Origin of the sequence: Microbacterium sp. CH12i, from assembly GCF_000685355.1 — a bacterium.
GTDB lineage: Bacteria > Actinomycetota > Actinomycetes > Actinomycetales > Microbacteriaceae > Microbacterium.
In genome coordinates, this window is sequence record NZ_JHET01000002.1 from 56107 (window position 1) to 112196 (window position 56090).

The following is a 56090-nucleotide window of genomic DNA, read 5'->3' on the forward strand; positions in this document are numbered from 1 at the left end:
CGGCGCTGGTGGCGCGGCGGCATCACCGTGCCCACGACGTTCAACGACACGACTGTGAACCTCGACTCGAATGAGTTCATCTCCGAATTCGTGCGCGAGAAGATTCGCTCGATCGTGAAGGATCCTGCTGTCGCCCGGCTGCTCGAGCCGCATGACTATCCGATCGGCACCAAGCGCATCGTGCTGGATGCAGGCTACTACGACACATTCAACCGTGAGAACGTCACACTCGTCGGTGTGCGTGATCAACCGATCCAGCGGATCACGGCTCGAGGTGTGGTCGTCGGCGGCGTCGAGTATGAACTCGATGCGCTCGTTCTCGCGACGGGTTACGACGCCATGACCGGGGCGCTGCGAAAGATTGACATCCGCGGATTGGCCGGAGAGAAGCTGGTCGACAAGTGGGCAGAGGGCCCAAAGACGTACCTGGGGCTCGCCACGCACGGTTTCCCGAACCTGCTCACCGTCACTGGCCCAGGCAGCCCCTCCGTGCTGTCGAACATGTTCATCTCCATCGAGCAGCACGTGGAATGGATCGGCGACTACATCGCCTATTTGCGCGGTGAGGGTATCCGGCGCACAGAGGCCTCCGCCGAAGCCGAGCAGAACTGGGTCGAACACGTCAATGAGCTGGCCAACCGAACGCTGCTGCCGAAGGCGGCTTCCTGGTACATGGGTGCCAATGTGCCAGGCAAGCCCCGTGTGTTCATGCCCTACCTGGGCGGCGTGGGCAAGTATCGCCGCATCTGCGACGAGGTCGCAGACAACGGTACATGGGCTTCGTGCATGATTCGAGCGAGCCGACGCCCGTGGGCGACCTTTCGCTCGTCAGTCCTCGCGTGGAGGAAGTCGTGCTCAGCAGAGGGTGATGGATGTGCGAGGAGGGCGGCCGGGCCGGATCATCGGATCCGGCCCGGTGCCGGTGCCGGTGCCGGGCCGGTGCCGGTGCCGGTGCCGGTGCCGGTGCCGGTGCCGGTGCCGAATTAATCTCGCACTGTTCGCGAGCGCGCCCGGGATATGCAGAGTGTTGCGAAATGGGACATCGCGCTCGATCCATACCCTCCAAGAATGAAGTTGACACGCAAAGCCCTTGGTCCTTCTCGTCCTTGGTCTGCCTGTCATCTATCAAAGGAGATGGTATGAAGGTTCACCTGAGCAACATCATGCAGAACTACAACAACGCTCGCGACGACTGGGACGTCTTCACCGATGCTTTCGCCATATCGGAGGCGGCAGACAAGTACGAGTATGAGAGCGTTGGCTGCGTCGAGCACCACTTCGACCCGGGATACTCGATGTGCCCCGATAACACGCTCTTTCTTTCGCATCTCGCGGCTCGTACGAAGAAGATCAAGATGCAGACTAGCGCCGTCATTCTTCCGTGGAACGATCCGCTTCGCGTGGTGGAGAAGATCGCACTTCTCGACAACATCGCAGATGGTCGTCTGATCTTCGGCATCGGCCGCGGCCTGGCGCGACGGGAGTTCGAGGGCTTCGGTATCGCGATGGACGAGTCTCGTCAGCGCTTCGACGAAGCTGCGGAAATGGTCATCCGTGGCCTGGAGAGTGGATATGTCGAGAACGACGGTGAGTTCTACAAGCAAAGCCGGGTCTCGATCCACCCCAAGCCAACCGCCACCTTCGCCGGACGAATGAGCGGCGTCGCGATGAGCCCGGATTCCGCGGTCGCTGTCGGAAAGCTCGGCATCGCGATGATGGCGTTCGTGCAAGGACCTGTCGAGACGATGCACCTTCCGATGATCGAGCAGTACCGAGACGCCTACCGAAGCACGCATAGTGCCGAGGCTCCGCCGGTGATGATGGTCGACCTCACCTACTGCCACCGCGACTCGGATGAAGCGGCAAAGGTCGCGAAGGAAGCCGTCGCGAATTACTACATGACGTGCATGGAGCACTACGAGTTCGGCGGTCGCCACTTCGAGAAGACCAACGGCTACGCGTCGTATGCGGCCGCGAAGGATGCCATCGATTCACTGGGCATCGATGCAGTGGTCGATGCCTACGTCAACGGGCAGATCTGGGGAACTCCTGAGGAGATGATCGAGCGCCACAAGGAGCGAAAGGAGATCGTCGGGGACTACGAGCCGATCATGGTCTTCCAGTACGGCGGACTCTTCGGCAAGCAGGCCGAGGAGAGCTTCAAGCTCTTCAGCACCGAGGTGCTGCCCGTACTTCGGTCTATGTGAATCACGTCACGACGAGAGTTGAAACAGATGCCTAGCAATGAAACGACCCGAGTACGTGAGATCTGGAGCGAGCTTCTGGCAGCGCTGGCACCTCCTGCGGGAATCCCCGAGTACCGCGAGGGCTGGAACGCGATGTGCGCGGATTTCCCGATCCCGGAAGGAACGGTCATCGAATCCAGCGAACGTGGTGGCGTTCCCGTGCTCATCGTCACCGCCCCAGGGGCCGATCCGAGCACTACTATCCTGTGGGCACACGGGGGAGGATATGTCTTCGGATCTGTTGTCAGTTACCGCGCGTTCGCCTCGGCGCTGTCAGCCGCGTCCGGCAGTCAGATAATCCTCCCCGACTATCGACAGGCCCCAGAGAGCTCCTACCCTGCGGCGCACGACGATGTCGACCGCGTCTATCGCGCACTCTTGGACGAAGGACGTTCCCCGTCGTCGATCGTGCTCGGCGGCGACTCCGCAGGCGGCGGGCTCACGGCGGGCGTCATGCTCAGATTGAAAGACGCAGGCGCCCCCATTCCAGCCGGCCTCATAGCAGTATCGCCCATCGCCGACTTCACCTTCGCAGGAGAATCGATGGTGTCGCGCGAGGAAATCGACCCGATCGGCTCCCGCCCGATGCTTGAGGGGCTCGCGGGGTTGTACCGGGCAGACGCCTCCGCGACAGAACCCTACCTCTCACCGATCTACGGGGACTGGGCAGGAGCTCCGCCATTGCTCGTACTCGTCGGCAGCGATGAGGTGCTCTTCGATGATGCGAAGCGCCTCGCAGACGCAGCCAAGGAGGCTGGTGTCGCGTCTCGACTTATTGTCGGTGAAGGTCAGGCCCACGTGTGGCCTATTTTTCACAGCTTCCTCCCGGAGGGTCGGGTTGCTGTGGAAGATCTCGGGGCATTTGTGCGTCAGGTGACTGACGTCGCGTGATCGCGGGTGAAGGGGATCGGCGCCATGCTGATCCCCTTCATCGTTCATGGTCGACTGATGTCGACCAAAGTCTTGACAGCGACCTTGCGTCGTGACAAGTTTCACAAGCGTCCTGATCGCCCGGCATGGATCGGCGCGACAGTGCTAGCCATTGACAGCGAGGTCAAGATGGATCCGTCACCTGAAACTGTGATCGAATCGCAGCTCGTCGACTTTCTTCATCGGCGACAACGCGACTTCGCGCAGCTCAACATCATCCTCACGCCAACAGTGGCCGCGTCGTGGCGACGTTCCTTTCAGCGCGGCCTCGACGCATCTATTCTCGGGTCCCCCGTGTCAAGAGACGCACGCGGCTCCTCGGATCTGATTGAGCATGCGAGTTCTGTCCTGGGACCGCGTCATTCCGAGATCCTGCGCAGCGACGGCTGTTTGACTTTGACCGACGCAGACGGATTGATCTTGCAGCAGTGGGAAGGCAACACTGGGCTGCTCGAACGCATGCATTCCGCGCATCTGTTACCGGGCTTCGTCGCCGCCGAGGGCGTGATCGGTACGACCAGCGCAATCACCCTGGAGTCCCACGGGCCGGTAATCGTCCGTGGTCCCGAGCATTTCGCCGATCAGTTCAGCGACATCACCTCGTCGGGAATGGTGATCACCCACCCCGTCACACGAGCTGTGATCGGAAGCCTCCACCTCACCAACGATGTGGTCAGTACCAGTCCCCTCGCTCTGAATTGGGTGACGGAACTCGCGCGACTCATAGAAGAGTCCTTGCTCAACATGGCATCGCGCGAGCAGTGTCCTCCGGGACGCGAACGACGGCAAGAGCCCCCGCGTATGCAAGGTGCCGTCACGTGGCGGTATGGCGAGCGAGAGACGACGATCGACGAGTCCGCCGCCGAGCCCTCCCGAGGTGCAGTTGCGCCGACCCTGGTCGGCGAAAGTCTCGCGTGGCGATCGGTGCGGCGTCAGCTCGAGCGCCTCGAATCTGACTCCTTCCTGTTGGTGGGAGAGCCCGGAACAGGGAAGCGATCGCTCGCCCGAGTGATCGCGGGTTCCCCGGCCCTGGAGATATCCGCTGAAGCATTCGACTCGGCGCGCATCAATGACTGGTTGCGCGCCTCCGTGCGTAACGGATCGACCACTACCTCACTCATCATCCGACAGCTGGAGCGCCTGTCACCACGTCGGGTCGAGGATCTGCAGGGCCTGCTTACCGAGGTGCACCCCGCCGTTCGGGTGATAGCGACAGCGAATGTCTTCCCAGGCGCGGCCGCATCGGTGGACGCAGCCATGGAGTCAATACCGCATGTCGTCGCGGTGCCGCCTCTGCGCGATCGACGCGACGACATCCCGCTCCTTTTGCAGGAGATGACTCAAGCGATCCTCGCCCGTCGCGCGGATCCGCGAATGGTGGTGCGCTGGATGCCGGACTCGGTGGCGGCGATGACAAACATGGATTGGCCGGAGAACTTGATCGCCCTTCAGCGCATGGTCGGGCAAGTGCTTCGGACCGTGCGCACGAACTACATCCGCGCCGAAGATCTACCAGAGGAATTTTCTGCCCACGCGAAACGACGTCGTCTCGTTGGACTGGAGCGCATCGAAGCACACGCGATCCTCCAGGCCCTCCACGACACGGAAGGCAACAAACTCGATGCCGCCCGCCAACTGGGGATCGCCCGATCAACGCTCTATAGAAAAATGCGCGCCCTCGGCATTGACGAGAATGCGGTCAGACTTGAGGTCCAGGACCAGTCTGCGTCCCTCCGACGCTCCTAGGAACGAGGGACGTGATAAGCGTCGGGATGCGCTGTGAGCCAGAGTGTCGCTCCGACCGAGGAGCGTCCGAGTGGCGACGCTTCTATACGGCGTCGTCAGCAAGTCCGAGGAACGCCTCGAGCACGCGCGGGTCGGATGCGACTTCGTCGACCGGACCCTGCAACGTGATCCCGCCCTGATCAAGGATGTAGGCACGATTAGCAACACCGAATGCAGCGCTCGCATTCTGCTCGACCATCAGAATCGACAGCCCCCCACTTGCGATCTTGCGAATCGACTCGATAACTTGGTCGACAAGCGCCGGTGAGAGCCCCATCGATGGCTCGTCGAGCAGGAGCGTGCGCGGCTCCGACATCAACGCACGTCCGAATGCAAGCATCTGCTGCTCACCACCGCTCAGAAGCCCCGCCGGGGATCGGAACCGCTCCGACAAGATCGGAAACATCTCAAGCGTCTCCTCAAGGAGCGTTTTGACCCTCGAGTTGTCCCGAACCGTATAGGCGCCGAGCCGCAAATTCTCCTCGACAGTCAGCGGAGCGAAGATCCTACGTCCCTCAGGAACCTGAGACAGATTCAGACGCGCGATCCGCTGCGCGGGGAGGCCGGTGATATCGGCGCCATCAAGATGCACCGTGCCCGAACTGATCGGCACGAGACCACTCAGAGCACCGAGCAACGAGCTTTTACCCGCACCGTTCGGACCGACGACGACGACGACCTCGCCCCGGGCCACACGCAGGTCGACATCACGCACTGCGTGCACCCTGCCATAGTGGACATTCACGCCACGTGCATCGATTGCATCAGCCACGGTCGCCTCCCAGGTAAGCGCGCTGCACCTCAGGGAGCTTAGCGGTCGCTTGCGGTTCGCCCTCAGCGAGCAGTTTTCCGAAGTTGAGCACGACGAGCCGATCCGAGATGCTCAGCAGCATCCGTAGATCATGCTCGATGATGAGCATCGTCAATCCGTCATCGTGTAATTCACGCAGGATCTGGGTGATCTCGTCGCGCTCCGCGTGATTCATCCCCGCTACGGGCTCGTCGAGGAGCAGGAGTTGCGGCTCTGTCGCGAGCGCCCGCACGATCTCAACGCGCCGCTGCGTTCCGTATGACAACGCACCTGGTAGTTCATCTCGGATCGGGTCGAGCGCAAACCGTTCCATGAGTTCATCGACGATCACCGAGGGCGCCCTTCGCTCACCAGCTGACCCGGTGCGGCGATCCTTCTGTTCTGCGGCGACCATGATGTTCTCATGCGCTGTCAGATCGGGAACCAATCGAATCCCCTGAAACGTTCTCGCCACTCCCACTCGGCTCAATCGGTACGGATTTAGCTTCGATATGGGCGCCCCCTGGAAGGTGACCTCACCCGAGGTGATCTTCGTCACACGACTGATCGCATTGATCATCGTGGTCTTGCCCGACCCGTTCGGCCCGACGACTCCACACAGTTCGCCCTGTTCAACCGAGAACGACACTCCGTCCAGTGCGCGGACGCCACCGAAGTGGACCTTGACATCGTCCAGAACGAGCGCGCTCATCGCTGCGCCGCCTTTACGACATCTGAGCCTGATTTTCGCTCGCCAGAGCGTGAGCTGATCAGACGAATCGACCATTGAACGACACGCTTCACGATTCCGATCACTCCATCCGGTTGATAGACGACAATGAACAACACGACCACCGCCTGCAGAATCAGGCTCCAGTTGCCGGCGCCCGCCAAATACAGCGGCAGTGCGCCAATGAGTACTGCGCCGACAAGTGGTCCCGCCCAGTACAGCGTCCCCCCGACGACGAGCACCGTCAATGCTTGGACGACCATGCCAAAGCTGATGTTTGCCGGACCGAATACCCCGGTCGTTGAGACCTGCACGAAACCGGCCGCCGCACCGACGGCCGCGCTCGCTGCGAACGCGCCCGCCTGATTGCCATTCGTATTGACCCCGAGCGAAGCTGAAAGCATTTCGTCATGTCGTACTGCGGCAGTTGCCCGTCCCAGCTTTCCCCTGCTTGTCACACAGGTGAGCACGATAACGACCGCGACGATAGCGAGCATGAAACCCATCGGCAGACGCGCGGGACGCCGAATAGACCTTGCGCGCCGCCGGTGTAGGTATCCCACGACATGGCGACAGACTGGATGAAGAGAGTGAATGCCAGCGTCGCCATCGCGAGGTACAGGTGTCGCAGTCTGGTGAGTACCGGTGAGATCAGCAGGGCGACAATCAACCCGATCAGCACTGCGAAAACGAAGACGAGCGGCCACGCCCAGCCTGCCTGCAGGAGATTCGCCGAGAGATACCCGCTAATGGCGAAGAAACCAATGGTGGCGAATGAGAAGACGCCAGCTCTCAGCGCGATATGCACGCTGTAGCCAAGCAGGGCAAGAACTGAGATATTGCGCAGGAGCGGCGCATTCGCTGTGAAGAATTCGATCATGCTCGTTGCCATGCCCTACTTGCGATGCCTTGAGGCCGGAGGATGAGGAAGGCCATGATGATCGCGAATACAACCACGTCGCGCATGCTTGAGATCCAGTACGCTGCAACGAGCGTCTCGATCATCGCGAGACAGAATGCCGCGACCACAGTGGCCCCGATGCTGCCGACGCCGGCGATGATAATAATCGCGAATGCCTTGAAGAGCAGTGATTCGCCCATATGCGCGTCGATGGCGTTGCTATGGACAGCCAGCAACACCCCTGCAAGACCTGCCATTGCACCGGCCCCAGCCATCGTCGCCATCGAGAGTCGGTCTGTCGAGACGCCGAGAAGCGTCGCCATATCGCGGTCGACGGAAAGCGCACGAAGCGCTTGGCCTTGCTTGCTCCGCTTGATGAACCATGCGACAGCCCAAGAGGCCAGGGCCGCGCAAATCAGTATGATGATCTGGATATTCGTGATGCGCACACCCCACACCACATAGCTTTCGACCACGAAGGCTTTCTGCGGAAAGCCGTGTGGCTGATTCTGCGTAATCTGGCTGGCGATCGCAATCAGCAGTGACGACGTAGCGACCGTGGCGATCACTGTCGCTAGGGTCTGTTGGCCTTCATCACTCGACTGCGACGGATCCGACGGAAGATGAGTATCTCCATGAGAAACCCGATCGCCGCACACACGAACACGGCGATGATCAGCACCAGAGGGAAGGGCAGTTCAGGAACGGTGGTGGTCAGCCACCATGCGGTCAGCGCCCCGGCCATGAACACGGTCCCGTGTGCGAGGTTGAGGATATTCAAGCCCGCCCACGAGATGCTCAGCCCGAGCGCGAACAACGCATAAATAGCGCCGAGCGATAGCCCGTTAAGAATATATTGCATGGATTTTCTCTCCGATTTCGAGTCGGAGGGACGGTATCGCTACCGTTCCTCCGACTCGTCTCGTACTTCCTACTGTCCGGGTGCGAGCGTCTCGTGACCATCGCGCCATTCGATGACGAATCCCGGGGTCACAGCGCTACGGTTGTCGAAGGTGATCGGATCGGCCTGCGCGCCGGCGAAGCCTCCTGCTTTTGCCACTTCGGCGAGCCCGGCGAGCACGCCCTTGCGAGACGAGTCGCCTGACGCTTCGATGGCAGCGCCGATGAATCCGAAGGCATCGAAGGTCTCAGCGTGGAATGTGTTGGGCTGCTCGCCTGTGGCTTCTTCGAAGGCCTTGGTGAATGCGCGTCCAGACTCATGTGGCAGGTCTTCCGATCCGACGAACGAGGAGTAGTAGATGATCCCGTTCGCCTGGTCGTCGTCGAGGGCCGACAGTGCACCCGCTCCGATCGCCGTACCTCCACCGATCGTGCCTTCGAATCCCGCGCGCCGAAGTTGCGTGATGACAGCGATGTTCTGGGAACCGATGGCATGCACATGGATGAAGTCCGGATCCCCCTCAAGCAGCTTCGTTACGGCTGTTGTGAGATCGGTCTCCGTTGACGTGCTCGACACCGAGTTCAGAAGTTCGATGCCCACATCGTCGAAGGCTGCGGGCAGCGCTTCTGCCGCGACCTTCACCGTGGCCGCATTGTCCGAATCATAGAAAACCGCAGCAGTCTTTGCGCCAACGACGTCCGCGATGTACTTCGCGTAGGTCGGTACGAAATTAGGCTGCGGTGGTGTGATCCGCCAGATGGCGTCACCCGTCTCAACGACACCGTCGCCGCCCACCTGTACATTGATCACCGGAAGTCCCGCCTCCTGAGCAAGCGGCGCGATCGTGAGAGCCTCCTCGGTGAGGACTCCGAAAATGACAGCGTCCGTGTCATCGAGGATCGCATCATTCATCAAAGACGCTGCGGTGCTCGCCGCGGACGCAGTGTCACGCACCACCAGGTCGATCGTGCGGCCAGAGAGCCCGCCGTCAGCGTTGATCTTCTCGACCGTGAACTCCGCCGAATCCTTGATGGCCTCTCCGTAGAACGCCGCAGGACCTGTGATGTCCGCCAAGACGGTGATCTTGATCGTTGAGTCATCATCAGCGCCAGGCTCTGACGTGCCGGCGGCGCATGCCGTCAGCGCCAACGCGATCGTCGCGCCGAACGCCACGAACGCCATCCTCGTGCCACTGATCTTGCCTACACTTCTTCGTGTCATCGCAGTACTCCATTGCTGCTGTGAGGTTGAGACGCGGTTCAAACCCGTGTCTCTCGCAGCCGGCTCTGGCAGCGAGTTTCTCCAGCGTAGCGCATCAGTCGACTGTAGTCGACCGTTGTAGACAGAACACAAAGGAACCGTATATCCGCCATCGGGAGACTGCCCTACGCCCGGAACGCGCGCCGAAAGCGCCCGCTTTCACGCGAATGCGTCGATATCGTCGGTTCAGAACGACGTGATGACGGAGCGGATCACGCCCCCACGGGCGAGCTGCTCGTATGCGTCGTCAATGTCACCGAGCGATATCTCCTGTGAAACGAGGTCATCGAGATTGAGCCGTCCCTGAACATAGAGGTCGGCGTACAGGGGGATATCGTGCTTCGGGTTGGTCGAACCCATATGCACGCCGACGACGCTATTGTGCGCGCGAAGCATCGGGAGCGAACTGGGAAGCTCGATCTTGGCATCAGGTTTCGCAAGGCCCACGAAATATGCGCCGCCCCCTGACCGCACCATCTGGACGGCCTGCTGCTGCGTGGCCTCGAGCCCGATCACCTCGAACGCATGATCGACGCCGCCATTGGTAAGGTCGAGGACTGCCTGAACGGCGTCCACGTCGGCGCCATTCACTGTGTCGGTGGCTCCGAATCGCTTCGCCGCCCTGAGCTTTGTGTCGTCGATATCGATCGCGATAATGCGTAGTGCGCCCGCAATCCGGGCACCGCTGATGGTGTTCAACCCGACACCGCCGGTGCCGATCACCGCGACCGTGTCACCGACTCGCACCTGCGCGGAGTTAATCGCGGCACCTGCGCCGGTGACGGTCGCGCAGCCGAGAATGCTGGCTTGGGGGAAAGGGATCTGCTTATTCACGACGGCGAGCTGATTCTCGTGCACAAGTGCCTGCTCGGCGAACCCACCGATTCCGTACACCTGGTTCAGTGGTCCCTCATCAAAGCTCACCCGTGGAGGCATCCCGACCCCGCGAAGGGTCGCTCCTTTGTTGTTGCATGCGTACGGCCTTCCGGCGACGCAATCGGCACACAGCCCGCAATATTGCACGAGGCACGCCACGACATGATCGCCGACGTCGATCGTTGTCACATCCGGGCCTATCGCCGCCACGATGCCCGCTGCCTCGTGGCCAAAGACCGCAGGCATGACGATGCCGAAATCGGTCTGGGCCAGATGTACATCGCTGTGACAGAGCCCGGAGGCTCGCACTTCGATAAGCACTTCCCTGCCGCGCGGATCAGCGATCGAGACCTCTCTGGGTGTGAATCCGAGTCCAAGGCCGAATGCAATAGATGCCTTCATGGGTGAAACTTTCTCTTCTTTCCGACGCGTGCTTTCGGCCCGGCTGCCGTACATCACGTTAGACCTACCTAAAAGGAAACGTGGAAAGGCCCGCACGCGGCCGGGGACCCCTGGCTGCGTGCGGGCCTTGAACTCACGCGCTCGCTCGTGCTCCGTTCGAGAACTCCTCAGCGGCCTTCACGACATCGACGCCGAAGCTGCCCTGTGTAATGGCGGTGGCGCCGCCGTCGATAGGCACGACGACTCCAGTGACGTATCGAGAGAGTTCGCTCGCCAAGAAGACGACCACGTCGGCGATCTCCTCCGGCAGTCCGACGCGACCGATTGGAAGCTTCGGACCGAGCTCCTGCTCCAAGTAGCGAAGGAACTCGCTCGCGTTCTCCGCCGGCACCCCGAAGGCGTTCGCCATGATCGGCGTCATGATGGTCCCGGGGGCAATCGCGTTGGAGCGGATGCCGAGCGGCGCGAGTTCTGCCGCCGCCTGGTGGATGAGCCCGATCACAGCATGCTTGGAGGCTGTGTAGGCTGCGCCTGCCCACCCACCCTGCAGACCAGCCGTGCTGGAGGTCGAGACGATTGTGCCGCCGCCCCCCTGCTTCTGGAACTGCTTCGTCGCATACTTGTGGCCAAGTGCCACGGATCGGGTAAGCAACGCGAGCGTTCGGTCGAATCCGTCCGCATTGAGATCAGACATCGGCGACACATCACCCTGATTGCCCGCATTGTTGAACATGACGTCCAAACGTCCGTAAGAATCTACCGCCGCGGCAATAATCGCCTCGATCGCCTTCTCATCAGTGACATCGGTGTGCACGAACACCGCCGCATCGCCGAGCCTGTCGGCGACGGCTCGCCCGTTCTCATCGGCGATATCGCCGATGACCACTCGCGCGCCCTCGGCAACGAATCGCTCGACAGTCGCGAGACCGATGCCGCTCGCTCCTCCGGTGATGACGGCGACCCTACCCTGCAATAGACCTGTCATGATGCCCCTAGCCAACTCGGTAGTGGTCAATGATGGCCGGTGCCGCTTCGACAACCTTGTGATGGTCGACGTGAGCGTGCTGTTGCGCAACAAGACTATCTAGCAGTGCCCGACCAAGTGCCGATCCGTCTCGAACCGGCGAGGTACCCGCCCATCTGAAAGCGAACTCCACGACCTCACGAGAGACCTCGTGGACGAGGTTGCCTGCTTGGAAGAACCGGGCCTTGTCGAAATCGTCCATCTCCTCGCCTGATTCGATCTTCACGCGGGCGTTCTCGATGTTGCTCAGGGTGAGCGCGCGCACCGCTTCGAGCCGGGATTCATGGTGCGCGAACTCGTAGGTGAAGCGTGCCTGGTCAATGATCTTGTCATGACCTGGGACTTGCCTACCCGCATCTGCGATCTTCACGATCTCTTGCAGCGCGTGTTTCGCGTTACCGATCGACACCGCCGAATGATAGGCAATCGCCGTCGACCCGAAGTCCATCCGGCCACCCGCTCCACCACGCAGTGGAACGTAATCGACAGGGCTGAAGAAATACTGTTCAGGGACGAAGACGTCGTTGACTTCAAAGTCGACGCTGCCACTACCCTTCAAGCCGAAGACATCCCACCCACCGGTCACGGTGACGTGCTCACGCGGTACGAACCCAGTGACGATCTTGTCTGTGCCATCGATGAACGCGCCCGCTGCGAAGTGCGTCGCATGAAGAACACCGCTGCCGAAACGGTACTTGCCCGTGAGTCGGTAGCCGCCCTCCACGGGGACCGCGACGCCGGACGGCCCTGCAAAGCCCGAAGTGCGGGCGCGAGGGTCACGTTCGACGAAGAGCTCACGGACAGCATCGTCACCAAGTCCGACGCTCGAGTAGCCATTGAAGCCCGCTAGCGTCATATATGACCATCCAGTAGAGGCATCGTAGCTCGCAACCTCTTCGAAGAGCTCAAACCGCTCGCGCATAGATGCGTCTTCACCGCCGAGCTCAGTCGGCACGGCGAACCAGTACAGCTCCGCTTCGTCAAGCGCGTCGATGACCTTCTGACTAATCTGGCCTGCCGACTGTGTATTCGCGGCCTCGGCACGGATGAGGCTCTTGAGCGACTTGGCTCTGTCGAGCGGCGCGGCGAGTTGCTTTTTCACTCGCTCTAGCGGGCTAATAACATCGGTCATGGCTGGCTCCAGTTCGTCGGCGGATTACAGGTTTCCCCACCTGATCGCGGGCGTCATCGCCCCGATATCTCTAACTTTGCATACCGGGCTATCCGGAGTCAAGGTCATTGTCGACATTGGTCGACAATGACCTTGACTCCGGATAGAATGGGCCACAAATATCCTCCGCAGTTGCTGTATTCCGATGCTCCATCCGCTCACCGAACCCGCAAAATCAGCCAATATGGATGACTGTGCGAGAAGCTCAGCGGAAGACTCCGGCATTCGCTCGATGTCAAGCTGTGTGGAGTCACGGGGTCAGCTCGTGGTTGCTGCTTTGGGCAGGCTAATGCCGATTTGGTCGGCGAGTGATGGCGTGACGGGCCGGCCGTGGAAGCGTTCGGGGTGGGTGTCGTAGTAGCGCTGCAGCGCGTGATCGCGCTTGTGCCAGACGTGTTTTTCTGCCGCGGGCAAGCGTTGCCCACATTTGCCGACCGTACCGGCTGCGTGTCGGACTCACGCAGACCGGCAGCTCGATGGTGTGCTGAGCCATGCTCTTGAACGCGGGCAATAACAGGCAATAAACGGTGGGCTCACGGCTCCAAACACTCAGTGAACCCGCCGGGATGATGTCGAACTCGCCTACGACTTGTTAGCGGGCGGCGGACATCACGTACCGACATTCACGAAGTGCTCCGCGCCCGTGAGCTATCGTACGAATCCGGAGATCTTTCCGCGGAGCTTGACTAGCCTGATTTCTCACTCCGCTTGGTTGTTATTGAAGGGGACGGTGAAGTCTGCGGCAACGCGCAGCTCATCGCCTTCAATATGTACCTAACCGGTTGGAGAGTGTCATTGATTTAGCGTGATCTTCCAGCATCAAGCCCCACAAACACAGGTTTCCTTGCGTCCGCTGGTCCTTCCCGTGGCGCAACGATTTCGGACCGACAAGTGTACCGTCCTCTGTGGAGGAAGTAATCCGCCAACGAGGACTGATTTTCACGCCGTCCGAGTTCGTTTCTGTCGCTATGCAGGGTATTGCCGCCTGAACGGACGCCCCCTTAGCCGCGCTTGAGCAGCGCCGCGAGCGCCTGCCCGCCACCGATGCACATGGTGACGATGGCGTACTCGCCACCGGTGCGCTGCAATGTGAGTGCGGCGCGCACGGTCAGGATCGCCCCGGTCGCCCCGACAGGGTGTCCGAGTGCAATAGCCCCACCGTAGGGGTTCACCCGAGCGGGGTCGAGCTCCGTATCGCGGATCACCGCAAGCGCCTGCGACGCAAAAGCCTCGTTCAGCTCCACGGTCGAGATATCCGCAGGCGTAAGCCCCGTCTGTTTGAAGAGCTTCTTCAGCGCGAGCGTGGGTGCGTAGCCCATGATCTCTGGCTCAAGAGCCGCAGTGGTGATTGCTTCGATGGTCGCCAGCACTGGTGCACCCTCGGCGCGAGCGTCCGCTTCGCGCATCAGCACTGTGGCCGCGCCACCATCGTTGATACCAGATGCGTTGCCGGCTGTGACCGTGCCATCGTCGGCGAACGCTGCACGCAAACTGGCGAGCCCTTCGAGCGTCGTATCCGGGCGTGGGTGCTCGTCCTTCGAGACCTCGACCGGCTTGCGACCGGAAGTGGTCACGGAAACGATCTCCTCGGCGAACGCCGCCTGTGCAGCGTCCGTCGCGGCCCGGCGCTGCGACTCAAGGGCGAAGGCATCCTGCTCAGCGCGACCGATTCCAAAACGTGAAGCCACATTCTCGGCAGTAACACCCATGTGCTTGTTCGAGAAAGGGTCGGTGAGGATTCCGACGGTTCCGTCGACAAGAGTCCTGTCCCCCAGTCGATCATTGAACCGCGCGTTGAAGTCGTAGAACGGCATTCGCGTCATGTTCTCCGCACCGCCGGCAACTGCCACGTCGATCCCACCCCAGAGCAGCTCCTGCGCCGCCGACCAAATCGCCTGCAGACCGGAGCCGCACAGCCGGTTCACCGTGAACGCCGGAGTGTTCACATCAAGCCCGGCAGAGAGCGCGATCCGACGCGAGATGTAGGCGTCGCCCGCGACCTGGCCGATGGTTCCGATGATGACCTCGCCGACCCGATCGGGAGAAACACCCGAACGCTTGAGCGCCTCAATCGTCGCGGTAGCACCCAGCTCGTGCGCAGCAGTCTCCTTGAACGCACCGCCGAAGCGTCCCACCGGGGTGCGAGCACCGGCAACAATCGCAACCTTTTCGCGCGGCGAAGAAGCCATCAGCCAACCGCCTCCTCAGCCCGCTCCTGCACCTCAACCGCCGCAGTATCGGGCACATACTCCTCGATGTGCCGCTCATCCGGACCGTTGTACGCCGACAACGGCCTGATCAGCGCGTTCGACGCCTGCTGCTCGAGGATGTGCGCGGTCCACCCCGTAATGCGCGCCGCGATGAACAGCGGTGTGAACGTCAGAGTGTCGTAGCCAATCAGGTTGTACGCCGGGCCCGAGGGGTAATCGAGGTTCGGGTAGATGCCCTTCCGCGAGACGAACTCGCCCTCGAGGGTGTCATAGAGCTCGGCGACATCCGGACGGTCATAATGCGCGACCAGAGTGTCGAGCGCTGCCTTCATCGTCGGCACGCGCGAGTCGCCGCGCTTGTAGACGCGGTGGCCGAAGCCCATGATCTTGCGCTTCTCGGCGAGCGCGGTGTCAAGCCATCCCGAGACCTCAGCGGCCGAACCGATCTCATCGAAGATGTGCATCACAGCCTCGTTGGCTCCACCGTGCAGCGGACCCTTCAGCGCGCCGATCGCGCCGACGACCGCCGAGTACAGGTCGCTCAGAGTCGAGGTGATGACGCGCGCGGTGAACGTCGATGCGTTGAACGAGTGCTCGGCATACAGGATCATCGAGCGGTTGAACGCATCGACCACGACAGCATCCGGCTCTTCGCCGAACGTCAGCCACAGGAAGTTCGCGGCGTAGTCGAGGTCATCACGCGATTCGACGATCTCAAGACCACGACGACGACGCTGGCCGTACGACACGATCGCCGGGAGCGTCGCGAACAGCTTCAGGCTCCGCTCCAAATTCTCAGAAGGCGTGCCGACAGCATCCAGAACGTTGCTGATCCCCGCCGTCTCGATCGCGCCGATCACGCTGACCGCAGTACGTACCTCGTCCATCGGGTGCGAGTCGATCGGCAGGCGATCGATCGCCTCCTTGACAGCGGGCGACAACGCACGGTTGGCGCGCTCCGTGGCGCGAAAATCCGCCAACTGCGAAGCAGACGGCAGCTCGCCGTGCCACAGCAAGTAGGCAACAGCCTCAAAAGGCTGGGTCGCCGCCAGCTCCTGCACCGGGTAACCGCGGTACAGCAGGCTGTTCGTCTCGGGGTTGACCTTGCTGATCGCCGTCTCGTCGGCGACGACCCCCGCGAGGCCCTTTTTGATGTCGTTGTCAGCCACTGCTTACTCCTTCGTAATTGTGAAGTTGAAGACGCCAGAGTCGAAATGGTTGTACGACTCGTAATCGATCAGGTCATAGAGGTCGGCGCGGTGCTGCATCTCGCCGAGCGTGCTGGTGAGATGTCCTTGCTCGTTCAGCGTATCGAGGCCACGGCCTGCCGCACCCATCGCCAAACGTAAAAGAGACACCGGCCAGATCACGATGTTCACACCGACATCCCGCAGCTGGTCGACCGAGAACAGGTCGCTCTTGCCGAACTCCGTCATGTTCGCCAGGATAGGCACGTCGACCGCCGCACGGATCGCCGCGAACTCCTCCAGCGACCGCATTGCCTCGGGGAAGATCGCGTCAGCACCCGCATCGACGAGCGCCTTCGCCCGATCCTTCGCAGCCTCCAGGCCGTCGACGGCGGCGATATCGGTGCGCGCCATGATGAGGAAGTTCTCATCGCGACGCGCGTCGACGGCGGCACGGATGCGCTTCGCCGCAGTACCCAGATCAACGACAGCCTTGCCGTCGAGATGACCGCATCGCTTCGGGTTGATCTGGTCCTCGATGTGGGCACCGGCGAGACCGGCATCCTCCAGCGTCTGGATGGTGCGCGCGACGTTCATCGGCTCACCGAAGCCGGTGTCAGCGTCGATGATCGCGGGCAGCTCGGTCATCCGCGCGATTTGCTGACCGCGGCCAGCAACCTCGGTGAGCGTCGTCAACCCGATGTCGGGCAGGCCGAGGTCAGCAGCGAGCACGGCGCCCGAGATGTAGACGCCCTCGAAGCCCTTCTGCTCGATGAGCCGGGCCGACAGCGGGTTGAACGCACCAGGAAAGCGCAGCAGCTCACCGGTTGCGAGCCGCTCGCGGAACAGTCGCCGCTTCTCGGCGGGCGTGGTTCTGGCGTACAGCATCAGTCCACTCCTTCCGAGATCTCGCAGAACAGCACTGAACTCGCAGAGATTCGGCGAGAACGTGCGAGAAGCGTGTTGTTCTGCGAAGCGCGTGCCGGGGCGCCCATCAGAACAGACCCTTGGTAGACGGCTCGGATGCCACGACACCAGGCTTCGCGATGATCGAGAGCTCTGCGACCTCGGCAGCGGTGAGCTCGGGAAGACGCTGCACGAGCGAGAGGAACCGCTCGATCTCAGCCTCTTCGAGAACCGGAGCAGCGAGCAGGCGGAACTTCGCGATGTAGTTGTCACGAGCGAACGGCCGCGCACCCAGCGGGTGAGCATCCGCGACCGCGATCTCATCCACAACGACAGTGCCGTCCTTGAGCGTGATCTCCACTCGTCCGCCGAAGGCCTTCTCGCTGATGTCGTTCGAGTGATAGCGACGGGTCCACTCGGCATCCTCAAGCGTGGTGACCTTGTTCCACAGCTCGACGGTGTCGGCCCGCGCTGCCCGTGAGGGAGCGTACGAGTCAACGTGGTGCCACGAACCATCCTGCAGCGCGACAGTGAAGATGTACGGAATCGAGTGATCCAGCGTTTCGCGCGAAGCGGTCGGGTCGTACTTCTGCGGGTCGTTCGCGCCGGAGCCGATCACATAGTGCGTGTGGTGCGAGGTGTGCAGCACGACCGACTCGATGGCTGTGGTGTCAATGCCCTCACCGTGCAGCTTGCGGGCAAGGTCGATCCAGGCCTGCGCCTGGTACTCGGCCGAGTGCTCCTTCGTGTACGTGTCGAGAATGGCGCGCTTGGCCTCGCCCGCGGCGGGCAGCGGCACCTCGTATGCGGCATCCGGGCCATCCAGCATCCAGGCGATGACGCCGTCTTCACCCTCGTAAATCGGCGAAGGGCTGGTCTGGCCGCGCATCGCACGGTCGACTGCTTCGACGGCCATCTTTCCCGCGAAGGCCGGGGCGTGCGCCTTCCAGGTCGAGATCTCGCCCTTGCGGCTCTGACGCGTGGCCGTGGTGGTGTGCAGCGCCTGCGAAACGGCCTGATAGATGGTCTCGGTGTTCAGGCCGAGAAGGGTTCCAATGCCGGCGGCGGCCGATGGGCCGAGGTGGGCGACGTGGTCGATCTTGTGCTTGTGCAGGCAGATCGCCTTCACCAGGTCGACCTGGATCTCGTAGCCGGTCGCGATGCCGCGGACGAGCGCGCGACCATCGGCGCCGACATGCTGCGCGACCGCGAGGATCGGCGGGATGTTGTCGCCGGGGTGCGAGTACTCGGCGGCGAGGAAAGTGTCGTGGTAATCGAGTTCACGCACCGCAACACCGTTGGCCCACGCCGCCCACTCGGGGCTCGTACGCTTGTCGAGCGGGGCACCGAATACCGTCGCGCCGTTTCCGCCGGTGGATGCCGGGTGGCTGAAGGCCTGGTCGCGTGCAGCGATGATCGGACCGCGAGTCAGGGATGCTGCGGCCACAGAAGCGTTGTCGATGATGCGGTTGATGATCATGTCGACGACATCCTGCTCGACCTCGACGGTGTCGGTGGCAACCTCGGCGATCTTCCAGGCCAGCTGCCCTTCGCGGGGCAGGTCTTCTTCACTCTTGTAAACGCGGACGTGGTGGTTAACGGTCATGACGGTCCTTCACTGTCAGAGGGGAGGGAATCGAGAATGCTGGTGAGGGCGTTCCGCAGGTGCACGTGCGTGGCGTGGGCGGCAAGGTCGCCATCGCGTTCGGCGAGTGCCTCGGCGATGAGTCGATGCTCAGCCACGGATGCCGTCAGCCGCTGCGGGTTGTCGCGCGACAGGCGCCGCACCCGCACGAGGTGCGTGCGAACCGTGCGCAGTGCGGATGCGATGTAGTCATTATCGACGGCGGCATCGACGGCGCGATCGAAGCGGGCGATGAGCGCGTAGTAGTTGTCGCGCCCTGTTTGAGCATTGAGGGATGCTCCGGCGTCCGCGAACTCGGATGCAAGTCCCGCGAACATCTCAGCGTCGCCGCGTTCGGCTGCGAGACGCGCGGCGGACTCCTCCAGCGCACGACGAATCTCGAACAACGAGCGGATGTCGTCCGCGTCGATGTCGGTGACAACGGTGACCCGCGGCGACTGCTGTTCGACGAGCCCGTCCGCACTGAGCTGTTGCAGCGCTTCGCGTAGCGGCGTGCGGCTGACGCCGAGGCGAGCAGCCTGCTCGACTTCGGCAAGCACTGTGCCGGGAGCGAGGTCGCCGGACTGAATCTCTTCGAGCAACGTCGCATAGGCGCGATCGCTCGCTCTGGTTCGCTCGACTACGGTGCTCACATAGCTAGTGTATACATAAATCGCTTCGGAGGAGCCTATCGGCGATCCGAAGCGACGCAACGTATACAGACGGGCGCTCTGATCCCGCGCATTCAGGTCGCAATCGCTGCCGCCTGGCGCGTGGCGGAGCGACGAAAATCGCGACGCGAACGATCAGCCTGCGTCGGTAACCCCTTCGTACAGCCCGATCGAGTTGCCGTCCGGGTCGACGATGACAGCCCACCAGCTCGTCTCGCTGATCGGCTGCTTGTCCATGGCCACGCTCGCCCCGGCTCCCACAGCCGCCGTAATCGTCTCGTCGATCGAGTCGACCTCGACGTATGAGCGCGGCTGGCTGAAGTCTGCGCTGCGCGGGGCGAGCCCGCCTCCGCTGATCTTGTTCGGTGCCTGCCACATCGGATAGTCCTCGAACCCGGGGATCTCCGCAATCTCCCAGCCGAACAGCCCGGAGTAGAAGGCCTTCGCCCGGGCCATGTCCGTGACGGGGATGTCGATGTGGGTGATGTCGCCGTGTGCCATTTCGGTTCCCTTTCCTGCACGTGATCCGGCTCCGTTCGAACGCCGGCATCGCAAGTCTCACCCCGTACCGGGCTGAGATCAAGGGGCTTCTGCGCACCGCCCGCCCGGGCTTTCGGGTCGCACTTCTTGCCGCTTGGAGGGGCTTGAAGCGGCAAGACGTGCGACCCGAGCATGGGGCTCGGCCCGGGACCTGCGACCGGCATGGGACTCAGCCCGGGAGCACCGGATCTCCCGCTACGGATGCCGCGGGCTCGCCGAGTTTCACGACGACGACGCCCACCAGCACGAGCGCCGCCCCGATGCCCTGCAGAAGGTTCGGCAGCTGGCCGAGCAGCAGCCAGCCGAACAGCAGCGCAGCGATGACCTCGGCGAGCGCAATGAACGACGCCAGCCGCGAGCCGAGGAGCCGCGTCGATGCGATCCCGAGCACGTAGGCCAGCGCTGTCGCGATGATCCCCATGCCAGCACAGGGACGAACCACGGTGCTGACCAATACCCAGGCCCGAAGCGGTAGGCGACGTCATCCGTGTTCCAGGCCATCGGGAGGATGCCAATCAGACCCGCAACAGCGAGCCCGACCGCGCCGACGAACAGGCCAGACCCCGCAAGCACGATCGGCGGTAGTCCGGTGCCGCTTTTCCCCGACAGGATGAAGTACGCCGCAGCCCCCACCATCGCACCGAATGCCCAGAGGATGCCACCGACATCGACGCTGCGACCGGAGAGTACGTCGAGCATGAGAACGAGACCGAAGAACGCGATCAGGCACCCAGGACGCTCCGACCGGTGGGCTTCTCGCCGCGTCGCATCCAGAGCCAGAGCACGACGGCGATCGGCGCGGTGTACTCGATGAGGAGGGCGAGTCCGACGTCCATCACGGCGACAGCCTGGAAGTAGAACAGCTGCGTCGCCGTCACCGCGAGCAGCCCGTAGGCGGCGATGATCCCGACGTTGCGGCGCAGCAGGCGCCACCGACCACGCAATGCGGCGACGGCGGGGATCAGCAGCACGAGAGCTGCGACCCAGATCCGCACGGTGACCGCAGCACCCGGCGTCCATCCCGCGTCGATGAGTCCGCGCGCCCACGCGCCCGACATCCCGAAGGAGAGCGCCGCTGCGATCGCGAGCGGGAGCCCGAGTCGCAACCCTGGCCGCGTACGGGCGTCATCTGCCACAGCATCCATGATCGATGACACTATCGTCCACCTCGTCAACAGTGCCGAGGTTAAGGTCAGGTCGCCTGATACCCGGTGTGATCCGGGTTATCCTTCAGTACCCAGCCGTCACCATCCGCGACGACGAGGTTCTTCATGCCCCCGGCCTCGGCGATCACGGCGTAGTCCTGCCCGGCATCCGCCGCATAACAGAACAGGGTGACGAATGGCTCATCGCCAACGTTCACGCTGCGGTGGATCCAGTGCCCCGGAACATCGACGGCCTTGCCGGGGGTCAGTTCAATGGCGGAGGTCTGCCCGTCCAGCGTCTCGAGCAGCATCACACCGCGCCCGCTCAGGCAGTAATACAGCTCAGCACGATCGGCGATCGCATGCAGGTGGCCGCGGGTGACGGCGAACTCCTCGCCGTAACGACCCGGTAGCAGTGCGCTTGTCCCGACGATCAGCGATCCGGGACCCTCCTGGTAGCGGTGGTCATCGACCCAGTAGACCAACTCGTCGACGCCACGCTCGCCGACGACATCCTGCCACGCCTGGTCATCGCGGTAGACGCCATCCATGTCTCCCAGAAACTTCTCATAGCGGCGCGAGCGCCCTTCGATGCCGCCCTGCGGCGAGATCTCCAGCAGAGTGGGAATGTCCACGACGGGATGGGTGCTCACGGTGCTCTCCTCGAACTTGTACTTACATGTCTTGTAATTACAGGTATACTCCAAAACAGCACGATCCGGAACCGCAATCACCGAAGCAGGCACGAACTGTGATCATCGCCCACGACCTCGGCACGACCGGGAACAAGGCCTCACTGCACCATGACGATGGCCGTCTGGTCGCCTCCACCACCGTTGGATACCCCGCGCATTTCGCCGCCGGCGGCGTCGCGGAGCAGAATCCGAACGACTGGTGGGATGCCGTCGTCTCAGCCACCCGCGAGCTCCTCTCCCGCACCGGCATAACGCCGGCCGATGTCACGGGTCTGGTCGTCAGCGGCCAGATGATGGGCGCCGTCCTCCTCGACGCCGCGGGCGTGCCCGTGCGCCCGGCGATCATCTGGGCCGACACCCGTTCGGGTGCACAGCAGCGCGAACTCGAACGCGCGCTCGGCGCCGAGCACGCCTACAAAGTGCTCGGACATCGACTGAACCCGACCTACTCGATCGAAAAGGTCATGTGGGTGCGCGACAATGAGCCAGAGGTCTGGGCCCGAGTCCGCCGTTTCTGCGTGGCAAAGGACTACATCGTCCAACAGCTCACCGGCCGCCTTGCCACCGATCGCTCCGACGCCTCCGGCACGAACGCCTACGACCAGCGGAAGGGCGACTGGTCCGAAGAGGTCCTCGCAGCGGCCCGCCTCGACCGCACATTGTTCCCAGAGATCCTCGACTCGACGGCCATCGCGGGCGTGCTGACGGATGCCGCGGCATCCGCACTGGGCCTCCACACCGGCGTGCGCGTGGTGATGGGCGGCGGCGACGGGCCGATGGCGGCCGTCGGATCCGGGATCGTCGCACCAGAGGACGGCGCGTACGTGTGCCTGGGCACCTCGTCGTGGATCTCGTTCGCGAGTGATGCTCCGCTGCACGACGCGAAGATGCGCACCTTCACGTTCGACAACGTCGTGCCGAACAGCTTCGTCCCCACCGCAACGATGCAGGCCGGTGGCGGCTCGATCCAATGGATCTCAGAAGCACTCTCCGCCGACCCGAAGCATCCCGAGACTGCGCGACTGACCGCCGATGCGGGCAGCGACCTCGACACTGAGGATCTCTACTTCCTCCCCTATCTGCTCGGCGAGCGCTCCCCCATCTGGGACCCCAACGCCCGCGGCGCCTTCCTCGGCATCGGCCGCCACCACACTCGCGAACACCTTGTGCGCGCCGTGCTGGAGGGAATCGGATTCAATCTGCTCACCAGCATCCATGCGTTCCGCGAATCGGGCGCCATGATCGACCGCATCGATGCTGTCGGCGGCGGCGCACAAAGCGATGCGCTGCTCGCGATCCTCGCCGATGTGTGGGGCGTGACCGTACGCCGCCGCACGATCGTGGAGGAGGCAAACAGCCTCGGTGCCGCGGTAACCGGCGCGGTCGGTCTCGGACTCGCCGATTTCTCGGCGGCACGCGCGCTCAGCGAGGTGACAGCAGAATTCACACCGGATGCTGCTCGCCACGCCATCTATGCCAAACGCCACGACCGTTTCACTTCGGCATACGACGCCCTGGCACCCTGGTTTGCCGCAGCGCCAACAGCAGACGGAGCACACTGATGGGAATCATCCTCGCCACCAGCCGCTCATTCTCGGACGGCTCGCTCGACCTCATCGCTCGCGCGCAGGATGCCGGGCACGAGATCGTCCGCGGCCCCGCACACCACGACCTCATAGACCTCGCTCCCCTGCTCGCGACGGCGGATGCCTGGATCGCCGGCACTGGACCGGTGACCGACGCGCACCTCGCCGCCGCCCCGAACCTCAAAGTGATCGCGCGCTACGGCGTCGGCACTGAGGCGGTAGATCTGGCCGCGGCTGAGGCCCGCGGCATCCTGGTCACCAACACCCCCGGCGCGAATGCGGATGCCGTCGCCGACCACGCGATCGGACTCATGCTCGCAGCCCTCCGGACCATCCCCGACGGCGACCGCCGGGTACGCCAGGGCGACTGGAGCGTCCGGCGCGGCCGCGAACTCGGAGCCGCGACGGTGGGAATCGTCGGCTTCGGTCGCATCGGTCAGGGCGTCGCACGGCGCTTGGGCGGGTTCGGCACGCGCGTCATCGCCGCCGACCCGTACTTCCCCGCTGACCGCATCCGCGATCTTGGCGCAGAGCCGATGCCACTCGACGAGCTGTTCCAGACTGCCGATGTCATCACGCTGCACGCTCCTGGTGGGCAGCGACTCGTCGACACCGCCCGTCTTCTGACAATGCGTCCTGGCACCGTCATCGTCAATACCGCCCGGCCCGACTTGATCGATGAGCAGGCTGTCGCCGCAGCGCTGAACGATGGACGCCTCGCCGGCTACGCCGCAGACACGCTCGACGGCGACACCGCGGCATCCGGCAGTCCACTTCTCGCTGATGACCTCGCCGACCGGGTGATCGTGACCCCGCATCTCGGCGCTCAGACCACGCAGGCCGTCGACAACATGGGCTCGTACTCGCTCGACGATGTGCTCGCCGTGCTCGCGGGGCGCGAGCCCCGGTTCCCCGTTCACGCTCCGGCCGTGTAACGGCGATATTCGCGACCTGAACTCACCCGAAAGGCTCCCCATGACCACCGCTTCCACCCCAGCTGCAGCCGATTCCACTGCCGACTACATGGGCTTCGTTGGCGTGACTACCGGTTCGTCGTCGATCATGCAGGTCTTCCCCCTATGGGCCGACATCCTGGGTCTCCCCACGCGCACCCTGATCGGCCACGATCTGCCGATGGATGCCACCCCCGAGCAGTACCGCGCGCTCGTCGAGCAGATCCGTGATGACCCCCACCACCGTGGCGCCCTGGTCACCACGCACAAGATGAATGTGTACGCCGCGGCATCCGATCTTTTCGACGAACTCGACCCGTTCGCGGTGTCGTGCTCTGAGATCTCGAGCATCGCGAAGCGCGGCTCCACGCTGTCCGGCCGCGCCAAGGATCCGATCACCGTCGACCTGGCACTCGGCGACTTCCTGCCCGCTGATTACTTCACGACCACGCGCGCCGAAGTTGTCATTCTCGCGCCGGCGGTTCGGGCACAGCTCTCAGTTGGGCACTCGCAGAACGCGGCGATGCCCCGATCAAGATCACGATCACCGCCCGCGATGACGAAAAGCTCGAGCACCTGCGCGAGGTGCACCGCCAGCACGGCACGCGTGAAGGACTCATCGAGTACGTCCGCACCGATACTCCGCAAGACGCCGCCGCAATCGTCGCCGCGGCGCCCAAAGGCTCGTTGATCGTCAACGCCACCGGCCTGGGCAAGGATCGTCCTGGCTCCCCGCTGCCCGACGACATCGTTTTCCCCGAAGCGCCTACGTGTGGGAATTCAACTACCGCGGATCGCTGGAGTTCCTGCACCAGGCACGCGCGACCGAGGCTGCGCGCGTGCTGCACGTCGTCGACGGGTGGCGCTACTTCATCCACGGTTGGTCACAGGTCGTCGCCGACGTTTTCGAACTTCAGCTCACGCCCGATATCGTGGAACAACTCGCACAGTCGGCGGAGTTCGCACGACGATGACAGCAAAGGCGGAAGCGCACATGACGGCGATCCGCACCGTTCTCGGCGATATCGACCCAGCTACCCTCGGTCCGACGAACTACCACGAGCATCTCTTCCAGGTCACCCCGCTCCTTGTGGGCGATGAGCTTGACGACGAAGCCGCTTCGGGTGCTGAGGCCGCACTGATGCAGACCAGCGGCTTCGCCGCGATGGTGGATGCCACCCCCTTCGGCCTCGGGCGCAATCCCGAAGCCCTCGCGCGCATCAGCAAGACAGCCGGTCTGCACATCGTCGCCACCACCGGGCGGCACCGCGAGGCGCACTACGGCGACGATCATCCGATGCAGGTGTGGAACGTCGAGCAGCTGACGACACTCTTCGTCGCCGACCTCACCGCAGGCATGGCAGCCAACGACGCCGAGATCTTCGAGACCCCCGATGTCACGGCCGCACGCACGTCGAAGGGTGCTCCTATCCGGGCGGGGCTACTCAAGGGCGGCATCGACTACTGGCGCATCAGCCCATTCGAGCGCACCACGCTCGACGCGCTGGCCGCCACACACCGCAAGACGAATGCGCCGATCATGGTGCATCTGGAGTTCTGCACCGCGGCGCACGAGGTTCTCGATCTGCTGGCGGCAGAGGGCGTGGCATCCGATCGTGTCGTGCTCGCGCACGCCGACCGCGATCCCGATGCCGCCCTGCATGTCTCGCTCGCCGAACGCGGCGCCTACCTCGGATACGACGGCTTCGCGCGCCCGCGCACCCGCAGCGATGCCGAACTATTGGCGCTGACCGAGCAGGTCGTCGATGAGGCAGGAGCCGATCGCATCCTGCTCGGCGGCGACGTCGCGCGCCGCACCCGGTACATCTCCTATGGCGGCATGCCCGGCCTCTCGTACCTCGGCGACCGGTACCTGCCGCGCCTGCGCGACGCCATCGGCGATGAGGCGGTCGAGCGGATGCTGGTCGCAAACCCCGCCCGCCTGCTCACTCTGGGCTGAGGCATCCGCCCGCACTCGTCCAGCGGCGTCACGCGTGCACTGACACGAAAGCGGTCCCCCACCCGAAGGTGAGGGACCGCTTTCGTATGATCAGATCACTCGTAGAGAACTGCAGCGATCTTCGGGTCTTCGATGTTCTTGGCGTCGTACCAGTACGAGCCGGTGTCGTAGAACTTCTCGACCGACTTGCCGTTGGCTGCATCGTACGCGGCCTGAACGACCTGTGCGCCGATGCCGATCGGGTCCTGCGTGATGGCGCCGGCCATGGTGCCGTCCTTGATGGCGTTGATCTGTGCAGCACCGGAGTCGAAGCCGATGATGGTGATCTTGCCCTTTTCCAGGCCGAGCTCGTTGACAGCGTTCACAACACCGATGGCCGAGCCTTCGTTGGTGCCGTAGATGCCCGCGAGGTCGGGGTGCGCGGCGATCATGGCCTTGGCGATGTCAGCCGACTTCAGGTGGTCACCGTCGCCGTACTGGATGTCGACGATCTTGATGTCGGGGTAGTCAGCCTCGATCTTGTCGACGAAGCCGTCGCGACGCTCGACACCGGTCGAGTTGATCTGGGAGTGACCAACGATGGCGACTTCACCCTTGCCGCCGATCAGCTCTGCCATGTGCTCTGCTGCGAGGGCGCCAGCAACCTTGCTGTCAGTGGCCGACAGGCTCAGGCCCACGTCACCGTTGCAGGGTGCGTCGAAGTAGACGACCGGGATGTCCTTGGCCTTGGCCTGCTCGAGTGGAGCAACGCACGCCTCGGGGTCGAGGGCTGCGTAGGCGATGGCATCCGGGTTCTTGTCGATTGCCGTCGTGAGCATCTCGAGCTGCTGAGCAACCTCGGTCTCGGCGGCAGGGCCCTCGAACGTGATCTTCACGCCGAGCTCGGCGGCCTTGTCTTCGGCGCCCTTCTTCACGGCCTGCCAGAACTGGTGCTGGAAGCCCTTCGAGACGAGGGCGATGTACATTTCGCCGTCAGTGCTGCCGCCGCTGGTGCCAGCGCCCTCATCGACGACGTCGCCGCCGCCCGCGCATCCTGCCATCACAAGCGCGGATGCGGCCACGAGTGCCGCGAATGCGGTCTTCTTGCCAAATCGCATGGAAACTCCGTTGTTCTGTGTGTGGTGCCGGCCTTGCGGCCGACTCTGTGTGGACATTCCGGTGGTGTGCCGGTGCGGATCGCTCCGCGGTTTCGGCCGAGGCCGATCGTGTGGCGGCAGGTACGGGAATCGCCGCCACCCGATGATCAGGTGCGCTGGCGGTTTCGCAGCGAGTCGAGGAACACGGCGAGCAGCACGACGACGCCGACCACGATGTTCTGCCATTCGGTCTGGATCGACATGATCCGCAGGCCGTTGACGAGGACGCTCATGATCAAGGCGCCGATGACGGTGCCGATGATCGAGCCACGGCCACCCAGCAGCGAGGTGCCACCGATGATGACGGCGGCGATCGCCTGCAGTTCGTAGCCGGTGCCGATCTGGGGCTGAGCCGAGTCAAGGCGTGAGGCGATGACGATGCCGGCGACACCCGTGAAGGCACCCGAGAACATGTAGACAAGGATCGTCCAGCGGCGAGTGTTCACACCCGACAACCTGGTCGCTTCCTCGTTCGAGCCGATCGCGAACGTGTAGCGGCCGAGAAGCGTCTTGGAGAGCACCACGTACGCGACGATCGCGAGCAATGCGGTGATCAGCACCGCATTCGGGATGCCGGGGATGATCATGCCGAGTGCGATCTTCTTGAAGTCCGGAGCGGATGTCGAGAAGTAGATCGGGGCGACGTTGGAGATGACCAGCGCGAGTCCACCGGCGATCATCATCATCGCGAGCGTGGCGATGAACGGCGGCAGGCGCAGGAAGGTCACGTTCACGCCGTTGACGAGTCCCATCAACACACCGGTGCCGATGCCGCCGATCACGCCGACCCAGACGGGAAGGCCCATGTTCGTGATGATCACACCGGTCATCACCGCACACAGCGCCATGCCCGTACCGAGTGACAGATCGATGCCGCCGGTGATGATGACGAAGGTCGTGCCGAGGGCCAGGATGCCGATGACTGCTGTCGACAGCAGCACCGTGGCGATGTTACTGAAGGTGAAGAAGCTCGGGCTCGCGATCGAGAAGAAGATCACCAGGACGATGAGCGTCCCGAAGGCCAGCGACTGCTGGACCTGACGCTTCAGAAAACCTCGGACATCACGCTTGCTGGTGTCTTCGGTGACGGCCTGCTGGATGACGGTAGTCGTCTCTCCGGACTGCTGTGGGGTGCTCATCAGTCTTCCTCCCCGTGGGCTGCTAGTTGCATGATCTTCTCCTGGCTGGCTTCTTCGTTGCGGAGCGTTCCGGTGATTCGACCGTTCGCAAACACCGCGATGCGGTTGGCGACACGCAGAATCTCGGGAAGCTCCGACGAGATGACGATGATGGACTTGCCGGCGTCAGCGAGCTGCTGCATCAGTCGGTAGATTTCTTCCTTCGCGCCGACGTCAATGCCTCGCGTCGGCTCATCGAAGATGAGGATTTCGCAGTCGCGCATCAGCCAACGGGCGATAACAACCTTCTGCTGGTTTCCACCAGACAGCAATTTGACGACCTGGTTGACCGAGGGCGTCTTCACTCGCAACTGCTGCACGTACTCTTTGGTCTGGTTCTTGGCCTTGTTGTCGCCCATCCAACCGATCGCGTTCGCGTAGCGGCCGAGAGATGCCAGCACGGTGTTGAACGTGACATCCTGCTCGAGCATCAGCCCCAACTGCTTGCGGTCTTCGGACAGGTATCCGACACCGCGCTTCACAGCATCTTCTGGCTGACGAATCTTGGCGTCTCTGCCGTTGATCGTGATCGTCCCGCCGGAACGAGGATCAGCGCCGATCACAGCTCTGGCCGTCTCGGTGCGTCCCGCGCCCATGAGGCCAGCGAAGCCGAGGATCTCGCCACGGTGCAACTGGAAACTGACGTCCTTCAAGAGCGCCTTCGTCGACAGGTTCACGACGTCCAAAACGACGGGGTCGTTCTGGTGGTCATGAGCCGTCGGACGGGTTCCTTCATCGATTACGCGGCCAACCATCATCTCGATGATCTTCGAGACGCTGATCTCTTGTTTCTCCAATGATCCGATGTATGACCCATCTCGGAGCACCGACACCCGATCGGCGAGCCGCTTGAGCTCATCCATTCGGTGCGAGATGTAGACGATGCCAGTGCCGCGCGCCTTCAACTGCTCGATCAGCACGAACAGCGTCTCGACCTCACTGTCGGTGAGTGCCGAGGTGGGCTCGTCCATGATGAGCACCTTGGCGTTGAACGACAGCGCCTTGGCGATCTCGACCATCTGCTGCTTGGCAACCGTGAGCTCGCCGACCTTCTGGCGAGGGTCAAGATCGATGTCGAGCCGCTGCAATAGTTCGGTCGTCTGCCTGTTGATCCGGCGCTCGGACAGCAAAAGCGCTGAGGTGGGTTCGCGACCGATGTAGATGTTCTGTGCGACCGTGAGGTCGGGCATCAGGTTCATCTCCTGATGGATAATCGTGATGCCGAGCTGCTGCGCCTGGAGCGGACTCGTGAGTTCGACTTCCTGACCTTCGAAGACGATCGTGCCCTCGTCGCGCGTGTAGATCCCGGACAGGATCTTCATGAGCGTCGACTTGCCGGCACCGTTCTCGCCCACGAGGACGAGCACCTCGCCCGAGTGCACCTCAAGGTGTACATCCTTGAGTGCCTGCACCCCAGGAAATCCCTTGCTGATGCCTTCCACCCGGAGGATCGGATCGCTCATCTACTCACCTGCTTCCTTGAAGGTCGTGTATGCCCTCTGCCCGAGTGACGAAAACCGCGCACTTTAAACATCGGATCAATTCTGTACCAGCATCCATGGAGATGCAAGTTGTATCTAAATGTACCTACTCAACCGCGGAAGCGGAAGACCTGTAATAACAAGTTCATCACAAGTACGGCTCAGTGCAGGCGAATCGAGTCCACTGCGACGAGCTTGTCGCGGATGAATGCGTTCGCGTGCGCACCCAGCTCGACATTGTCTGTCCATAGGTTCCGCCAGATTCCGAGCATGCGACTGAGGTCAGGAGCAACCACCGCAGACGAGAACGACTCGAACACGATCGGGCCCTGGAAGTCGATGCGCCCGAGCGCCTTGAAGAAGTTGTCGAAATCGACGGTGCCGGTGCCGAGGTAGCCGCGGTGACTCTCGCCGATGTGCACGTAATTCAACTTCGCTGCAGTGTCGAGAACCGGCGCGAACATATCCGACTCCTCGATATTCATGTGGTAGGTGTCGAGATGCACACCGAGGTTCGGGCGGTTGACATCCGCTACGTAGGCGAGCGCCTGCCTGCCCGTGTTGAGCACGTTGCTCTCGTAGCGGTTGACAACCTCGAGCGACACGGTCACGCCGCGCTCGCTCGCATGATCGGCAATCTTCGCGATCGTCTGCTTGCTGCTGACCAGCCCCTCCGGAGTGACCGGATCCATGTACTTGCGCATCGCACTGTAGATCACGCCGCAGAAGTGCTCGCCGCCAAGTTCCGCGACGATGTCGACAGCGCGCAGAAGCAGCGCTTCACCTGCCGCGACCACGGCGGGGTCGGCACTGGTGATGTCAGTCGCCTCAGACAGACCGAGCGACGCACTCACAGCGAGACCGTGCTCTTCGATGGCCGCCTTGGCTGCGGCGACGTCGAAGCTGAACGGGTCCATCAGAGGGAACTCGATCAGGTCGAAGCCGGCCGCCTTGGTCTTTTCAACCGCCAGGCGGATGCCGTCAGCGTCGAATGATCCTGTCCAGACCAGACCGTGGCAACCAATTTTCATCGAGATCGAACCCCTTTGTTGTCGCCTCAATTGGCACGTTGCAAATCGAAGTGTGATCCCAGGCTAAGAGCACATGGGCACAGTGTCAAGGATTAATTGTCACGTGCCAATCGGCTCGGATATGCTGAGCACTCCGCCGCATCCGACAACATCGAGGGGCACGATGACCGCCAGCGTAAAAGACGTCGCCGCCGTCGCCGGGGTGTCTTCGTCGACGGTCTCGAACTACCTGAACCATCCGCACATGCTGGGCGAGGCGACCCGCAAGCGCGTGCGGGCAGCGATCGAGCAGTTGCGTTTCGTCCCCAACGAGTCTGCTCGACAGTTGCGTGCCGGATCCAGCAAGGCCCTCGCGCTGATCCTGCTGGATGCGTGGCTCCCCTACTTCAACGAACTCTCACGGGGTGTCGAAGAAGTCACACGCGAAGGCGGGTGGTCGCTGTTCTTCAGCAACAGCAATCGTGATGGCGAGCAGGAGCTACGCAATATCGAAATGTTCGAGAAGCATCGTGCGCAGGGCATCATCATTTCTCCACTCGGCGATGTCACTCCACGCCTCGAGCAACTTGCCGATCGTGGCATCCGCTCGGTGACCGTGGGACCCGCGCACGACTCGACCAAGGTCGCTTCGGTGCTCTTCGATGATCGTGGCGGTGCACGGTTGGCAGGCGCGCATCTGGTCGGTCTCGGGCGGCGCCGAATCGCGTTCATCGGCGACCCGCAAAGCGTCGTCCAGGTCGCTGAGCGCCTTGCTGGCCTGCAGGATGCCGTTGCCGACAGTGGCGCGCAGGTGTGGGTGATCCCGACCAAAGGGCTGTCGATTGCAGACGGACTGAGCGCGGCAGAGACCGTGCTGGCGCGGCCTGTCGAGGAGCGGCCGGATGCGGTCTTTGCCGGCAACGATATGGTGGCAATCGGCGTGCTCACCCAACTACTCCGGCACGGCGTCTCCGTACCGGAACACATCGCACTCGTGGGCTTCGACGACGTAGAACAGGCCAGCCAGACGGTCGTGCCGCTGACAAGTGTGCGCCAGCCGGGTTACGAGCTCGGCCGCGCCGCTGGCGCCTTGCTGCTGCAGCAGCTTGCTGACCCCACCGCGCCGCTTCCTGCCACGCAAGAGTTTCCGGCCACGCTCGTGGTGCGCGAATCAACAGTCCGCGCGTGAGCGTGTCTTGCCGCATGAGCGGGCTCACGCAGAGGCGTGCCCGACCACACCCTTGCGCAGCAGCGCGTTGCCGTACTTGCGCGTCTCGCCGGTGCGCACGATGAGGTACGCGGTCTTGGCGACGCGTAGTAGGCGAAGCGCTCGACGAATCGCGTGGTCTCGACCGTCGTCCCCGCCGCGGCCATGAGTTCTTGCTGCACGTCGAGCACTTCGGCGTCGGCCGACTCCATCAGGTCAAGCCCCGGTGAATCATCGAGCGGGATGACGGTGCGAATCGCCGCCAGGACCTCAGGGGTCCTAGTCCCCGGCAGATCGATCGCGCGTTCGCCGAGACCCCACGCCGGGAAGTGCGCATCAGCAATCACGACAGAGTCGGAGTGACCCATTCGATCCAGGTGCAGCAGGAGCTCGCCGGTCAGCAGCGGGTTGATTCCTTCAAGCATTGGCTCCTCCTCAGGGCCGAGCATCCGTCGGTGATGCCGGGATCAGTCCATCATCGGCGAGTTCCGACCAGAACGCTTCGGAGATTTCCAGCGCTGCGAGCTCGGCGTTCTGCCGCACCTGTTCGGGGCGCGAGCTGCCGAGCACGACCGAGCGCGTCGCTGACTCCCGCAGCGGGAACTGGATAGCGGCAGCGGGCAGCGGCACATCGTGCGCGCGGCATACCGCAACGATGCGCTGCAGGCGATCCCACACGTCGTCGGGAATCCCGCCGTATTCGTAGCGGCCGTCGCGCGTCGGTTCTGCGTTGGCAAGCAGGCCGGAGTTGAAGACGGATGCCGCGACCACTCCGGTGCCGCGTTCGTGACACGCGGGCAGTACATCGACGGCGGCGGGCTGCTCAAGCAGCGTGTACCGACCAGCGATCATGACGATGTCGAGGTCAGCTTCGCGCACGGAACGAGCCAGCGCCTCGCTCGTCATCGCCCCGACGCCGATCGCACCGACGGCACCCTCCGCACGCAGCTGCTCGAGCGCAGGGAACGCCGAGTCAATCGCGAGCTGCAGGTCGTTGCGCTCCGGATCATGCAGATACACGAGGTCTATGCGGTCAAGACCCAGTCGCTCATGTGATTCCTCGAGCGATGCGCGGATGCCGTCAGCAGTGAAGTCCCACACCCGCTGCAGATCATTCGGGACGTAGAAGTCGTTGTCGGTGTCGAGGCCGCCGTTGAAGTCAGGGTTCGGGCGCAGCAGACGCCCGACCTTGGTCGAGAGCACAAATTCGTCCCGCGGTTTCGTCTGCAGGAAGGCGCCGAGGCGCCGCTCTGAAAGGCCGAGGCCGTAGTGCGGGGCGGTGTCGTAGTAGCGGACGCCGCTCTCCCATGCGGCATCCAGCACCGCCCACGCCTCGTCGTCGGTGAGTGCGCGGAAGAGATTGCCGACGTTGGCCGCGCCGTAACCGAGAGTGGGAAAGGTCTCAGTCAACGACATGCGCACCCGTCCAGGTGTACTTCGCGATGGTCTCGGCCTTCATCTCCATGCTCGCTCCAGGTGCAGTGGGCGCCATGTATGAGCCGCCTTGGATGTCGGTCGGAAACACGAAGTGCTCGTGCAGGTGATCGACGAACTCGATGAGGCGCCCTTCGCGGGTGCCGGTGACGGCAACGAAGTCGAACATCGACAGGTGTTGCACGGCCTCGCAGAGGCCGACGCCGCCAGCATGCGGGCAGACCGGTACGCCAAACTTGGCGGCGAGCAGCAGGTTGGCGATGTTCTCGTTCACGCCGGCGACGCGCACGGCATCGATCTGCATGACTTCGATCGCCTTCGCCTGCAACAGCTGCTTGAAGATCACGCGGTTCTGCGCGTGCTCTCCGGTGGCGACTCGGATCGGCGCGATGCCACGAGCGATCTCGGCGTGACCGAGCACGTCATCCGGGCTTGTCGGCTCTTCCACCCAGGCCGGGTTGAACTCGGCGAGCGCGTTCACCCACTCGATCGCCTCGGAGACCTCCCAGCGCTGGTTCGCGTCGATGGCGATCGGGAAGTCTGGCCCACACACTTCGCGGGCTTTGCGGAAGCGGCGAATATCGTCGTCAAGGTCCGCGCCGACCTTGAGCTTGATCTGAGTGAAGCCGTCGGCCATTGCCTCACGGGCGAGGCGCTCCAGTTTCTCGTCGGAGTAACCGAGCCAGCCCGGGCTGGTCGTGTACCCCGCATAGCCGGTGGCGAGCAGTTCGGCTTCGCGCTCGGCGCGACCAGGCACGGCTGCGCGCAGAATCTCCAGCGCGTCCTCGGGGGTGAGCGCATTGGTGAGGTAGCGGAAGTCGACCAGCGAGACCAGCTCTTCCGGCGTCATCCGGGCAAGCAACTGCCAGAGCGGAAGACCGGCGCGCTTGGCTTTGATGTCCCACAGCGCGTTGATCACGGCGCCGATCGCCATGTGCATGACGCCTTTCTCCGGGCCCAGCCAGCGCAACTGCGAGTCGCCGATGATGTCACGGAACGTCGTACCCATGTCGTCGAGCAGCGGTTCGATCTCACGGCCGACGAGGTGTCCGGCGAGCGCGTCGATCGCAGCGACCTGCACGTCGTTGCCACGACCGATCGTGAACACGAAAGCGTGCCCTGAGATGTCGTCAGCGGCGTCGGTGCGAATCACGACGTAGGCCGCCGAGTAGTCGGGGTCGGGGTTCATCGCGTCCGAACCGTCGAGGCTCAGTGACGTGGGAAAGCGGATGTCAGTCGTCTCAAGTGCGACGATACGGCTCACGGGGTTCCTCTCCGCGTGCAGACGGAATTTTCTGCACGGATCTCTTGGAGTGTAAACATCGGATGTCTATACTGTCAATCAGACGTGCCGTCACTCGACGACTCTCAGACGAGACACACGCAGACGAAGTAGAAGTAGGAGAACCATGAAGTTCGCGCGGCTTGGGGCCCCTGGGTCCGAGATCCCCGTCCTGGTCGAGGGGGAGCGTCACTTCGACCTTCGGTCTGTGACATCCGACGTCAACGGGGACTTCCTCTCCGGTGAGTTCCGTTCCCAAGTAGCAGCTGCGCACGCTGCAGGCAGCCTTCCCGAGCTGGAAGGGGCATCCGATCTGCGCATCGGTGCGCCGATCGCTCGACCGAGTGCGGTCATCTGCGTTGGCATGAACTACGCCGCGCATGCAGCAGAGTCTGGCGCCGAGCCGCCGAAGATTCCGATCATCTTCCTCAAGACGCCGAACACCGTCGTCGGACCGAACGACAACGTCACGATCCCACGCGGCAGCGAGAAGACCGACTGGGAGGTCGAGCTCGGCATCGTGATCGGCGCCCGTGCCGCGTACCTCGACTCGCCTGAAGAAGCGGATGCGCACATCGCCGGCTACGTCGTCGCGAACGACGTTTCGGAACGAGACTTCCAGATGGCAGTCTCCGGCGGACAGTGGTCCAAGGGCAAAATCGCCGCGGGCTTCAACCCGACCGGCCCGTGGCTGGTCACCCCGGACGAGGTCGACGTCAACAACCTGAACCTGAAGAGCTTCGTGAACGGCGAGCCGCGTCAGGACTCGAACACCGCCGACATGATCTTCGACGTGCAGACCATCGTGCATCACCTCTCGCAGTATGTGACCCTCGAGCCGGGCGACCTCATCCTCACTGGCACTCCGCAGGGCGTCGCGTTGTCGGGTAAGTACCCGTATTTGAAGGCAGGCGACATCGTCGAGGTTTCCATCGATGGACTCGGTCGCCAGCGTCAAGAATTCGTTGCATGGGAGGCAACACGATGAACGCACCACTGGAAGGACTCGTCGCCATCGTCACCGGTGGTGCCTCCGGCATCGGCGCATCCGTCGCCGCTCGCCTGCATGCCGATGGCGCGCAGATCGCCGTACTCGACCGCGACCCCTCGAATGCCGATGAGCGGTTCGCCGCCTACGCTGCCGACGTCTCCGACCGCGCCAGTGTGGATGCCGCGGTCGCTGCCGTCGCCGAGAGATTCGGTCGCATCGACATCGTCGTGAACAACGCGGGTATCGGCGCCGTAGGCGACATCACCGCGAACGACGACGACGAGTGGGCCCGCGTGCTGTCCGTGAATGTCACCGGCATCGCACGTGTGACTTCAGCCGCGCTCCCGTGGCTGCGGAAGTCACCCGCAGCAGCGGTATGCAACACGGCATCCATCGCCTCCACGACCGGGTTGCCTGCCCGCGCGCTCTACAGCGCATCAAAGGGCGCGGTCACGGCGCTCACCCGTGCCATGGCCGCAGATCACCTGCGCGAGGGCATCCGGGTCAACTCCGTGAACCCCGGCACCGCCGACACCCCCTGGGTGGGACGCCTGCTCGGTCAGGCTGCCGACCCAGATGCCGAGCGCACCGCCCTCGAGGCACGCCAGCCACATGGTCGCCTGGTCTCACCCGACGAGGTTGCCGCAGCCGTGGCATACCTCGTGAGTCCGGCCGCTGGCTCGACCACCGGCACGTCCATCGAGGTAGACGGCGGCATGGCGCAGTTGCGCCTGCGCCCGGAGTAGCGCGCGCCTCAGGTCGCGATTCCTGCCGCTTGAAACGCGGAATTCCGGCAGTTATCGCGACCTGAACAATGCTGGCCCCAACAATGCGGGCCCCGTCTCAGTCGAGCCCGTAGAAACCTGCGCCATTGCGCCACATGATCGCGTCGACGTCGAGCTCGCGTGATGCGGCCCAGGATGCCACGGCATCCGTCCACGAGCTGATCATCGTGGCATCCAGCGCGTCATCCCCGACTCCTGATGCCCCGACCGCCGACACCGGCCAGTCGCTGCCGACCATCAGACGGCCCGCGCCGAACGCGTCGAGCGCGACATCGAAGAACGGCTCCATCTGCCGGGCACTCCACGTACCACCGGCTTCGGCGGGCAGACCGGAGAGCTTGCAGAACACCTGTGGATGCGTGGCCAGTGCCGTCAGAGCATCCATCCATTCCGTCGAGGGCACGGCGGCCTCTGTCGCGGTACCGACCACGGGCTTTCCAAGGTGATCAAGCACGATCCGTAGGTCAGGGACGTCCGTCGCCAACGCGATGACATCGCGCAGCTGGGCAGCGCCGCGGACGCACGCATCGAAGGTCAAGCGTCGTTCGGCAAGTGCGGCGGCACCGGCGCGAAACTCTGCCGATCCGGCTAACCCTGCAGGCTCCCCCTGGAGCAGGTGCCGCACCCCGACGACGAGCGGATGCTGCGCCACGGCATCCAGGTGCTCTACTGATTCGGCACCGCGGTCGAGGCGCGCACCAGCGACGATTCCGCGCACGCCCACCCGCTCTGCGAGCGAGGCGACCCATTCGACCTCGTCGAGGGTCTGGTGCTCGGCGCAGTCGGCCTGAACAAAGACAAAAGCGCGCTCGCCGTCGACGGCGCCCACTGCCGCGGCGAGCTCTGTCTCGGCAAAGCGCGCTCGCAGCGGACCCTCGAGCCAGGGGTACTCCAATATGGCAGGATCCCAGAGGTGCAAGTGTGAATCGAGAATACGCATCCCGCCATCCTGCCGTAGACATCCGATCAATAGCTAGAATGGCGATCATGGCTGTCACCGATGAAGCGATCGAAAAGATCAAGGCGATGATCGTTTCTGGCGAGCTCTCCCCCGGGGATCGCCTCCCGCCGGAGAAAGAACTTGCCGAGCGGCTCGGACTGTCACGCAACTCGATGCGCGAGGCGGTGAAGGCTCTCGAGGTCATCCGCGTGCTCGACGTGCGGCGCGGCGACGGCACCTATGTCACGAGCCTTGAGCCGCACCTGCTGTTGGAGGCGATCTCATTCGTCGCCGATATGCACGACGATGATTCGCTCCTCGAGATCTTCGCGGTGCGCCGGATGCTCGAATCCCAGGCCACCGGGCTTGCCGCCACGCTCGGCACCGCTGATGCCATCGCCGCACTCCACGAGGAGCTCGACACCGTCGGCGCAGAGGTCACGATCGATGACCTCGTCGCGCACGACATCCGCTTCCACCGTGACATCGTGCAGATGACCAAAAATGCCTATCTCTCGAGCCTCATCGAGAGCCTCAGCGGACAGACTGTGCGTGCGCGGGTCTGGCGCGGACTCACCGAGCAGGGCGCTGTCGAGCGCACGCTCTCCGAGCACCGAGCGATCGCCGATGCCATCGCACAGCACGATCCGAACCTTGCGACCTCACTTGCCACCGCGCACATCGCTGGCGTCGAGCGCTGGCTGCGCCAGGCTGCGAGCAACTGACCCTCAGGCGCCGATGCGGCCCATCGCCGCCTCGAACTCCGCCGCCGAGCTGTCGCTGACAGCGTGGAAGAGCAACTGATCGAGCACGTCGGGTGCTGCGGTGAAATACGGCACGCCTGCCAGCCGCAACGAAGTGATGTCATCGGGCGAGCGCAGGCTCGCGGCGAGCACATTAGTGGCGCTTCCGGCGCACACGGCCTGCATCTTCGGAATCAGTGCGTCACCGTCGACACCGCCATCGCGCAGCCGTCCAAGGTAGGGCGCGATGTAGTGCGCACCGATGCTCGCTGCGGCGAGCGCTTGCGCCACCGAGTACACCGCGGTCACCAGCACCGTCGCGCCGCTTGACACCAAGGCGGATGCCGCGGCAAAGCCCTCTGCCGTCGCGGGAACCTTGACCGCGACGCGATCACCGAGTCCGCGAATCATCTCGGCATTGCGCAGCAGCTCGGCACGCCCTGTTCCCCAGGTCTGGAAGAAGATCTCCTTCGCGCCCTCTGCAGCCCAACGCGCGTAGAGATCGGGAATCTCAGCGGCGGTGCGGCCACCGCGCTCGAGGATCGTCGGATTGGTCGTCACGCCGTGCACGACTCCGGCATCCAACAGTCGGGAGACCCGCTCGAGGTCAGCGCTGTCAACGTAAAGGCGCGGGGCAATGGCAGCGACATTAGGCATGGGATGAACTCCTTGAGGGCGACCTGTCGTTACAAGTGCCGATTCGGCTAATGTAATGACAGGACACGGCGATGTCAAAGAAGGCGATATCAAAGAAGATCAGGAGCCCCATGACCACCTCCCCCACTGAAGGACGCACCGGCGTCGTCATCGTCGGCAGCGTCACGGCGGATGTGACCACGTTCTCTCAGCGCCTCCCCGTGCGCGGCGAGACGATCCTCGGCGACCAGTTCACCCTGTTTCTCGGAGGAAAGGGCGCGAACCAGGCCGTTGCGGCCGGCCGTGCCGGCGCCCGCACCTCCTTCGTCGGATGCGTCGGCGATGACCTGTTCCACGACTTGATCGTCGACTCCCTCACCGAGGCCGGCGTCGACATCGGCCACCTGCGAACGGTGCCCGGTCCCACCGGCATCGCCCACATCCGGGTGGATGCTTCGGCGCAGAACGACATCGTCATGGTACCGCTCGCGAACGCCCACCTCAGCGCCGAGCAGATCGATGCGGCGCTCGCCGCGCTCGCGCCGACGACCTCGGTGCTGCTCACTCAGCTCGAGACGCCATCCACTCTCACCGCGCACATCACGGCCCGCGGCCGCGAGCACGGCATGATCGTGATCCTCGATCCGGCGCCTGCGGCACCATTGCCTCCCGGGGTGTGGGGCAACATCGACATCGTCACCCCCAACGAATCCGAAGCCACAGTCCTCAGCGGCATCGAGGTCACCGACGCCGCATCCGCCGAGCGCGCCGGGCGCTGGTTCCTCGATCAGGGCGTCGGCGCAGCGGTCATCACGCTCGCCGAACAGGGATCCTGCGTCGTCACCGCTGACGGAGCAGAGATCATCCCTCCATTGCCCGTCGATGCTGTCGACACCACGGCCGCGGGCGACGCATACGCGGGCTACCTCGGCGCGGCGCTCGCGAACGGCAGTGACCTTGGCGCAGCGTCCGCCTCGCCACCGCCGCCGGAGCACTCACCGTCACCAAGCAGGGCGCCTCGCCCAGTCTTCCGCTTCGTACGGATGTCGACGCCTTCCTGGCCTCCCGCCAGACGAGCGGCCTGGTATCCCGCCAGGCAGCCGACTCGACATCCCCACAGGCAAGCGCCTCGGCATCCCACCAGCCCGGCGCCCAGGCAATCTGACGAGTCGAATCGACCAGGAGCACAGCATGCGCAAGACCTCGACAACGATCAACCCAGCGCTCTCACGCGTGATCAGCGAGACCGGGCACACCGACCTCATCGTCGTGACGGACGCCGGCCTGCCGATCCCTCCCGGATCGGAGCGGATCGACCTCGCTTACCGCCCTGGTGCTCCTGGCTTCTTCGACGTGCTCGACACCGTGCTCGCGGAAATGGTCGTCGAGGGCGCGACGGTCTCTGCCGAGGTCGCCGAACACAGCCCCGAGGTTCTGGCTGGGCTGCGCGAGCGGCTGCCTGGAATCGAGATCGAACTCGTCCCTCACGTCGAGTTCAAGAAGCAGACTCACACCGCGCGCGCTTTTGTGCGCTCTGGCGAGTTCACGCCCTATGCCAACGTCATCCTGCATGCGGGGGTGGCGTACTAGATGCCGCCGACAGCGACCGGTGACGCGATCGACCGCCATTCGGCTGCCCCCATGTATGACCAGCTGCGTCACCTGATCATCGACGGCATCTCGCGTGACGGCCTGCAACCCGGCGACCCGCTGCCTGGCGAGCACCGCCTCTGTGAGCAATACGGAATCTCGCGCACGGTCGTCCGTCAGGCACTCGCGCAGCTCGAGCACGAAGGCCTGGTCGAACGTGTGAAAGGCAAGGGCACTTTCGTGTCTCGTCCGCGCACCAGCGAGTCGCTGGTGCACACGCTGATCGGTCTTTACGACGACGTCGAACGACGCGGCGGACACGTGCACAGCGACATCCTTCGCCACGAGCGCGAAGCAGCAGACGACGACGTCGCCCGCGCACTCGAGGTGCCGACGGGGTCTCCTGTCATCGCGCTGGAGCGCCTCCGCCACGTCGACGGCGAACCCTGGTCGCTCTCGACGACCTGGATGCCGGATGCCGTCGGCGCTGTCACTCTCGACGTCGATCTGTCTGAATCCTCGCTGTACCGGGTGCTGGCCGAGCACGGCATCCGCGCGACCGATGGAGTGCGCTCCGCGGAGGCGACCGTCGCGAGCCACGACCAGGCACAGCTGCTCGAGGTCAGTGCGGGTTCGGCGCTGCTGCGTCTTCGCAGTATCAGCCGTGACGACGCAGGAACACCCATCGAGTACTTCATCGCGCTGCACCGCGGTGATCGCTCACGTTTTGAGTTCCAGCTGCGGCAGGAGCAGACTCAGGCCTCGCTGCTGCACGTCGATGGCGACGGCGGAACGTCCAGGGCCGGTACAGTCGCACTCTGAGGGACGACACTGGAGAGGGAGCATATACCGATGAGTGATCACCTGAACGACAGCCCCCACGTCACGCCACCGATCGCGGATCTGACCGGGCGCGAGACCCCGACACCCGGCCCACTGACAAAACCTGTGGCGATCCCGCGCGCACTGCGGAGACGTCGTCCACGGTGGGTCGTGGTGGTCATCGTGCTGGTGGCCCTCGCCGCTGTCGCCGCCGGGATCATCTGGTGGGCGAGCGTTGGAGCATCCGCTGGCGAGGCGACTGCCCCGCTGGCCGAAGCCTTCGCGGGCGCATACGTCACCCAGTAATCCACCTGCCTCGGACGCCACGGCTACGCTCGAACCCATGACCTCTTGGACCAGCACTGCGATCACACTGCTGGAAGCAGATGCCAACCGCAGCGCCGACACCCACCTGCACGTGTTCCCGCTGCCCGCGGAGTGGGGCATCGATCTGTATCTCAAAGACGAGTCCGTGCATCCGACCGGGTCACTGAAACACCGGCTTGCCCGCTCTCTCATGCTCTACGGACTGGTGAACGGACGCATCAAAGAAGGCACGACGCTCGTTGAAGCATCCAGCGGATCGACGGCAGTGTCAGAGGCTTACTTCGCACGGATGCTGGGACTCGACTTCGTCACCGTCATGCCGCGCACGACAAGCGCCGAGAAGATCGAGTTGATCGAGTACTACGGCGGAAAGTGTCATTTCGTCAAACAGCCCTCCCAGATGTACAGCGAAGCCGAGCGTCTCGCGAGCGAGTGCGGCGGCCACTATCTCGACCAGTTCTCGTACGCAGAGCGGGCAACAGACTGGCGTGGCAACAACAACATTGCCGAGAGCGTGTTTCACCAGCTCTCTCGTGAACGGCATCCGATACCGGACTGGATCGTCGTCGGTGCGGGGACGGGAGGCACGAGCGCCACGTTCGGTCGCTACGTGCGTTATCGACAGCATCCGACAAAGGTCGCCGTCGTCGATCCGGAAGGCTCGGCATTCTTCGGGGGCTGGAGCACCGGCTCTTCGCACTACACGACCGGAACGCCGAGCCGCATCGAGGGCATCGGCAGGCCGCGTGTCGAGCCATCGTTCATCGCGAGCGTGATCGATGAGATGCTGCAGATTCCGGATGCCGCGTCCATCGCCGCCGTGCGTCTGCTGAAGGAGCGCACTCTGCACTGGGCCGGTGGCTCGACCGGCACGAACCTCGTAGGCGCATTCCAGCTCATCGCGCGGATGCGCGCTGAGGGACGCCAGGGCAGTGTCGTCACCCTCATCTGCGATGGCGGTGCGCGCTACGCCGGCACGTACTACTGCGACGAGTGGGTGGCTGAGCAGGGGTGGGATCTGGCTCCGCACCGCGCGCGCATGGATCGGTTCCTCGAAACCGGGGTCTGGGAAGACTGAGCCCGCACGGCTACGATGACGCCATGACCACTCTGATCCTCACCGTTGTCGGATCCGATCGTCCTGGCCTCGTCGCCGCCGTCGCCGATGTCGTCGACGAGCACGGCGGCAACTGGGAGAACAGCCAACTTGCCGAGCTCGCCGGGGTGTTCGCCGGTGTTGTGCAGGTCTCTGTCCCCGACAATCGCACCGCAGAACTCACCGCGGCGCTGCAGTCCCTCGACGGGTTGACCGTCGCCGTGCACGCCGGCACAGGCGCTACCGATGCCGCGTCTCAGCCGATTTCACTGCAGATTCTCGGCAACGACCGCCCAGGTATCGTGCGAGAGATATCCACCGTGCTCAGCGCGCATCACCTCAGCATCGACGACATGACGACGACGACACGGGATGCCGCGATGGCCGGCGGCCGCCTCTTCGAGGCATCCGTGACGGCAGAGGTACCGGCATCCGCCGATCTTGACGCCCTGCGTACGGATCTCGAGCGACTGGCATCCGAGATTCAAGTCGACATCACGCTCGCCTGACGGTGGCGATGCGCACCCTTCGACAGGCTCAGGGAGCGGTGCAGCTACCCGAGTGCTGAGCCTGTCGAAGTACGATCCGCGCGACTACTCGAGGCCTTAGACCAGACGCGTCTTCGGAGAGACCGAGTAGGTGCCCTCGCGTCGGTGTTGGCGACATCACCGAGCGCCGTATCGATCGCGGCAAGCGTGTCAGCGTCGAGCGTGACGCCGGAGGCTTGACCGTGTCGGCGAGCTGCTCGGGGCGGGATGCTCCGACCAGTGCTGCTGCGACATTCTTGTTCTGCAGCACCCAGGCGATCGCGAGCTGTGGCATCGTGAGACCCGCCTGTTCGGCGATCGGCTTCAGGCGCTGCACGGCGGTGAGGATGTCATCCTGCAGGAGACGTTTGATGAAGTCGGCGCCGCTGTGCGGGTCGGTGGCACGCGAGCCCTCAGGCACGGGCTGCCCGGGCAGATACTTACCGCTGAGCACGCCCTGCGCCATCGGCGACCAGACGATCTGCGAGATACCGAGCTCTTCGGATGCCGGCACAACCTTGCCCTCGATCACACGGTGCAGCATCGAGTACTGCGGCTGGTTCGAGATGAGCTGAACGCCCAGCTGCCGTGCGAGCTTGTGTCCCTCGCGCAGCTGCTCTGCCGTCCACTCGGAGACGCCGATGTACAGCGCCTTGCCGGCACGAACGACATCGGCGAAGGCCTGGAAGGTCTCCTCGAGCGGCGTCTCGTAGTCGAAGCGGTGCGCCTGGTAGAGGTCGACGTAGTCGGTGCCGAGCCGCGTGAGCGAGCCATTGATCGACTCGAGGATGTGCTTGCGGGAAAGGCCGGTGTCATTCGGGCCCTTCGGACCGGTGGGGAAGTAGACCTTGGTGAAGATCTCCAGGCTTTCACGGCGCTGGCCTTCGAGCGCCTTGCCGAGGATGACTTCAGCCGCGGTGTTTGCGTAGGTGTCGGCGGTGTCGAACGTCGTGATGCCCGCGTCGAGCGCGGCGTGCACGGTCTTCACCGCGGCATCATCTTCAACCTGTGAGGCGTGCGTGACCCAGTTGCCGTAGGTGATCTCCGAGACCTTGAGACCACTGTTTCCGAGATAGCGATAATTGACCATGTACCCACGCTAGAGCCTCTTTTACCGTTCGAGTCGCGCAAGTTGCTGCATCTACAGCCGAAATAGAGCAACTTGAGCGATTCGAACGGGAGGTCAGCTCTCGGTGACGATCTTCGCGCGGTCGCGGAAGCCCTCGGCAGTCACCCGATCAAGGCTCACCTGCTTGCGGATAGCAGCGGCCTTCTCGTACAGCGTCGGGTCGCCGTAGCTGGTGAGGACCTTCACGAGCACGGGCAGCAACTCGATCATGAAGAACAGCGCAGCGATCAGCCAGTGCGCCCAGAGGATCGTGGGCTCTTTCTCAGAGAGCCGGTTCAGTCCACTGATCTGGCTGAGCAGGCCGACCGCGCCCGCGTTGCCTTGGGCGACGACATCCGCCCGCGCGTTGTACGCGGCGAGCGCCTGGTCATAGCTGTCGCGTGCGGCAGGAAGCTGCGACTGCGCCTGTTCACGGTTCTGAGCCTCAGAGGTCGAGGTGTTGGCCTTCGCGGCGGTGCCGGCCTCTTCGAGCCCAGCGTTCGCGTCACGCAGCTGGCCCGCGAGAGCGTCGTAGGTCTGCTGCGCCTGTGCGAGCTGCGCCTGCGCAGCATCCGAGCTCGCACCCGTGCCGGAGACTCCGGTGCAACCGGGAACGGTTCCGACGCCCTCACCGGTCAGCTCGCACTGGTACAGCGCTCTGGCCTGGTCGATGACGCCCTGCTGATCAGCCATCTTGGTAGTCAGGTCGTCGACGGTTGCCTGTGCGGCGGACTCACTGGCAGAAGAAGAGCCGGTGCCAGCGACAACGCCGGTTGCCGCCTGATTCTCGAGTTCGGCAACGCGATCGGATGCTGAATCCATAGCGATCTTCTCCGGACCGCTCTCCAAAGCCTCTTGGTCAGACTGCGACTGAGTGATGTTCGTTGCAGCGACCTCGCGACTGATGTCATTCTGAAAAATCTGCAGCACGAGAGGCTCGGCGACGACGAAACCGATGATCGCGGCCATGATCACTCGGGGTAGGGCGAGCGCGATGATCCTGAGTACGCTCCGCGTCGACGACATGGTCGAGGTGAGGAAACGGTCGAGGTTGAAGATGATCAGCGCCCAGACAACCGCCAGCGGAACGGCCAGCCAGATCGCGGCCTGCACTCCGGTGGTGAGCGCGAAGACCATTGAGATCGCCGAGACCAGCGCCGTGCCGGCGAGCACGAAGAACATCTGCACGAACCGCGGCGTCTCACCCGGAACGCGGTCGAGAATATCACCGTCAGCGCCACCGAGAATCGCGAGCGTGCGCAAGCGGGAGCCGAGGGTGCGCGGGTGGCGGATACGGTGCACACGCGCTGCGCGGATCGGTTTCTCAGGCGCGGGGGCCGCGAGATCCGACTCGACCGACGGTGCGTTGTCTTCAGTCATCGCGGGGTCAGTCAGCGGCGGGTCGATCAGCGCAGTGCCGATGAATGGCTCGGAGACATCCACGGCGGGGGCATCTTCGGCGCCGGTGGGCTCGTACTCACGCAGAAAATCGAGGTCCGCCGTGTCGTCCGCAGAGTCACTGTCGAGGACGATCCGACCCTGCGAGTCGAACTGACCGGGTCGATGAGCGGAATAAGGCATCCGAATAACTTACGAAAGTATGCCTGTGGATACGGTGCAAGAGTCCTGCAAGGCGCTCACAGGTTTGACGGCTCAGGCCATCGCTTTGGCCGCGACCTCGTCCTCGCTCGTTGCGACGAGCTGACCACAGGCGCCGTCGATTTCCTTGCCGCGGGTGTCGCGGAGAGTCGTCGGGATGCCGGCGTCGTTGAGACGCCGTACGAACTCGTTCGTTACCTCACGGGTGGATGCCGTCCACACCGATTCTGGCGTCGGGTTCAGCGGAATCGGGTTGACGTGCACCCAGCCACGGCCGCGCTGGTTGAGCTTCTCGGCGAGCAGATCGGCACGCCAGGCGTGGTCGTTCATGTCTTTGATGAGCGCGTACTCGATCGAGACGCGGCGGCCGGTCTTTTCGTAGTACTCGCGCGCAGCATCCAGCGCCTCATCGACCTTCCACTTCGAGTTCACCGGAATGAGCTCGTCGCGAAGGTGATCGTCGGGGGCGTGCAGTGAGAGCGCGAAGGTGACGGGGATGCCCTCGTTAGAGAGCTTGCGGATGGCGGGAACGAGACCGACCGTCGAAACCGTGATGCCGCGGGCGCTCATGCCGAGGCCGTCTGGCTGCGGGGCGACCATGATGCGCACAGCATCCATCACTCGCTTGTAGTTGGCGAGCGGTTCGCCCATGCCCATGAAGACAATGTTGGAGACGCGCTCCATCGAGTGGTCATCGCTCTTCTTGCCACCCAGGCCCCCCTCGGCGATCAGGCGGTTCGCGCGGACGATCTGCTCAATGATCTCGGCCGTCGACATGTTGCGGGTAAGTCCCGCCTGGCCGGTGGCGCAGAACGGGCAGTTCATGCCGCAACCTGCCTGGCTCGACACGCACAGCGTGATGCGGCCCGGGTAACGCATGAGGACCGACTCGACGAGCGCACCGTCATGCAGACGCCAAAGGAACTTGATCGTGTCGCCCTTGTCGGTCTCGAGACGCTTCACCTCGGTGAGCAGGGGCGGCATCATGCCGGCGACGAGCTCGTCGCGCTGCGTGGCCGGAAGGTCAGTCATCTCGGCAGGATCCGAGGTGTAGTGCGTGAAGTAGTGCGTCGAGAGCTGCTTCGCACGGAAGCCGGGCAGCCCGAGCTCTTTCACCTTCGCGGTGCGCTCAGCCGGTGTGAGGTCAGCGAGATGCACCGGCGGCTTGCCGCGCTTCGGACTCGCGAACTGCAACAGCGGGCGACCGGTTTCGTCCTTCTTCTGGGTCCAGCCCTCGGTCCGCGGACGCACCTGCGGCTTGGCGGGACCCGTCGTGCGGATCGTAGAGGACTCAGTCATGTATCCAGGGTACGGGGTGGTGAGTGAGAAGAGGCTGGAGCGAACTTGTCACTACAGGTTGCGAGATGCGACAGAATAGGGACATCACCGACTGAGGAGCACTCATGACCGACCGTCTCGACCGCGCCCGGGCCACCGGCATTCTCGCCGTGTTGCGCGCACCCTCCCCCGAACTCGCGCTTGAGGCGGCTGATGCGATCATCCGCGGCGGCGTCGCGGGCATCGAGGTTACCTACTCGACTCCGGACGCCCCTGCGGTGATTCGTGAGCTGATCGCCCGGCACGGTGATGCTGCCTACATCGGCGCTGGCACGGTGACCACAGTGGAGCAGGCGACGGCCGCAGCCGATGCGGGTGCTGCTTTCCTGGTGAGCCCTGGCACGCTGCCTGACCTCACCCGTGCGATGCTCGACACCGGTCGCGTCGTGATGACGGGCGCCATGACCCCGACCGAGGTCATGAGCGCTCTCGCGCTGGGCGTCGACGTTGTGAAGATTTTCCCGGCATCCCTCGGCGGACCGTCTTACCTCGGAGCGCTGCGCGGCCCGTTCCCGGATGCCCCGCTCATGCCCACCGGAGGCGTCAGCCCCGAAAACCTCGCAGACTGGTTCGCCGCTGGCGCCGTCGCTGTGGGTGCGGGCGGCGATCTGGCGAACTCCGCGTCGATCAAGGCATCCGACTGGGCAGACCTCACGCGACGCGCAGAGAAGTTTGCCGCCGCGTTCTCCGCCGTTCACGGCTAATGCCTGATCTTCTGCCGTGGGCCTGGGCGTTGCTCGCGCTCGCCGCGGTCACGATCGGAATCTCAAAGACCGCGTTGCCCGGCGGTAGCATCCTCGCGATCGCGCTGTTCGCGGCGGTGCTGCCGGCTCGCACTTCGACTGCCGCGATGCTGCTCTTGCTGATGGTCGGTGATGTGTTCGCGCTGATCGCTTACCGGCGCCATGCGCACTGGCCGACGCTCGTACGGCTCGCACCAGCGGTGGTCGCCGGACTCCTCGCGGGATTCGCCTTCCTCGCGCTCGCCGGCGACGGCATCGTTCGCCGCGCGATCGGTGTGATTCTGCTGCTGATGATCGCCGTGACACTCTGGCGACGATGGCGCCAGTCGCGGACGGATGCCGCAACACCAGCGCACGGCAGCATTCTGCTCGCCTCGACCTATGGCACGCTCGGCGGCTTTACGACCATGGTCGCGAACGCCGGCGGTCCCGTGATGTCGATGTATTTCCTCGCCACCCGCACGCAAGTGCAGGTGTTCCTCGGGACTTCCGCCTGGTTCTTCGCCATCATCAACCTTGTGAAGGTGCCGTTCCTCGCGGGACTCGGGCTGTTTCAACCTTCGGTATTACTGATGGATGCCGCACTCGTCCCACTCGTCGTCATCGGCGCCCTCGCAGGGCTGTGGCTGGCACGCCGCATGAACCAGCGCCTGTTCGACCGCATCGTGATCGTCCTCACGATCATCGGTGCGGTGTACCTGCTGTTCTGACCTGACCTGACACCGGCTCAGCCGAGGAAGATGTCCGGGAAGAGGCGGTTGTCGGGAGTGCCGGGCACTGCCGCGTAGCCGGAGAAGTCAGTCACGCCATCCGCCTCCAGCACGTCTTCAACAATCAGGCTCTGCCCGGTGTATTCGCGCGCCGTCTTGGTGAGCACTGCGTAGGCAGCATCCGCGTAGATCTGGGGCGTGCGACTCGCGGCCATCACCTGGTCGCCGCCGAGCAGGTTCTGCACGGCGGCGGTCGCGATGGTCGTGCGCGGCCACAGCGTGTTTGCGGCGATGCCATCTTCCGCGAATTCTGCGGCAAGTCCGAGCGTGACCATGGTCATCCCGAACTTCGCCAGCGAGTAGCCGACGTGCGCGCCGAGCCACTTCGGCGTCGGGTTGAGCGGCGGCGACAGCGAGAGGATGTGCGGGTTTGCAGCTTCCCGCAGCTGTGGAATCGCCGCCCGCGACAGCATGAAGGTGCCGCGCACATTGACGTCTTGCATAAGGTCGTACTTCTTCGCGCTGAGGTCGAGCGAGCGCGAGAGGTCGATGACACTGGCGTTGTTGATGATGATGTCGATGCCGCCGAACTCGCCCTGCGTCTTCATGACGGCCTCGGTGATGTCGTCATCCTCACGCACATCTCCGACGATCGGCAGCGCGTTGCCGCCCGCCGCACGGATCTGCTCTGCAGCAGTGTGGATCGTTCCCTCAAGCTTCGGATGCGGGGTGTCGGTCTTCGCGAGCATCGCGATGTTCGCTCCGTCTGCGGCGGCGCGCAACGCAATGGCCAGGCCGATGCCACGGCTACCGCCGGACATCAGAATCGTCTTACCTGCAAGAGTGCTCATGCTTGCTCCTTCGAATCGCGCAAATGGCTGTATTTTCCGTCGAAATGGCACAACTTGCGCGATTCGAACGGGGGTACGGGAGGTGTGGGGTTACTTCGGTGCCATTCGGATGGCGCCGTCCAGGCGGATGGTCTCGCCGTTTAGGTAGTCGTTCGTCACGATGCTCAGGGCCAGTGCGGCGTACTCGTCGGGACGACCGAGGCGCGCGGGGTACGGCACCTGCTGTCCGAGTGACGCCTGCGCGGCCTCGGGGAGACCGGCGAGCATCGGCGTCTCCATGATCCCCGGGGCGATCGTGCAGACCCGGATGCCGTAGCGGGCAAGCTCGCGCGCAATGGGCAACGTCATAGCGTGCACGCCACCCTTCGACGCCGAGTACGCGGGCTGCCCGATCTGTCCATCGAACGCGGCGACGGATGCCGTGTTCACGATGACTCCACGACCGCCAGCGTCGGTCTCGTCGTTCTTCGCAATGACGGCGGATGCCTGCGAGATGACGTTAAATGTACCGACGAGGTTGATGCGCACCACGCGCTCGAAGTCGGCAAGGACTGCGGGGTTGCCCTCACGATCGAGGACCTTCGCTGGCGGTGCGATGCCGGCGCAGTTGACGACGATGCGGAGCGGGGCGTGCTCATTCGCGGCGACTGCGGCAGCCGCGGCATCCTCTGGATTGGTGACGTCACCTGCGGCGAACGTCCCACCGATCTCGGCGGCGAGCTCGGCGCCTGCGACGACGGCAGGTCGAGCAGGGTGACGTGAGCACCGGCGGCGGCGAGCGCGCGGGCGGTCGCGAGGCCCAGCCCTGAAGCTCCACCCGTGATGAGGGCGCCTGATCCCTGAATCTGCATCTGTTCTCCTTCGAACGGTCGTGCAACTCGGTTCCAGCTTATGCGATTCGCAGTCTCACCCCTGGCGCCAATCGTCGTTGAGGTGTTGGCTGGGGCCATGGAACTGCGTCGAAAGCGAGCCTACGACAATGCCGAGCCCTCCGATGGGTTCAGGGTGCTCGTCGATCGGCTGTGGCCGCGCGGAGTCTCAAAAGAGCGCGCGGCCATTGATCTATGGGCCAAAGACACCGCCCCCAGTCCGGAGCTCAGAAAGGACTGGCACGCGGCATCGGATGACGACTGGGGCACCTACGCCGACCGTTACCGCGCAGAACTCGAGAACGAGACAGCGCCAGCGCTGGATGAGCTCGCCGCACAGCTGAAGCCGCACGAGGTCGTCACGCTGGTCTATGCCGCGCACGACCCGGAGCACAATCACGCCGTCGTGCTTGAAAAGGCGCTCCGCCCGCTGCTGTGACATCCGTAGGCCGTGCACAACTCCTGAGAAACCACCGGCAGCGGTACGAGATCCCACGAACACCCGACTTCTGCGGCCAGGTCTCAGGAGTTGTGAACGCAAACCCGCGCTGAACGCGACCTGACCGCCTCAGCTCCAGACGAAGCGGAACGTTCCCAGCAGCACGGCCGCCGTCAGCGCGAGCGTCATGATCACTACCCCGCCGAGCAGCGCCACTCCATCTCGCGCATGCAGCCTCGATGGCCGAGACCAGGTGCGCGGGATGCCGGAGCCGAACCCGCGCGCTTCCATCGCCATCGCGAGCTTCGTGCCGCGCCTGACCGCGAACACGAGCAGCACGAACGCCATGGAGAAGAATCGCTGAAGCACTCCTCGGTCACCGACCCCACGCGCACGGCGGGCGAGTCCCATCGTGCGCCAGTCGTCGAGGAACAGCCCCAGCATCCGCGTGCCGGCGAGAACGCCCAGCACAAAGCGGCTGGGGAGCTTTGCCACCTGCGCGAGCGCATCGGCGAGCTCGGTCGGATCGGTGTTGCCGAACAGCAGAATCGTCGGCAACCCCAGTGCCACGACGCGAAGGCTCACAGCGATCGCGAGCGATACCGAGTCTTCGCTGATGGTGGCGAAGCCGAAGCTCCAGTAGATCTGACCGGCAGGTTCTGCGTAGAGCAGCATGCTGAGACCGGCGATGGGCGCGAAGATCACGATGGGCAGCAATCGCCGTAGCACGGTCGATAGACGCAGACCAGTGAGCGGCAGGCACAGCAGCTGCAGCGCGATCGCGACGAGACCGCTGGTCACGTCAATCGAGGCGAACAGCGGCACGGATAGCAGCAGCGCCAGTAGCAGCTTCGTCACGGGGTTCACCGCGTCGAGCCAGGCGTGACGCGTCGCGGTATCCACCTCAGTCACGAGGCAACCCCCAGGTCGATGCGGTGCCCGCCGAGATGACGGATCACGCCTTCGTCGTGGGTCACCGCGACGACCGATGTCCCGGCAGCTATCTCCTCCTGCAGCAGTGCGACGAGCTCGATCCAGCCTCTACGGTCCTGTCCGAAGGTCGGCTCGTCAAGCACGATCACCTCGGGGGATGCCGCGAGCACCGTCGCGACCGACAGCCGGCGCTTCTGTCCGCCGGACAGCGTGAACGGGTTCGCGAGCGCGAGAGGAGCAAGGTGCAGGCGCTCAAGCAGCGCCTCAACGACCGCCGTCGTACGCGCAGCATCCCAGCCCAGCGCCTTCGGCCCGACCGCGAGTTCATCGCGCAGCGTCTGGGTGAGGAATTGATGCTCGGGCTCTTGAAACACGGTGCCGATGCGCGTGAGCAGTTCGCGGGAGGTCCACCGAAACGGCCTGCGCCCTCCCCTGCCAGCCAATTCTGCCGCTGCGACGATCTCGCCCTCGTGCTCGGGAATGAGCCCGGCGAGTGTCAGCGCCAACGTCGACTTGCCGACACCGTTCGGACCGGTGATCACCGTCGCACTCCCCCGCGGCACATGCACATCGAGTCCGGATTGCACGATGGTGCGCGGGTCACGGGCGATCGCGAGGTCTACGGCGCTGAGCATGTCGGAATCTGCGCCGCCCCTCGGTAGCATCGGCAGCTCGACATCCAGGCCCGGCACCCACACCCCAGCATCCGCCAGCGCGTGACCGTGCTCCGCGAAAACCTGCTCGGGCGCTCCGTCGGCGAGTAGCCCACCGTCCGCGGCCAGCACGATAACGCGGGTCATCAGATCGACCCACACCGGCGTGCGGTGCTCCACGACAATGAGGGTCGCTCCGGTGGCATCCACCACGCGCTCCACGCTCGCGCGCACCTCGGCGACACCCTCTGGATCAAGGTTCGCCGTCGGTTCATCGAGCAGCAGCAGCCCCGGCCGCATCGCAAGTACACCCGCCAGCACCAGGCGCTGCTTCTGTCCGCCCGACAGTGCTTTCGTCGCATGACGCAGCGGCACGTCAAGACCCACGGCGTCGAGCGCCTCAGCAACCCGGTCAGAGATCTCGGATGCCGGAACACCGAGGTTCTCGCATCCGAACGCGACGTCGTCGCCGACCTTCGACAGCACGATCCCGGCATCCGGGTCTTGCATCACCAGCCCGGTGTGCCCACGCCGTGACTCGGGACTCGCACCGTCAACCAGAAGCGAACCACTGCGCTCGCCTTCATCGGCGTCACCGAGGACACCTGCCAGCCCCGCGAGCAGCGTCGACTTGCCTGCTCCGGAGGCTCCGAGAAGCAGCACCCGCTCGCCCGGCTCGATCGTGAAAGTGACGTCGCTGACGGCGGGAAGCCGCCGTCCCGCGTAGCGCCATCCCCAGCCCGCAGCCTGCACGCGGGCTGGGGTGGCAGTGGTCATGTTCAGACCTCGCGCACGAGTTCTCGGCCGGCGGCGAATCGGCTGAGTGCACCGGTTGTGGCAAGAGCACGCACCAGCAGCCAACCGACGAGACCGGCGAGGATGGCGCCCGATATTGCGGTGCACACGAGATAGATCGAGTTGAACTCAAGCGACTTGAGGATGTTCGGGCTGCTGCCGTAGAACAGCTCGAAGACCCAGGCAGCGACACCGGCACCAATGCCGGCAAGGACAGCGACGGGGAGGCCGAAGCGACGGTAGAGGAACAAAGCGAAGATGATCTCTGCCCCGAGCCCCTGCACGGCTCCGGAGAGGATCGTGGAGATGCCCCAGACGTTGCCGATCAGCATCGACACGATTGCCGCGACGAGCTCGACGACGAGCGCGGCGCCGGGCTTGCGAACGACGAGTCCGCCGACGACACCGCCGAGCAACCAGATACCAACGGCAATGCCTCCGAAACCGGGAGTCAGTGCATCCGCCGCGCTGAACCAGGCGTAGCCGATCGTGTTCCAACCCCAGAACGCGAGACCGATCGCGACACCGAGAACAGCAGCGACGACGATGTCAACGACGCGCCAGCGCCATGGGCTCTGCGTGCCGCCCTGAACGGACGCGGACACACCTGTAGACGTACTCATTTGAACTCCTCCCTGCGCTGGCATTACCCAGATCAGGTTCGACGGTCGAAGCGCTTATCGCTCCCTCTCAGCCCGGCTCGCCGGACTCCCGTGGTTGTGTTGACGATCTTACTCACACCGGCGTCCTCGCGCCGAAACGCACGAAGGTGAGCGGATTCGATAGCGTATGCAGGTGACCCCTGACGACGCGACGCCCGATACGGGCACGCTCACCCGCCGCGCCATGCGCGCACGCACGGGGCCGGTGGACTCGGTGCGTCCCCCCTCCTTGCCGTCCGACGACACGGAATTTGAGGCACAGTGGGCTGACGCCGTGCGTCCGGCTACCGCGCTCACTTGGATCGATGCCGACGATGTCGAGGAATCCACCCACCCCGCCGACCTCGACGCCGCGGCCACGGAAGACACCGAACCTAGCCTCCTTGCGGACGCGCGGTTTCGTCCGGCTCTCCTACACGGGCGGTGGCTCTTGCCGCTCGGCACGCTTGCCGCACTCGTCATCGGTTACTCCGCGACGATGCTGCTGTGGCCGCTCCACGAGGTCCCCCCGACAGTGCAAGCAATCGAGTTTGACACCGCCCCGTCAGTGGCTGCTGCGCCGATATGGCCGACAACAGGAAGCGCCGGGGTGAGTGTTGCCGGTATTTCCTCGATGGCTTCGACTCCCGATGCCGCATCGATCGCCAGCTTGACCAAAGTCGTCACCAGCCTGATGGTGCTGGATCGGATGCCGCTGCAGCCGGGCGAGCAGGGGCCGGAATTCTCGTTCACCTACAGCGACAGCGTGAACTACTGGGACTACCGCCGCGGCGACCAGTCCGCGCTCGACGTTCCGGTGGGCGGCGTGTTGACCGAGTACCAGATGCTTCAGGGCACGCTGCTCGGATCCGCCAATAACTACGTCGATCGACTCGCGCGCGACATCTGGGGCTCCGACGCCCAGTTTGCCGACGCAGCCGCGACGTGGCTCGCGGCTCGCGGCCTGACCGGAATCACCATCGTGACACCGTCCGGGTCTCCGAAGGAAACGTCGCGACCCCGGAAGCGCTGCTGAATCTCGCTGAGCGGGCCATGCAGAACCCGGTGTTCGCCGAGATCGTCGGCACGACGAGCGTTGAGCTTCCCGGCGCGGGTTTGGTCACGAACACGAACGGCATGCTGGCAGACCCGGGTGTGCTGGGCATCAAGACCGGAACTCTCGTCGGCTCGAGCCTGCTCACGGCGAAAGACGTCACGCTCGCTGACGGCACGGTCGTGCGACTGTATTCATCAGTGTTGAACCAGAGCACCGATGACGAGCGTCTCGCTGTGACGCGATCGCTCCTTGCGGGTGTGGAAGCCGAGCTGAACACCGTCTCGCCAGCCGTATCGGCGGGCACCCTCGTCGGCCAAGTGAACACCCCGTGGGGCGAGCAGGCGGATGTCGTTGTCGACGATGATGCGAGCGTGGTGCTGTGGAACGGCGCTGCAGCGACCGCCGCCGTGCAGTTTGACTTCGGTGATCAGCGCGCTGATGGCGACGCTGTCGGAACATTGAATGTGAGCGGACCGTTGGATGCAGTCGCCGTCGATGTCTCCCTCGCCAGCGACATTGAGGGTCCGAGCCCGTGGTGGCGTCTCACGCACCCGCTCGAGCTGCTCGGCATCACAGCGGCCAACTGACCAGCAGCTGGCCGCTGTTTCTGATGCTCAGAGCTCGGCTCGCTCCTCCGCTTGAGTGGCCGCCTCTGCCTCTGCGGTGATTTCGTCAG

Annotated in this window: 55 protein-coding genes, 6 pseudogenes and 1 riboswitch (2 of these 62 only partly in view); of the genes and pseudogenes, 24 read left to right on the forward strand and 37 right to left on the reverse strand. The window is 63.9% G+C overall.

What is annotated here, in order from left to right; translation table 11 throughout:
• The 4 genes from DC31_RS02040 to DC31_RS02055 form a co-directional block, all read left to right on the forward strand.
• On the forward strand, positions 1 to 987 hold the 3' portion of the coding sequence (locus tag DC31_RS02040) for a flavin-containing monooxygenase (RefSeq protein WP_081813677.1). The gene continues 807 nt to the left of window position 1, outside the view; only the last 987 of its 1794 coding nucleotides appear in the window; its start codon lies off the left edge, out of view; its stop codon occupies positions 985 to 987.
• Positions 988 to 1139: 152 nt separating this feature from the next.
• Positions 1140 to 2207 carry an LLM class flavin-dependent oxidoreductase gene (locus DC31_RS02045; RefSeq protein ID WP_036276412.1) on the forward strand — a complete coding sequence of 356 codons (1068 nt, stop codon included), beginning with the start codon at positions 1140 to 1142 and terminating at the stop codon, positions 2205 to 2207.
• 27 nt (positions 2208 to 2234) lie between these two features.
• A complete protein-coding gene (locus DC31_RS02050; protein ID WP_036276415.1) occupies positions 2235 to 3137 on the forward strand; it encodes an alpha/beta hydrolase in 903 nt (300 codons plus the stop codon).
• A gap of 57 nt (positions 3138 to 3194) precedes the next feature.
• On the forward strand, positions 3195 to 4922 hold the full coding sequence (locus DC31_RS02055; protein ID WP_160173190.1) for a helix-turn-helix domain-containing protein: 1728 nt from the start codon (positions 3195 to 3197) through the stop codon (positions 4920 to 4922).
• Positions 4923 to 5004: 82 nt separating this feature from the next.
• On the opposite strand, the gene DC31_RS02060 is transcribed toward DC31_RS02055, so the two are convergent.
• The 19 genes and pseudogenes from DC31_RS02060 to DC31_RS02145 form a co-directional block, all read right to left on the reverse strand.
• The gene (locus DC31_RS02060) at positions 5005 to 5733 is read right to left on the reverse strand and encodes an ABC transporter ATP-binding protein (protein WP_081813679.1); all 729 of its coding nucleotides are present in this window, start codon (positions 5731 to 5733) and stop codon (positions 5005 to 5007) included.
• The gene (locus tag DC31_RS02065) at positions 5726 to 6463 is read right to left on the reverse strand and encodes an ABC transporter ATP-binding protein (protein ID WP_036276419.1); all 738 of its coding nucleotides are present in this window, start codon (positions 6461 to 6463) and stop codon (positions 5726 to 5728) included. The genes DC31_RS02060 and DC31_RS02065 overlap by 8 nt, the downstream gene beginning before the upstream one ends.
• Positions 6460 to 7373: pseudogene (locus DC31_RS18965) on the reverse strand (branched-chain amino acid ABC transporter permease). The gene DC31_RS02065 and the pseudogene DC31_RS18965 overlap by 4 nt, the downstream one beginning before the upstream one ends.
• Positions 7358 to 7951, reverse strand: coding sequence for a branched-chain amino acid ABC transporter permease (locus DC31_RS02080; RefSeq protein ID WP_036276425.1), 594 nt, complete (start codon positions 7949 to 7951; stop codon positions 7358 to 7360). Before DC31_RS02080 ends, DC31_RS18965 begins: the two are co-directional and overlap by 16 nt.
• Positions 7952 to 7956: 5 nt before the next feature.
• The gene (locus tag DC31_RS19815) at positions 7957 to 8244 is read right to left on the reverse strand and encodes an ABC transporter permease subunit (protein WP_036276426.1); all 288 of its coding nucleotides are present in this window, start codon (positions 8242 to 8244) and stop codon (positions 7957 to 7959) included.
• Between the two features lie 69 nt (positions 8245 to 8313).
• Positions 8314 to 9504 carry an ABC transporter substrate-binding protein gene (locus DC31_RS02090; RefSeq protein ID WP_081813684.1) on the reverse strand — a complete coding sequence of 397 codons (1191 nt, stop codon included), beginning with the start codon at positions 9502 to 9504 and terminating at the stop codon, positions 8314 to 8316.
• A 225-nt stretch (positions 9505 to 9729) separates the two neighbouring features.
• Positions 9730 to 10821, reverse strand: a complete 1092-nt coding sequence (locus tag DC31_RS02095) for a zinc-binding dehydrogenase (protein WP_036276429.1) — start codon at positions 10819 to 10821, stop codon at positions 9730 to 9732.
• A 133-nt stretch (positions 10822 to 10954) separates the two neighbouring features.
• Positions 10955 to 11806: an SDR family NAD(P)-dependent oxidoreductase gene (locus DC31_RS02100; RefSeq protein ID WP_036276431.1), complete on the reverse strand. Its 852-nt coding sequence runs from the start codon at positions 11804 to 11806 to the stop codon at positions 10955 to 10957.
• A 7-nt stretch (positions 11807 to 11813) separates the two neighbouring features.
• Entirely contained in the window at positions 11814 to 12977 is a 1164-nt protein-coding gene (locus DC31_RS02105; RefSeq protein ID WP_036276433.1) for an acyl-CoA dehydrogenase family protein, read from the reverse strand.
• Between the two features lie 297 nt (positions 12978 to 13274).
• Positions 13275 to 13430 carry a hypothetical protein gene (locus DC31_RS18350; RefSeq protein ID WP_160173192.1) on the reverse strand — a complete coding sequence of 52 codons (156 nt, stop codon included), beginning with the start codon at positions 13428 to 13430 and terminating at the stop codon, positions 13275 to 13277.
• A 587-nt stretch (positions 13431 to 14017) separates the two neighbouring features.
• Positions 14018 to 15205, reverse strand: a complete 1188-nt coding sequence (locus DC31_RS02110; RefSeq protein WP_036276435.1) for a thiolase family protein — start codon at positions 15203 to 15205, stop codon at positions 14018 to 14020.
• Positions 15205 to 16395 (reverse strand): bifunctional 2-methylcitrate synthase/citrate synthase, encoded by a 1191-nt coding sequence (locus DC31_RS02115; RefSeq protein WP_036276438.1) that lies wholly within the window; start codon positions 16393 to 16395, stop codon positions 15205 to 15207. Before DC31_RS02115 ends, DC31_RS02110 begins: the two co-directional genes overlap by 1 nt.
• A 3-nt stretch (positions 16396 to 16398) precedes the next feature.
• A complete protein-coding gene (gene prpB, locus DC31_RS02120) occupies positions 16399 to 17301 on the reverse strand; it encodes a methylisocitrate lyase (protein ID WP_036276440.1) in 903 nt (300 codons plus the stop codon).
• 106 nt (positions 17302 to 17407) lie between these two features.
• Positions 17408 to 18925 (reverse strand): MmgE/PrpD family protein, encoded by a 1518-nt coding sequence (locus tag DC31_RS02125; protein WP_036276442.1) that lies wholly within the window; start codon positions 18923 to 18925, stop codon positions 17408 to 17410.
• Entirely contained in the window at positions 18922 to 19596 is a 675-nt protein-coding gene (locus DC31_RS02130; RefSeq protein ID WP_036276445.1) for a GntR family transcriptional regulator, read from the reverse strand. Before DC31_RS02130 ends, DC31_RS02125 begins: the two co-directional genes overlap by 4 nt.
• Positions 19597 to 19749: 153 nt before the next feature.
• On the reverse strand, positions 19750 to 20115 hold the full coding sequence (locus tag DC31_RS02135; RefSeq protein WP_036276448.1) for a VOC family protein: 366 nt from the start codon (positions 20113 to 20115) through the stop codon (positions 19750 to 19752).
• Positions 20116 to 20323: 208 nt separating this feature from the next.
• Positions 20324 to 20575, reverse strand: coding sequence for an EamA family transporter (locus DC31_RS18970; RefSeq protein ID WP_235201270.1), 252 nt, complete (start codon positions 20573 to 20575; stop codon positions 20324 to 20326).
• Between the two features lie 301 nt (positions 20576 to 20876).
• Positions 20877 to 21311: an EamA family transporter gene (locus tag DC31_RS18975; protein ID WP_235201271.1), complete on the reverse strand. Its 435-nt coding sequence runs from the start codon at positions 21309 to 21311 to the stop codon at positions 20877 to 20879.
• Positions 21312 to 21346: 35 nt separating this feature from the next.
• Positions 21347 to 21952, reverse strand: coding sequence for a glucose-6-phosphate isomerase family protein (locus DC31_RS02145; protein WP_036276450.1), 606 nt, complete (start codon positions 21950 to 21952; stop codon positions 21347 to 21349).
• A gap of 98 nt (positions 21953 to 22050) precedes the next feature.
• Here DC31_RS02145 and xylB point away from each other — a divergent pair, with 98 nt between their 5' ends.
• From xylB to DC31_RS02165, 5 genes are all read left to right on the forward strand, one after another.
• On the forward strand, positions 22051 to 23556 hold the full coding sequence (xylB, locus tag DC31_RS02150; protein ID WP_036276453.1) for a xylulokinase: 1506 nt from the start codon (positions 22051 to 22053) through the stop codon (positions 23554 to 23556).
• Positions 23556 to 24515 (forward strand): phosphoglycerate dehydrogenase, encoded by a 960-nt coding sequence (locus DC31_RS02155; protein WP_081813685.1) that lies wholly within the window; start codon positions 23556 to 23558, stop codon positions 24513 to 24515. Before xylB ends, DC31_RS02155 begins: the two co-directional genes overlap by 1 nt.
• A 40-nt stretch (positions 24516 to 24555) precedes the next feature.
• A complete protein-coding gene (locus tag DC31_RS02160; protein WP_235201272.1) occupies positions 24556 to 25224 on the forward strand; it encodes a hypothetical protein in 669 nt (222 codons plus the stop codon).
• Positions 25225 to 25303: 79 nt separating this feature from the next.
• The gene (locus DC31_RS18980; RefSeq protein ID WP_235201273.1) at positions 25304 to 25507 is read left to right on the forward strand and encodes a hypothetical protein; all 204 of its coding nucleotides are present in this window, start codon (positions 25304 to 25306) and stop codon (positions 25505 to 25507) included.
• Entirely contained in the window at positions 25504 to 26493 is a 990-nt protein-coding gene (locus DC31_RS02165; protein ID WP_235201274.1) for a phosphotriesterase family protein, read from the forward strand. Before DC31_RS18980 ends, DC31_RS02165 begins: the two co-directional genes overlap by 4 nt.
• A gap of 95 nt (positions 26494 to 26588) precedes the next feature.
• Here DC31_RS02165 and DC31_RS02170 read toward each other — a convergent pair whose 3' ends face one another.
• From DC31_RS02170 to DC31_RS02185, 4 genes are all read right to left on the reverse strand, one after another.
• Positions 26589 to 27590 carry an ABC transporter substrate-binding protein gene (locus DC31_RS02170; protein WP_036276456.1) on the reverse strand — a complete coding sequence of 334 codons (1002 nt, stop codon included), beginning with the start codon at positions 27588 to 27590 and terminating at the stop codon, positions 26589 to 26591.
• Between the two features lie 146 nt (positions 27591 to 27736).
• Positions 27737 to 28768, reverse strand: a complete 1032-nt coding sequence (locus DC31_RS02175) for an ABC transporter permease (protein WP_036276458.1) — start codon at positions 28766 to 28768, stop codon at positions 27737 to 27739.
• A complete protein-coding gene (locus tag DC31_RS02180; protein ID WP_036276460.1) occupies positions 28768 to 30270 on the reverse strand; it encodes a sugar ABC transporter ATP-binding protein in 1503 nt (500 codons plus the stop codon). The genes DC31_RS02175 and DC31_RS02180 overlap by 1 nt, the downstream gene beginning before the upstream one ends.
• A 179-nt stretch (positions 30271 to 30449) precedes the next feature.
• Entirely contained in the window at positions 30450 to 31319 is an 870-nt protein-coding gene (locus DC31_RS02185) for a sugar phosphate isomerase/epimerase family protein (protein WP_036276461.1), read from the reverse strand.
• Positions 31320 to 31482: 163 nt separating this feature from the next.
• Here DC31_RS02185 and DC31_RS02190 point away from each other — a divergent pair, with 163 nt between their 5' ends.
• Positions 31483 to 32487, forward strand: coding sequence for a LacI family DNA-binding transcriptional regulator (locus tag DC31_RS02190; RefSeq protein WP_036276463.1), 1005 nt, complete (start codon positions 31483 to 31485; stop codon positions 32485 to 32487).
• A 24-nt stretch (positions 32488 to 32511) separates the two neighbouring features.
• On the opposite strand, the pseudogene DC31_RS18990 reads toward DC31_RS02190, so the two are convergent.
• The 3 genes and pseudogenes from DC31_RS18990 to DC31_RS02200 all read right to left on the reverse strand — a co-directional run bounded on the left by DC31_RS18990 (position 32512) and on the right by DC31_RS02200 (position 35203).
• A pseudogene (locus tag DC31_RS18990) lies at positions 32512 to 32954 on the reverse strand (RbsD/FucU family protein).
• Complete coding sequence (locus tag DC31_RS02195; protein WP_036276878.1) at positions 32941 to 33921, reverse strand: aldo/keto reductase; 981 nt, start codon at positions 33919 to 33921, stop codon at positions 32941 to 32943. The pseudogene DC31_RS18990 and the gene DC31_RS02195 overlap by 14 nt, the downstream one beginning before the upstream one ends.
• Positions 33908 to 35203, reverse strand: coding sequence for an L-fuconate dehydratase (locus tag DC31_RS02200; protein WP_036276466.1), 1296 nt, complete (start codon positions 35201 to 35203; stop codon positions 33908 to 33910). Before DC31_RS02200 ends, DC31_RS02195 begins: the two co-directional genes overlap by 14 nt.
• A 145-nt stretch (positions 35204 to 35348) precedes the next feature.
• Between DC31_RS02200 and DC31_RS02205 the strand changes: the two genes are divergently transcribed.
• Positions 35349 to 36209 carry a fumarylacetoacetate hydrolase family protein gene (locus DC31_RS02205; RefSeq protein ID WP_036276468.1) on the forward strand — a complete coding sequence of 287 codons (861 nt, stop codon included), beginning with the start codon at positions 35349 to 35351 and terminating at the stop codon, positions 36207 to 36209.
• Entirely contained in the window at positions 36206 to 36958 is a 753-nt protein-coding gene (locus DC31_RS02210; protein WP_036276880.1) for an SDR family NAD(P)-dependent oxidoreductase, read from the forward strand. The genes DC31_RS02205 and DC31_RS02210 overlap by 4 nt, the downstream gene beginning before the upstream one ends.
• Before the next feature lie 97 nt (positions 36959 to 37055).
• Here the strand turns inward: DC31_RS02210 and DC31_RS02215 are convergent, their stop codons facing one another.
• Entirely contained in the window at positions 37056 to 37937 is an 882-nt protein-coding gene (locus DC31_RS02215) for an amidohydrolase family protein (RefSeq protein WP_051606328.1), read from the reverse strand.
• 47 nt (positions 37938 to 37984) lie between these two features.
• On the opposite strand from DC31_RS02215, the gene DC31_RS02220 reads away from it, so the two are divergent.
• Positions 37985 to 38662 carry a FadR/GntR family transcriptional regulator gene (locus DC31_RS02220; protein ID WP_036276886.1) on the forward strand — a complete coding sequence of 226 codons (678 nt, stop codon included), beginning with the start codon at positions 37985 to 37987 and terminating at the stop codon, positions 38660 to 38662.
• A gap of 3 nt (positions 38663 to 38665) precedes the next feature.
• Here the strand turns inward: DC31_RS02220 and DC31_RS02225 are convergent, their stop codons facing one another.
• Positions 38666 to 39337: a transaldolase family protein gene (locus DC31_RS02225; protein WP_036276471.1), complete on the reverse strand. Its 672-nt coding sequence runs from the start codon at positions 39335 to 39337 to the stop codon at positions 38666 to 38668.
• Positions 39338 to 39447: 110 nt separating this feature from the next.
• On the opposite strand from DC31_RS02225, the pseudogene DC31_RS17410 reads away from it, so the two are divergent.
• The 6 genes and pseudogenes from DC31_RS17410 to DC31_RS02255 form a co-directional block, all read left to right on the forward strand.
• Positions 39448 to 40218 (forward strand): annotated as a pseudogene (locus DC31_RS17410) (ribokinase); the annotation flags it as partial.
• Between the two features lie 289 nt (positions 40219 to 40507).
• Positions 40508 to 40906 (forward strand): D-ribose pyranase, encoded by a 399-nt coding sequence (gene rbsD / locus DC31_RS02235; protein ID WP_036276477.1) that lies wholly within the window; start codon positions 40508 to 40510, stop codon positions 40904 to 40906.
• Positions 40907 to 41728, forward strand: a complete 822-nt coding sequence (locus DC31_RS02240) for a GntR family transcriptional regulator (protein WP_036276479.1) — start codon at positions 40907 to 40909, stop codon at positions 41726 to 41728.
• 30 nt (positions 41729 to 41758) lie between these two features.
• The gene (locus DC31_RS02245) at positions 41759 to 42034 is read left to right on the forward strand and encodes a hypothetical protein (protein WP_036276483.1); all 276 of its coding nucleotides are present in this window, start codon (positions 41759 to 41761) and stop codon (positions 42032 to 42034) included.
• Between the two features lie 37 nt (positions 42035 to 42071).
• Entirely contained in the window at positions 42072 to 43133 is a 1062-nt protein-coding gene (locus DC31_RS02250) for a PLP-dependent cysteine synthase family protein (protein WP_036276486.1), read from the forward strand.
• Between the two features lie 23 nt (positions 43134 to 43156).
• A complete protein-coding gene (locus DC31_RS02255) occupies positions 43157 to 43660 on the forward strand; it encodes a glycine cleavage system protein R (RefSeq protein WP_036276488.1) in 504 nt (167 codons plus the stop codon).
• A gap of 96 nt (positions 43661 to 43756) precedes the next feature.
• On the opposite strand, the pseudogene DC31_RS02260 reads toward DC31_RS02255, so the two are convergent.
• From DC31_RS02260 to rlmN, 3 genes and pseudogenes are all read right to left on the reverse strand, one after another.
• Positions 43757 to 44768, reverse strand: a pseudogene (locus tag DC31_RS02260) (aldo/keto reductase family protein).
• A 93-nt stretch (positions 44769 to 44861) separates the two neighbouring features.
• Complete coding sequence (locus DC31_RS02265) at positions 44862 to 46367, reverse strand: DUF4407 domain-containing protein (protein ID WP_036276491.1); 1506 nt, start codon at positions 46365 to 46367, stop codon at positions 44862 to 44864.
• Positions 46368 to 46439: 72 nt separating this feature from the next.
• The gene (gene rlmN / locus DC31_RS02270; protein ID WP_036276494.1) at positions 46440 to 47684 is read right to left on the reverse strand and encodes a 23S rRNA (adenine(2503)-C(2))-methyltransferase RlmN; all 1245 of its coding nucleotides are present in this window, start codon (positions 47682 to 47684) and stop codon (positions 46440 to 46442) included.
• Positions 47685 to 47788: 104 nt separating this feature from the next.
• Here rlmN and DC31_RS02275 point away from each other — a divergent pair, with 104 nt between their 5' ends.
• Positions 47789 to 48427 carry a bifunctional 4-hydroxy-2-oxoglutarate aldolase/2-dehydro-3-deoxy-phosphogluconate aldolase gene (locus tag DC31_RS02275; protein ID WP_036276496.1) on the forward strand — a complete coding sequence of 213 codons (639 nt, stop codon included), beginning with the start codon at positions 47789 to 47791 and terminating at the stop codon, positions 48425 to 48427.
• Positions 48427 to 49176: a sulfite exporter TauE/SafE family protein gene (locus DC31_RS02280; RefSeq protein ID WP_036276498.1), complete on the forward strand. Its 750-nt coding sequence runs from the start codon at positions 48427 to 48429 to the stop codon at positions 49174 to 49176. The genes DC31_RS02275 and DC31_RS02280 overlap by 1 nt, the downstream gene beginning before the upstream one ends.
• A 17-nt stretch (positions 49177 to 49193) precedes the next feature.
• Here DC31_RS02280 and DC31_RS02285 read toward each other — a convergent pair whose 3' ends face one another.
• Both DC31_RS02285 and DC31_RS02290 read right to left on the reverse strand, forming a co-directional pair.
• Positions 49194 to 50027, reverse strand: coding sequence for an SDR family oxidoreductase (locus DC31_RS02285; RefSeq protein ID WP_036276500.1), 834 nt, complete (start codon positions 50025 to 50027; stop codon positions 49194 to 49196).
• 90 nt (positions 50028 to 50117) lie between these two features.
• Positions 50118 to 50878: pseudogene (locus DC31_RS02290) on the reverse strand (SDR family NAD(P)-dependent oxidoreductase).
• Positions 50879 to 50975: 97 nt separating this feature from the next.
• Between DC31_RS02290 and DC31_RS02295 the strand changes: the two are divergent.
• The gene (locus tag DC31_RS02295) at positions 50976 to 51335 is read left to right on the forward strand and encodes a DUF488 domain-containing protein (RefSeq protein WP_036276887.1); all 360 of its coding nucleotides are present in this window, start codon (positions 50976 to 50978) and stop codon (positions 51333 to 51335) included.
• A gap of 129 nt (positions 51336 to 51464) precedes the next feature.
• Here DC31_RS02295 and DC31_RS02300 read toward each other — a convergent pair whose 3' ends face one another.
• The 3 genes from DC31_RS02300 to DC31_RS02310 all read right to left on the reverse strand — a co-directional run bounded on the left by DC31_RS02300 (position 51465) and on the right by DC31_RS02310 (position 54339).
• Positions 51465 to 52247 (reverse strand): energy-coupling factor transporter transmembrane component T family protein, encoded by a 783-nt coding sequence (locus DC31_RS02300; RefSeq protein WP_036276502.1) that lies wholly within the window; start codon positions 52245 to 52247, stop codon positions 51465 to 51467.
• Positions 52244 to 53698: an ABC transporter ATP-binding protein gene (locus DC31_RS02305; protein WP_036276505.1), complete on the reverse strand. Its 1455-nt coding sequence runs from the start codon at positions 53696 to 53698 to the stop codon at positions 52244 to 52246. Before DC31_RS02305 ends, DC31_RS02300 begins: the two co-directional genes overlap by 4 nt.
• Before the next feature lie 2 nt (positions 53699 to 53700).
• On the reverse strand, positions 53701 to 54339 hold the full coding sequence (locus DC31_RS02310; protein WP_036276507.1) for an ECF transporter S component: 639 nt from the start codon (positions 54337 to 54339) through the stop codon (positions 53701 to 53703).
• Positions 54330 to 54441: riboswitch (TPP riboswitch) on the reverse strand. It overlaps the preceding gene by 10 nt.
• 70 nt (positions 54442 to 54511) lie before the next feature.
• Between DC31_RS02310 and DC31_RS16760 the strand changes: the two genes are divergently transcribed.
• Positions 54512 to 55393: a hypothetical protein gene (locus DC31_RS16760; protein ID WP_160173193.1), complete on the forward strand. Its 882-nt coding sequence runs from the start codon at positions 54512 to 54514 to the stop codon at positions 55391 to 55393.
• 17 nt (positions 55394 to 55410) lie between these two features.
• On the forward strand, positions 55411 to 56001 hold the full coding sequence (locus DC31_RS16765) for a hypothetical protein (protein WP_051606330.1): 591 nt from the start codon (positions 55411 to 55413) through the stop codon (positions 55999 to 56001).
• A 27-nt stretch (positions 56002 to 56028) separates the two neighbouring features.
• Here DC31_RS16765 and DC31_RS02320 read toward each other — a convergent pair.
• Positions 56029 to 56090, reverse strand: a pseudogene (locus tag DC31_RS02320) (ABC transporter ATP-binding protein); it runs 2045 nt beyond the window's last position.

What these genes read in the sequence shown, in the direction of transcription:
- DC31_RS02045 (WP_036276412.1), top strand. Translation starts at nt 1,140, where the DNA reads ATGAAGGTTCACCTGAGCAACATCATGCAGAACTACAACAACGCTCGC.
- DC31_RS02050 (WP_036276415.1), top strand. Translation starts at nt 2,235, where the DNA reads ATGCCTAGCAATGAAACGACCCGAGTACGTGAGATCTGGAGCGAGCTT.
- DC31_RS02055 (WP_160173190.1), top strand. Translation starts at nt 3,195, where the DNA reads ATGTCGACCAAAGTCTTGACAGCGACCTTGCGTCGTGACAAGTTTCAC.
- DC31_RS02065 (WP_036276419.1), bottom strand. Translation starts at nt 6,463, where the DNA reads ATGAGCGCGCTCGTTCTGGACGATGTCAAGGTCCACTTCGGTGGCGTC.
- DC31_RS19815 (WP_036276426.1), bottom strand. Translation starts at nt 8,244, where the DNA reads ATGCAATATATTCTTAACGGGCTATCGCTCGGCGCTATTTATGCGTTG.
- DC31_RS02090 (WP_081813684.1), bottom strand. Translation starts at nt 9,504, where the DNA reads ATGACACGAAGAAGTGTAGGCAAGATCAGTGGCACGAGGATGGCGTTC.
- DC31_RS02095 (WP_036276429.1), bottom strand. Translation starts at nt 10,821, where the DNA reads ATGAAGGCATCTATTGCATTCGGCCTTGGACTCGGATTCACACCCAGA.
- DC31_RS02100 (WP_036276431.1), bottom strand. Translation starts at nt 11,806, where the DNA reads ATGACAGGTCTATTGCAGGGTAGGGTCGCCGTCATCACCGGAGGAGCG.
- DC31_RS02105 (WP_036276433.1), bottom strand. Translation starts at nt 12,977, where the DNA reads ATGACCGATGTTATTAGCCCGCTAGAGCGAGTGAAAAAGCAACTCGCC.
- DC31_RS02110 (WP_036276435.1), bottom strand. Translation starts at nt 15,205, where the DNA reads ATGGCTTCTTCGCCGCGCGAAAAGGTTGCGATTGTTGCCGGTGCTCGC.
- prpB (WP_036276440.1), bottom strand. Translation starts at nt 17,301, where the DNA reads ATGCTGTACGCCAGAACCACGCCCGCCGAGAAGCGGCGACTGTTCCGC.
- DC31_RS02125 (WP_036276442.1), bottom strand. Translation starts at nt 18,925, where the DNA reads ATGACCGTTAACCACCACGTCCGCGTTTACAAGAGTGAAGAAGACCTG.
- DC31_RS02135 (WP_036276448.1), bottom strand. Translation starts at nt 20,115, where the DNA reads ATGGCACACGGCGACATCACCCACATCGACATCCCCGTCACGGACATG.
- DC31_RS18970 (WP_235201270.1), bottom strand. Translation starts at nt 20,575, where the DNA reads ATGGGGATCATCGCGACAGCGCTGGCCTACGTGCTCGGGATCGCATCG.
- DC31_RS02155 (WP_081813685.1), top strand. Translation starts at nt 23,556, where the DNA reads ATGGGAATCATCCTCGCCACCAGCCGCTCATTCTCGGACGGCTCGCTC.
- DC31_RS02160 (WP_235201272.1), top strand. Translation starts at nt 24,556, where the DNA reads ATGACCACCGCTTCCACCCCAGCTGCAGCCGATTCCACTGCCGACTAC.
- DC31_RS02165 (WP_235201274.1), top strand. Translation starts at nt 25,504, where the DNA reads ATGACAGCAAAGGCGGAAGCGCACATGACGGCGATCCGCACCGTTCTC.
- DC31_RS02170 (WP_036276456.1), bottom strand. Translation starts at nt 27,590, where the DNA reads ATGCGATTTGGCAAGAAGACCGCATTCGCGGCACTCGTGGCCGCATCC.
- DC31_RS02175 (WP_036276458.1), bottom strand. Translation starts at nt 28,768, where the DNA reads ATGAGCACCCCACAGCAGTCCGGAGAGACGACTACCGTCATCCAGCAG.
- DC31_RS02180 (WP_036276460.1), bottom strand. Translation starts at nt 30,270, where the DNA reads ATGAGCGATCCGATCCTCCGGGTGGAAGGCATCAGCAAGGGATTTCCT.
- DC31_RS02185 (WP_036276461.1), bottom strand. Translation starts at nt 31,319, where the DNA reads ATGAAAATTGGTTGCCACGGTCTGGTCTGGACAGGATCATTCGACGCT.
- DC31_RS02190 (WP_036276463.1), top strand. Translation starts at nt 31,483, where the DNA reads ATGACCGCCAGCGTAAAAGACGTCGCCGCCGTCGCCGGGGTGTCTTCG.
- DC31_RS02195 (WP_036276878.1), bottom strand. Translation starts at nt 33,921, where the DNA reads ATGTCGTTGACTGAGACCTTTCCCACTCTCGGTTACGGCGCGGCCAAC.
- DC31_RS02205 (WP_036276468.1), top strand. Translation starts at nt 35,349, where the DNA reads ATGAAGTTCGCGCGGCTTGGGGCCCCTGGGTCCGAGATCCCCGTCCTG.
- DC31_RS02210 (WP_036276880.1), top strand. Translation starts at nt 36,206, where the DNA reads ATGAACGCACCACTGGAAGGACTCGTCGCCATCGTCACCGGTGGTGCC.
- DC31_RS02215 (WP_051606328.1), bottom strand. Translation starts at nt 37,937, where the DNA reads ATGCGTATTCTCGATTCACACTTGCACCTCTGGGATCCTGCCATATTG.
- DC31_RS02220 (WP_036276886.1), top strand. Translation starts at nt 37,985, where the DNA reads ATGGCTGTCACCGATGAAGCGATCGAAAAGATCAAGGCGATGATCGTT.
- DC31_RS02225 (WP_036276471.1), bottom strand. Translation starts at nt 39,337, where the DNA reads ATGCCTAATGTCGCTGCCATTGCCCCGCGCCTTTACGTTGACAGCGCT.
- rbsD (WP_036276477.1), top strand. Translation starts at nt 40,508, where the DNA reads ATGCGCAAGACCTCGACAACGATCAACCCAGCGCTCTCACGCGTGATC.
- DC31_RS02240 (WP_036276479.1), top strand. Translation starts at nt 40,907, where the DNA reads ATGCCGCCGACAGCGACCGGTGACGCGATCGACCGCCATTCGGCTGCC.
- DC31_RS02245 (WP_036276483.1), top strand. Translation starts at nt 41,759, where the DNA reads ATGAGTGATCACCTGAACGACAGCCCCCACGTCACGCCACCGATCGCG.
- DC31_RS02250 (WP_036276486.1), top strand. Translation starts at nt 42,072, where the DNA reads ATGACCTCTTGGACCAGCACTGCGATCACACTGCTGGAAGCAGATGCC.
- DC31_RS02255 (WP_036276488.1), top strand. Translation starts at nt 43,157, where the DNA reads ATGACCACTCTGATCCTCACCGTTGTCGGATCCGATCGTCCTGGCCTC.
- DC31_RS02265 (WP_036276491.1), bottom strand. Translation starts at nt 46,367, where the DNA reads ATGCCTTATTCCGCTCATCGACCCGGTCAGTTCGACTCGCAGGGTCGG.
- rlmN (WP_036276494.1), bottom strand. Translation starts at nt 47,684, where the DNA reads ATGACTGAGTCCTCTACGATCCGCACGACGGGTCCCGCCAAGCCGCAG.
- DC31_RS02275 (WP_036276496.1), top strand. Translation starts at nt 47,789, where the DNA reads ATGACCGACCGTCTCGACCGCGCCCGGGCCACCGGCATTCTCGCCGTG.
- DC31_RS02280 (WP_036276498.1), top strand. Translation starts at nt 48,427, where the DNA reads ATGCCTGATCTTCTGCCGTGGGCCTGGGCGTTGCTCGCGCTCGCCGCG.
- DC31_RS02285 (WP_036276500.1), bottom strand. Translation starts at nt 50,027, where the DNA reads ATGAGCACTCTTGCAGGTAAGACGATTCTGATGTCCGGCGGTAGCCGT.
- DC31_RS02295 (WP_036276887.1), top strand. Translation starts at nt 50,976, where the DNA reads ATGGAACTGCGTCGAAAGCGAGCCTACGACAATGCCGAGCCCTCCGAT.
- DC31_RS02305 (WP_036276505.1), bottom strand. Translation starts at nt 53,698, where the DNA reads ATGACCACTGCCACCCCAGCCCGCGTGCAGGCTGCGGGCTGGGGATGG.
- DC31_RS02310 (WP_036276507.1), bottom strand. Translation starts at nt 54,339, where the DNA reads ATGAGTACGTCTACAGGTGTGTCCGCGTCCGTTCAGGGCGGCACGCAG.
- DC31_RS16765 (WP_051606330.1), top strand. Translation starts at nt 55,411, where the DNA reads ATGCAGAACCCGGTGTTCGCCGAGATCGTCGGCACGACGAGCGTTGAG.